Below are 55169 nucleotides of genomic sequence, written 5' to 3'. Positions count from 1 at the left end.
GGGTGTTACGCCACTAAAGAGGGAAAAACCATGCGCTTGCTTTCTATACTTATTGTGACGATTCTATTCACAACCGGCGCGGTTGCCCAAACAATCGACAGGATAACAAAAAACAACGAAATCCGATTTGGTTTTCGAACAGATGCTGCTCCATTGTCTTACATTAACGACCAAGGTCGCCCGTTTGGTCTGTCACCGTTGATTTGCGATCATGTAGCGAAGGTAATTGCGCAGAAACTGGAATTGAAGGATTTGAATGTTCAGTTCATTCCGGTCGACTCTAAGGATCGTTTCGACAAAGTAGCTTCCGGAGAGGTGGATATGCTCTGCGGGGCAGCGTCGATTACACTTTCCCGACGCGAAATTGTTGATTTCTCAATTCCAACTTATGTCGATGGCACGTCCATATTGTTACCAATCGAGGCTGAAGGCACCATGGGTGCACTCGCGGGAAAGAAGGTTGGAATGAGAAGCAGCACAACAACAGAAGCGTCCGTTCTGAATTCATTTGAAGCTGCAGGTATCGACGCAGAAATGGTGCGGTTCGCTTCACACCCAGACGGTATCAAAGCACTTCGAGACGGTGAAATTGACGCCTATTTTGCAGATCAGTCGATTTTGCTGGTCAACTACATTGCTGCAGGACTAAAGGGCAAATTCAAACTATCCCAGGAAATACTGACGATAGAAAAGCAAGGATTGGCCATTGCGAGGGGTGACGATAACTTTCGACTCGTTGTCGATAGTATTCTGTCAGAAATGTATGCTCAGGGCACAATGGAAGAGATATTTCGTCTCGCTTTGCCGGGGGTGGAGCCGAGCGAAGCACTAAAAGCTCTGTATGTTTTCGCCCCCATTAATCCCTGAAGCTTGTCGCGCAAAACAGTTTTGTCGGGAGTTAATCGCCCTGCGCAATAGAAGCTGGCCTTGTAAGCAAATTGACGGCTCAAGCCAGCTTGACCAATGACCGTGTTTTACTAAATGATCCTCCATTTGGCAGGCCAGTTGCCAGAATCACGGTCTTAGGCGATCCTTCGATAAATTGAAGGATCGCAATATGTTTAGATATATAATATTTGCTCTCAGTTTAAGCGCATCTAACGCCCTGTTCGCACAAGAGGCGTCCGATACTGTTGCAACGGAAGTTACGTCTGAAACTTCATCCGACCTTCTATCTGATGCTGAGTTGCAAACTTTGGTCGCCCCGGTGGCTCTTTTTCCCGACACTCTACTCATACAGATATTTGTTGCGGCCACTCAGCCACTGGAGATTGTTAAGGCAGAACGGTATTTGTTGGATAACGCCGACCGCGACCCCGTAGAGCTCGAGCCGGAAATCGAAGCTATGGGCTGGGATCCGTCTGTAAGTGTATTGGCCACGGCGTTCCCCGAAGTCGTCGGTCAAATGGCCACCCACATCGATTGGACCGAGACAGTCGGCACCGCCATGCTGGCCCAGTCCGACGATGTGCTGGATGCGGTGCAGGTAATGCGGGATCAGGCAATTGACAGCGGAGCTCTTGTTTCCGGGCCCGAGCAAACTGTCGAGGTATCTGATGAAGAAACGGTTGTAATTACTCCGACACAACCCGAAACAGTGTACGTCCCGCAATATAATCCCGAGACTGTCTATACCGGCCCGTCGACCGGGGACGTAGTGGGCGCGGCCTTGCTGACATTTGGTACCGTGGCGCTGATCGACGAGATTTTCGACGATGACGACGATTGGTATGACTATTGGGGGTGCCGGAATTGCGGCGGATGGGGCGGTGGCCCGATATACAGAAACCCGGACATCGACATAGACGTCGACGGCAACGTCAATATCGGTAACGATATAGATCTTGGTGACCGAACTGATATCGGATGGAAACCCGATCCTGACCGAAAAAAGGAAGCCCGGGACAAGATCGCTGATCACAAAAGGCCGGAAGGTGGTCGCGGCGACCTGCCTGTCAACCGCCCCGAGGGTCGCACGGACGAACTCCGCGCAAAACTGAGCCGTGAATCCGGTGCTGCAGACATTAGCAGGGGAGGTGCGGCAGCAGTTGCAGCTGGTGCAGGGGCGGGGGCTATCGCGAGCGGTGCTCTGGCCAATCGAGGTAGTGGGGGCAAGTCCTTGCCGCAGGTGAATCGCGGTAACGTTGATCGGGACAAGGCTGCTGCCAAGCAGCAGGCCATCGATCGGACTAAACGGCCAGATGCGGCGAAGAAGCCTGTCAAAAAGAAACCGCAAGCAGCTAAGAAACCTCAGGTAAAAAAGGCCACGGCTCAGCAAAAACCCGCTGCGTCCAAAGGTAAGGCTATGAAGAAAAAATCTTCAGGCGGCAAAGCTCACAAGGCGTCCAAACGGGGACATGCTGCCAAAGGCAAGGGGAGGCGGTAACATGCGTAAATCGGTTTTTTCTATTTTAGTGATCGCAGTGGCTACAGGACCGGCGTTTTCCGACGGTGCCCTGTTCGAAACTCCGCAAACCGCGCTGGACGCTTTTGTCGAAGCGTTAAGGGCCGATGATCAGAACAAGCTGCTCGAGATTTTCGGACCAGAGGCAGAAGATCTAATCGGAACGGGTGATCCGGTGGAAGATCAGCAAAGAAGGCAGGAAGTGCTTGGCATGTATGCTGAAGGATACCGCTTTCAGCCCGAGGATGATGGGGTTTTTCTTCTGCTTGGCGAAGATAGTTGGCCCTTTCCGATCCCAATTCTGAAAGCTGAGAATGGTTGGAAGTTTGATTTAGAAGCCGGGGTAGAGGAGCTTTCCGCCCGTGAAATCGGACTGAATGAATTGGAAGTAATCGAAACGCTTGAGGCCTATGTTGATCTTCAGGCGGCGTTTCGTCTTGTGGATCACAATGGCGATGGCGTCATGGAATTTGCCCAAACGATCATATCGGATCCCGGCGCACGAAACGGCCTCTTCTGGCCAGAAGAAGACAGTTTTGTCGGTGAAGCCCTTGCCCGCGCCACCGCCTCGGGGTGGAGCGACGGTGCGGATGATTTCGAACCCGAACCTTTCCTCGGTTACTACTTCGCAATTTTGCAGGGGCAGGGACCAAATGCTCCGGGTGGTGCCTATTCCTATTTTGTCGGCGATCGGTTCTTGGCGGGTCACGCCTTGCTTGCGGTGCCTGCGGACTACGGAGAAACGGGTATCCATTCTTTTCTCGTGGGTGAAAACGGCACCGTGTTCGAAGCGGACTTTGGGCCGGATACGCTTGAAATAACAGCTGAGATATCGACCTATGATCCCGGCCCAAATTGGTCACCAGCCGAGTAAATTTAGATTGGCGGCGACGCTTTGTTGCCGGGCTTTGGTTTGACCGCTTTGTTGCCGCGTGCAGGTGTAGATTGAATGCAATTCTCGACTTAAGTGGCAATGGTTCGGGAAGGATCGATTTTGGGAAATCTAATTAATCGATGAAATAATTGCCCTTGATTCAATTCGACCCAATTTGCCCGCTATGGTTTGACCGAATGGCCGCTTTGTCCCGCACTCCAGACCTCCGTACGCCGTGCAGCATTGCTTCTGCAGCGAATGTCTTCTCTGACGGGCCACGCTGCAGCATCGCCAATATCGGGCGAAGGTCTGGATTGGGCTGGTTCAGCCAGGCGACGGGTCATAATGAGCTCGGATCTTGCAAAACATCCGAACTCCGTTGTGAGCCCTTCTTCTCCAACCTCCTGCGATGCAGCGAATATTGGCTTCGATAGATGCGGCATGCATTGAAACAAAGTAGTCGGGGTTCCGTCCAACGTTTGTGCCACGTGAGGAATCCGTGATCGACTTTGAACTTGCGTTGGTCAAACTCAGTTGCTCATACGATAATGCTTTAGTACCAGCGGATAATTCGACGGAAAACTCCAGACTGCTTCGCCTGTGGCGCGAACAAGTCCACGCGCCTGAGGGTCTCGGCCTGTAAGCAGAGTAAGGAACAAGTCACTGCTGGCCCACGGTGAAGACCGGAAATACCAATGACCATTTCCTGCACTGGCCTCTTCAGCCCTGGTCACGTCGATGATGTGCAGGGATTTGATCTCTGACAGTCGGCTCTGGAAGATCGATGCGTTTATTGCTTCGTCAGAAACCTGACCCAGGCGATCCCTTCCGAAAACGAACCGCGACATGGCCAGCGCTGAATCGGTTTGCGACTGATAAAGTGTCACATCTGAAACCGCATCCAGCAGGCCGTCTTCAATCGCCTGTAGAAAGTAGCTGCGATCAAGGTCGCTACTGATCAGAATCAAATGCCCCAGCCGCGGTTTAGGGCTCGACCGAAGTGCAATCTGGTAAGCTGTTTCAAATGCGAGTCTCGAACCTGCGCTGTATCCTATGAGATGAATGCGGCGCGCGCTTGTGTGCTTTGACAGGTATTCGATAAGGGATCGAAGGTTGCGGCGCGTCGACAACGCGGATTCTTGATCACGAAAATACGCGAGCCGATGGGGTGTTGCAGGCCAGTTGTAGCTGATGAATGCGCCCTGATAGCCCAGAAAATGCTGTAACTCTTTGGAAACAAGCGTCGAGTAATCAAAATCGACGTTGTAGCCATGGATGTAGATGAAGATGTCTTTGTTGCGAGAGGATGCAAGTTGATCCTCAATCTTCTTGGCAAAACGACGACCGACCGCCTCCATATCTTGTTGTGACGGAGGGTCTTCAAGATAACGCGTGACACTAAATGGCATGACGCCAATCTCTTGGACCTGAGAGACGCTGAGAAAATAGTCCTTTGCTCGCTGGCTTGTCATGGTGATGCGACGAAGATCTTCCCATGACTCCAATGGCGGGTCGATCTGCACATCGGCAACACCGGTGCGCAAAAGGTGACCGCGTTCATTATTATAGAAGGCTTGTGGGTCGTCAGGAACTGCAGGCAATCGATCTGTCGCATAGAACAGCTGCGAGCGCTGATTGAAATTTTCGGCAGTGATATCAACGAAAGGGTCAAAGGCGGCCTCGGCGTAGACCGTTGGCGAGGGCATCAACTCAACTTCGTCATAAATATTTGCTCCGCAAGCGGCGAGTGCACAGCAAGAACACGCGATTACCAAATGCAGAGCCTGAGCAATCAGTCGCCTGCTTGTTCCTTTCGTCAAATGTTTGCGCCAGATTGTTCGACCTCGGCCCTTATTGTCGGTCACACGCCTGTGGGCATCACCGCTTACGTCCCGGAGCAACTCAAGGATCCCCGATCTGTTTGTGTTTGGTGTCGCCATCTTTCGCATCATGCCGGTACTCAGAAGCTGTAAGTCACACCCAACACGGGCCCCGATTGTGAAAGCTTGAACCTGTCTTGACCTTCACCTTTGTCGACCATGATGTAGCGATAGCCTGCACGCAGATTCCACTTTGGGGTGATGGCATAACCTACCGTCGCTATGAACTGCGCCGTTTCGCGGTCTGAGCGAAACCCACCATAGTCGGCCAAGGCTACGGCCGACCACCGGTCATTGATCTGATACAGGATACGGGCCGCGATCAGAGGGTCTAACCAATCATCGCTGGTCTTTGCACTTGGCGGCGGGGTGGGCCCACCGACCAGAGTGATTGTACTGCTTGTCGCAAACCAACGAAACCCGCCCCCTAAATCCACTGCCAGGTTTTGGGCCTGATAGGCTGTGTAAGCGGCATACCCACTGAAGAACTGAGTCTGCAGACTGGTTTCAGCGCCGCTGAACACCGGGCCGGGGGTATCACCGTCAAAGGACAGGTCTGTGCGCATGTAATCCGCGATCAACGACCATCGGCCATTTCGCGCCTCAAGTGTACCCATGAATGCCAGATCAAGGTTTTTAACCGCATCACTGAAGCTCAGCTCCGACTCCAGCGAGCCAATGGTTGTCTTGGTGTCTGCGCCGTACATGTAGAAGCTGCCGTAAAAGCCCCAATCGGTATCCTGTGCCACAACTTCTGATCCGCCGAGGAGCGTCGTCGCCGCAACTAGAAAGCTGCCGACGATGCCTCGTTTTTGTATCCACTCCATGGCCTGCTCCCCTTTTCTACCTATCCCGAGTTTGAAGCGCGGCAAAAGTATGTTGCGCCTTATTCCTGTTACGCTTCACAATCGCATTCGACCGGGTCGAGTATCGGAACAGATGCCTCGTGGCGATTCAGTTCGTGGATGCGAAAATCGGAAGGTGTTTGTCCCGTCCATTTCTTGAATGCCCGTGTCATAGCGGTTGCGTCAGAATACCCTAGCTGGTCGGCGATATCGCCCACTGACGTCTCAGACCTGGAAAGCAGGTGTTTAGCACGGTCGCATTTGGCTTCGATGACTATGCGCGACAATGATGTCCCATAAGCCGCAAGTCGGCGATTGAGAACAGCGCCACGAGCACCGCATGCCCTGGCAAGCGCCGTAACTGAAAAGTCATTTCGCCCAACCATTGAGTTGGCAACGCTCTGGAGCGAACTCAGTAAGTCTGTTGGTACCGGGTTTTTGTCGTCCTGGCCTGCCGGAATGCCATCAGCGGCGGTTCGGTTAACCAAATCATGCAGAAGCCAGGGGCTTGGGAAGCGGAAGGAATACCCGTCTGGGCCCGCACCTACTGCCCTGATACCATAGAAGTATGACGGGAGCAGATCAGGACGGTTCACCCGAACAAGAACCTTGTTCGCTTCCCAATTCTGACCAGCGGTTTCATGCAGTAACGTGGCCCACCGGCTGATCTGAAACGCATCCATATAGGCTGGAGAGCAGTGCGGCGTGAACCTGCGCTTAGCAGAAAGCACCGCGTAATCTCCAGAGACATCTAGTGTCATCGTGACCGCATTTGTATTGTTGCCTGCATGAACGCAGAACCTGCCGATGAAATCAGCCAGGGAATTGGCGGTCCGAAAGGCCTGCCCAAATGGGGATGAAACGGTCGGATCTGAAGTCTGGCCCACAAGTGCTGGAAAATCTGGTGATGTGTTGTGCGCGACGGCTTCGAACACGGCGTAGATCGTATCGTGTGGAATGAAGCAATTTGGGGCGCTCAACTCTGAAAACGCAAGATCGAACCCTGCAAGGAGGTCTTCTACGGATCGACCGGATTCCCGATAAGCCACCAACAGCGGTAAGAGAACCCGCCCGCGCGCAAGTGGCGGTGTCCTGTGCTGAGCGTTCCCGTCCTGGCCCGTCATCCTACATCCTACACGTACTACAATGAAAATTTTGAGCACTCCAAACATAGTCCGGCGCAGCTCGGCGTCCCTGACCTGTGTCAAAGCCAAACACACTTTTTGAATTGAGAAAGTCAGGCTCCAGCTGGCAAGGTTTGAGAGCACAGAGCCTTACCATCCGCTGATCTCAGTCTAAAAATTGACATCCCAACAAGAATGATTGGTCAGCCGCATGGGCGTAAAACAAGAAGAATATCAGACAGGTTGGTCAATGCGCGTTTGCTACCTGTCATTTTGAACCAGTTTTCCGACACGGTTGTTCCAATCGGTCAGGGTATACATTCGAGTTTTGTGTTTTGTTGAAAAACAACGACCATGGTTCCAATTGTAGAGTTTCTGCAACCCACCAATTGAGGGGCGTGAGAATGCCCGCCTGAGCAGGTGTCGGGACCATCAAGCAATGTATTGCAATAATTGGTTAGTGGAGCGGCAAATGATCAATCACACGCGCAAATGCTGGAAGCTGGCGGCCTTGGCTGCAGCGTTGGGGAGCTCCGCGACGGCTCAGAGCTTTGATACCACAGTTGATGCACTTGCCGAGACATACGAGGTGCCGGTCACAATAAGTAACTTTGTTCGGGCTGCGACTGACAACGAATTGAAAACGTATGACAGGCTGGCCGGAGGCGTAAACCAGTTCTTCCACTTCAATGAACCCACGCCCATCGACAATCAGCCCACTATCCGGATGAACCGGGACACACTCTATAGCGTTGCGGTTATCGACATCAGCAAAGGCGCAACCTTGACACTGCCCGATGTGGGCGACCGGTACATGACAACGATGGTGGTCAATCAGAACCATTTCATCAATGAAGTATTTGATGGTGGTGGTGTGTTTCAGCTCGACATGGACACATTTGACACCCCCTACGTACTTGTTTTCATGAGAATACTGGTGGATGCCGAGAGTCCGGAGGACATCGCGGCAGTCAACACAATTCAGGACGGGTTCACTATCGAAGCTGCCTCGGCAACGCCCTTCGAGATGCCCAATTATGACACCGAAAGCTTCGTGGCCGTGCGTCAGGCCGCGATTGAGTTGGGCAGGTTTGCAACAGACAGCGTTCGGACCTTTGGCACGGCAGAACACGTCGACCCGTTGCGCCATTTCTTGGGCACCGCAGCCGGCTTTGGAGGTCTACCAGAAGAAGAAGCCTTTTATCTCAATATCGAGCCCGGCCTGCCGCTCGGCGAATACTATATCCAGGTGCCGGCGGATGTTCCCGTAAACGCATTCTGGTCCGTGAGCCTGTACAATGCAGACGGATTCTTTGAACTCAATTCCCTCGATGCCTACGTGGTCAACTCGGTTTCGGGCACCCAGAACGACGATGGCAGTGTGACCGTGCATTTCGGCGGTTGCGACGATGGCCGCGTGAACTGCCTTCCAATCATGGACGGCTGGAACTACGCCGTGCGCTTGTATCAGCCCGGTTCCGAGGTCATCGACGGAAGTTGGGTATTCCCGACCGTGCAACCCGTGAACTGAATGACAGGATGCAAAAATGAAGAAGCTTTTTCTGGCAATCGCCCTGACACTCCCGACAGGGGTCTGGGCCGAGGACGTGGTTGATGTGACCGTGGACAATCTCGTGCGCGCGGAAACCGACCATATGTTCCGCACTAACATGAGTAATCTCGGCTTGGCCGTTGGCGAGTTAGGGCATATGCGCGAAGCCACAACACCTGACAATCAGCCGGTGATCCGAATGAACCAGGATACGCTTTACTCTGCGGTTCTGCTCGATTTGACCGAACCCGTCGAAGTTACGCTCCCCGAGGCGGATGGCCGTTACATCTCGATGCATGTCATCAACCAGGATCATTTCATGTACGCCGAGGCAACGCCCGGCACGTACCTGATCACCAAAGAAGACCTTGGTACGCCTTTCGGATTCATTGCCTTCCGCACTTTTGTAGATGTAACCGACCCACAAGACATCGCTGCGGCACGGGTGGCGCAGGATCAGATTGTTGTCAGTGGCGGTGGAACTGGTCCGTTTGATGCGCCCAACTGGAATACCGAACAACTTGCCGTAGCGCGTCAGGCAATCAGCGATTTGTCCCTGCTGGGTATCGATACGTCGCGTGCCTTTGGTAGAGCCAAAGAGGACGTTGACCCGGTTCAGTTTCTGGTTGGGGCGCTCTCGGGTTGGGGCGGCCTGCCCCCAGAGGCAGCGATTTACCTGTTGGGCGCGGTCGATGCGAACGATGGAGAAACGCCACACGCGGTTACAGTTAAGGATGTCCCGGTTCGGGCGTTCTGGTCGGTGACCGTCTATAATGGCGAGGGTTTCCTGGCTGCTAATGATCTGGGTGTTAACAGCTACAACGGCTATACGGCCCAAGCCGCGGAAGACGGATCAGTCACACTCCATTTTGGTGGGTGCGACGACGGCCGCGTGAACTGCCTTCCGATCACTCCGGGCTGGAACTATGCTGTCCGCCTCTACGAGCCAGAGGATGCAATCCTGAGCGGTAGTTGGTCGTTCCCGACGGTGGAACCGATCAACTAGGCCACTCGCCCATCCCGCCTTTCAAAAAGGAGTACACGGCCATGCGTCGATCCCATGCACTTGTGGGGCTGTTTTTTGCAGCCAGCGTAGGAACCTCAACCGTTGCAGACGAGGCCGCCGATTTGGCCCAGGAACTGGCCAACCCGCTTGCTGCCATCATCTCGGTTCCGTTTCAGTTGAACTATGATGATAACCTGGGTGTCTCTGATCAGGGGTCGCGCACCACGTTGAACTTTCAGCCAGTCGTGCCCTTTGAACTTAACAATGACCTTAACCTGATCACCCGTACTATCATTCCTTACATCTGGCAGGAAGACATTGTCCCGGGGACGCGTCAGGAAGGGGTCGGCGATATTCTGTTCTCCGCATGGTTTTCTCCTACAGGAACAGGGGATCTGACATGGGGCATTGGTCCGGTTGTGCGGCTACCGACCTTTAGCGACGTGTCAAGCGACACCTGGGCCGCCGGGATCACCGGCATTGCCCTGCGTCAGACCGGGCCTTGGACCTATGGCGCGCTGGCCAATCATCTGTGGGATCTGGAGAGCAATCCCGAAACCCCCACGAGTGTGAGTTTTCTCCAGCCTTTTCTTGCTTATTCCACTGAAGGTGCCTGGACCTATTCGCTTCAAAGCGAAAGCACCTATGACTGGGAGGCTGAAGCCTGGGCTGTGCCAGTTAACGCATCGGTGTCACGGCTGGTGCAATGGGGGGCGGTGCCGGTCAATTTTCAAGCCGGGGCCGGCTATTGGCTTGAGGCACCCAAAGTGGGTGCGGAGGGCGTTCGTTTTCGCCTCCAAGCCCAAGTCGTCGTGCCCAGAAGGCGCTGACGTTTAGCGCAGGCTCTGATTGTTAAATGCGGAAGTCAGGGAGTCTTGATGGCAGAGCAGATGATAGGCAATGGTGCTAGCGCATGTCGAGCTCGCACCTAATCTTCAAAAGTTGCAATCGCCTCAAGCTAGGTCGCATACATTGGTGCTTTGATAAGGCGATGGTAGTACCTCCATCAGTTCAGGGAGAAAGGATCTAGAAGTCGTAAATTCCGTAAAGCAATCCTTGGCCCGCGCGCTGCGAAAGACTGCTTTGCCCGACTGTGTGAATTGACCGTTCCAGCCTCGCTGCGCGTTGCACCAATGGCCGGTTTCATCGCCGCGTCACAGCGCCAGATTTCGAGCGCATGTAGCATTTCTTCCGTTGCGAGCCTGCGCCGCGAAAAATCACAATGACCGGGTTGGGCTCAAAGCCGTCATCTGACAGTTTTGTAAGGTTCAAACGATCAGAAGTGGTGGTCGATGTCTGCTGTGCGGACAAACTTGCCCCTGGTATTCTCCGCCCGAATGACCGCTTTGTACCCTTTGCGATCGCGGCGAAAAACATCTCTGGCGGGAAGTAGGCCTTCGGTGGTGATGTAAAACTGAACGGTTGCTGGATAAGATCAAACCTTCAATCTGACAGAAACAGTAGACTTCTTTCTGTGGAGAAAGCTTCTGATTGAGTTATGTAAATTGCAAGATTATCGAAGTCCTTTTGATCTGTTTGAAACGAACCCACGTTGTTGGCTTCGATTACTGATCGATGGACCAAACCAAGGTTAAGAGGCCAAGAAGGCTTTTCCGTGAGGACCAAAGGCGGCAATTGCCCAGCACCTGCACTCCGAATTTCTCTGGTAGGAAACTGAAAACACCGCATTTTCAGTTCCTGAGTCTCTAGTATCCGGACCTGATACCGAGAGGCTTCCAAACAATAAGGCCAAGCCATCTTTTCGCATGGAAATACCGTTCATCCAACGTTCACATTCTATATATGCGCATTTCATCTCTGCGAGCCATATTGTCCTACTGAAATTAAATACCGTTGGTTCACAGAAACAACCGACGAGCAGGGGATCGTCTGTGACAAAGACTGGAAGTAGGTCAGCGCAACGCAAGTTGAGAATTTTTCGCTACCTAACCTGCGCCGTTTTATTGGCTTTCACTTTTCTGATTGGCGACAGTCAATTCAATAAAGCAGCGGCGCAGACTGCTAGTTTCAGGTCTGTTGATACGAATTCTGACGGTGTCTTGAGCTTGAATGAGCTGTCCGCCGCCTTTGGAGAAGTTGGTGCGCGGCGGCTTCTTGAAGACATTGATCGCAACCGAGACGATCGCATCACGATCCTTGAGTTACGGTGGGGAACAAAAAACAAGATAGGTAGCACTGGTGACCGCGGCGGTCGTGGAGATCGAACTAAAGGTCAAGATGATCGCGGATCTAACAACGAAGGGGCTAGTGAACGGGATGGAGACGATGACCGTGGCGACGATCGGAACGATGATGACTGACCGAAAACCGTTCGTTTGCGCACTCTAAGTGACTGTCCGCAAGGACAAACCGGAGATCGAACTAGCATCAGATTGCTTTGAGACAGAAACGAGGACCCTGAAAAGTGTTCATTTGCCGTTCATTCGTTTGCATGCCAATCCTTCATTCCACTTTGCAAATGTTCTCACATCACTTTGGCAAAACGATTTCACTGAACAGCCAGTTACGGAGCAATGCATGACACAGTTTTCCCAAACCTCGCCTATTGCCTGCGAAATCGCAAAATGGGCGTTTACAACCCGCAGAGTTGACCGGTCCGATGTACATGGACTTTCCGCGCAGTTGGATACTGCAAAGGCAGGGGATCTTATCCTCTGTGAGATCGCCGAGATTGGTCATCACAAGAAAATCCAATTAGCGGAACGTCGCGCCTCTGTCAGTTACCCAGGCGATTACGTTGTTCTATGCTTGGGTGACCGATACGCACCAGACCAATTTCTTGCCAGCGCGGTGATTGATGATGATCTTATCGATCTCGTTGCCGGTGGCGGCGTCGCAGGTCGCGTAGACGCCGCGCATGATTGCATGGATGATCCAACACGGTTAAAGCCAATCGGCCTTTTGACCAATGCCAAGGGTCAGGTGATCAACGTGGCAGATTATGCGTTACCATCGATGCCGACCAACGAGCGCGTAACGGTCATTGGTGTTTTTGGAGCCTCAATGAATTCAGGAAAAACTACAGCCGCATCAAGCCTTGGCCATGGGTTGATGCGCTCTGGATATGCCGTCGCCGGTGTCAAAGCCACCGGAACCGGGGCCTTTGGTGACTTCAACAGTTTCGAAGATGGGGGCGCGCCAGCTCTTGATTTCACTGACGTAGGAATGGCGACCACGTATCGAATGCCATTTGAAGCGATCGAATCCGGATTTGATACACTGGTTGCAACTGCAGCGTCGCGCGGTGCCGAAGTCGTGGTTGTCGAGATCGCTGATGGCGTCTTCCAGCAGGAAACACGGGCAATCTTACAATCCTCACGCATTCGGGATCGATTGGACGGCATTTTATTCGCTGCGCCGGACGCGCTGAGTGCGTTGGGCGGTGTAACCGTTCTAAATAATGTGGGTCTCAGCCCATTTGCGGTATCCGGAAAGGTCAGTTGTTCCCCGTTGGCTGCTGCTGAAGCTGCAGAAGTAACCAGCCGCCCAATTTTAACACGCGAAGATCTTTGGTCGCCAGCGATTATCGCCCAACATGTTGCACCGTTGATGCGACACGACCGCGAAGATGTGGCCGCATGAACCCCCTCCCAAGACTGGCCACAAGGGACCGCATCATTGATGCGGTCCTCGTGGTATCCTGTGGAATCGTGCAGGCTATTGCGCTTGCTTTCGCAGCGTTTGCTACACGAGATGCTTTTACGGCACTTCACGCTGGGGATGTACTTGCAACAAATACTGTCTTGCAACTGGGGGTCTCCGGTACCGTCGCAGCAGCATGTCTCTTCTTTTCACGATATCGGGCAGAAGCGCTTGGCCAGAGTTACACAATTTCACTGCGCCGGACGCTTTATCGACAGATTGCGCGACTTCCAAAGTCCCGACATGAAAAACGCCGAGTTGGAGCGTTGTCCCTAAGGTTTGTCGGTGACTTATCTGCAGCGCGACTTTGGTTTGGTCGCGGATTACCGGATGCATGGTCTGCAATGATTGTGATCCCTGGCGCGGTATCCATTCTCTATTTTCTCGACCCTATGCTTGCGATCAATGGTGTCGCCTCGCTGAGTGTTGCACTGGTCGCAATGGGGTTGCTGGCCTGGCATCTCGTTCGGCGCCATCAAAAACTTCGTCGAAATCGAGCCAACATTGCTATTTCCATGATTGAACGCATTTCTATCGCACCTGAATTAGACCTGATGGGTCGAACCGACCGTGAACTGCGCAAGCTTGACAAACAGGGCGCATGTTTGCGCAGTGATGCGCTGGCACGTCGCGGTAGAACAACCAGCCTGCAGGCGGTCTTGCAGCTGGGTGTGGCGTTAACCGCTCTGCTGATGCTTTGGCAAGCCAGTCGGTACGCCATTGCTCCGTCGACAGTTGCAGCTTGCCTGTCGGTATTGGCGTTGATTGCCCTTCCGTTACAAAATCTGGCTGAGGCGTGGGACCAATATTGCGCGTGGAGGGTCGCCCGTGAAAAAGCCGAGATGCTGCTTTCGGAACCAGAAGTGACCAGATCTGCAATAAACCAAAACGATCCGATTACCATCAAGGTGGCCGGAGAGCTTGATCAGGAGCCTATCTCATTTGTGGCTCCGCCGGGATCAGTTTCCAAATTAACAGATATACATGCAAACAGCCTCGCGCGTATCATCGCCGGGCTAGACGCAAACGATGGCATTGATGTCAGTTATGGTGGGGGAGTTAGTATCCCGAAGATCGCCTTTATCGGAGACAACCATGTTGGACTTCAGGGAAGTTTGCGACGATCCGCAACGCTGAGCTGTCGGAGACGACCGAGCGATCTGAGGATAGCAACGGTTATGCGGGTTTTTGGGCTGTCCGATCTCCTCGCGGCGCCCCGCGGCCTAGATCAACGGTTGGCGGAGAACGGTAAAGGTCTTTTGCCACTCCAGACTCTGCAATTGGATCTCGTGCGCGCTGTTCTCGGCAAAGCTGATGTCGTCATCATCGCGTCAGTCAGGTGGATGTCATGCTGGCATCACAGGGTCGAATTGCTCGAAACTCTGCAGGAGTTTTCTTCGGCCACCATCATTTTGGCCGAACACGCCATCCCGCTTAGTTTAGAACAGAATTCAAGGGTTATTTGATATGCGTTCATCTACTCTATTTGGGATTTATGCCGCTGTACTGATCGGTTTTTTGGGTGGGTTAGCGGGCCTGACCCTATACAGTCTCGAAAAAACCCGATGGTGGGATGCCCGAATTTCCCTGGCCCATGAGTCATATGGCCTGCATCTGAGGCTTGAGGCGGACCTATACCGTCTGTTCAAGCAACACGGTGACGCACTTCTTATCGGCGATCGGGATGATGGGATCAGCGAGACAGAGCTGCAGGAGAAAATCGCCCAGACTTTGGATGCAATCCGAAAGACCATTGCCCGGGAAATTCAGATGGTCGGCGAAGAGGAGTTCGAAGAACTGGAGCTTCTCGATGAGATTGAAGACGATATAGAAGCTGTCAATGCAGCCATCGCGAACCTTTCAGAGGCTGGTAGCCCGATTGAGACATTTGTGCGGATCGAGCGCCTGGCCGCCCTGCTGGACGGGGACATTGATGACGAACTGGATCAAAAAATTCAGGCCGCGCTTGATGAGGAAGTGGAAGAGGTTGAAGAAGTTTTGGCCGAAGCAGCAACCTTTCGAGAATGGAATGAACGATTGGTTTACGTGATCGTTCTTGCGGCCATAGGTGTGTTGCTGGTGGCCCTTGTATCGTTCAACCGCCAAATCAGAAAACCACTTACGTTGCTTGCAGACGGCGTTGGGCGCCTGCGAAGAGCCGATTATTCGAAGCCCGTAGATCTTGGTGGTAGCCGTGAATTCAGGGAATTAGGCACTGTTCTGAATAGCATGGCGGAAGGCTTGGCTGCCCGAGAAGCAAGTCGCGCCGAGCAAAAGAGGCAACTTGAAGAAACGGTTGCTGCCAGAACGTTCGAGCTTCAACAACTCATCGACAAACTTGAAATGGGGGAAGAGAACCGCAAACGATTGATGGCCGATATAAGTCACGAGTTGCGAACGCCACTGGCAATTATCCTTGGAGAGGCCGACGTTACTTTAAGGACATCAGACACATTGTCAGAGGATACTTCCGACTCACTCGCCCGCATTCGGGATTCCGCAAAGCATACCAATCAAATCGTTGATGACATGCTAACCGTCGCTCGGTTCGAGGCGGGTCAACTTAGGCTGGATCGCAAGAAAACGGATCTACGAAAAGTGGTACGAGATGCCGTGGCGATGTTCCCTGATCCGGTGCAGGTCGAAAGCCCAGAATGTATGGTGAAGGCTTCGGTCGATGAGGTTCGGCTTCGCCAGTCAATACTCGCGTTGTTGCAAAATGCACGACGATATGGAGGCCCAACAATCAGCGCAATACTGGAAGAAGGGCTCGCGTCTTGCTCGATTACAATCGAAGACGACGGTCCCGGCCTGAGCGCAGCGGAAAAATCCCAGGCATTCGACCGGTTCTTTCGGGGCTCAAACGCCTCGGGGCAGGGGATCGAGGGAAGCGGTCTGGGGCTTCCAGTCGTTAAATCGATTGTCGAAGCCCATGGTGGGACCGTTGACCTTCAAGATCGCCAGGAGGGCGGGTTGAAGATCATTATAACGCTGCCCAAAGAACCCCTAATGAAAATTGTACAAACCGATGTTCGACGAGAAACGGACTAATGCCTGTCTGTTTCAGAAGCAAATTGCAAAACCATAAAACCTCACGCAGCTTTGCCATACATGGTTTCAGACAGAGAGAAAACTGAGGCACACTATGAATATTCTACTTGTCGAGGACGAAACACGCGTAGCTGACTTCATACGCCGCGGATTGTCTGCTGAAGGTTGGTCCATAGATCATGCACCAAGCGGGGAAGATGCTTTGGAGCACGTAGCATCCGGCAATTATGATATTATCTTGTTGGATCTGATGTTGCCGGGAATTCAGGGACAAGATGTTTGTCGCAAGCTACGTGCCCGAAAGTCAAAGATCCCTATCCTGATGTTGACCGCCTTGGATAGCCCTGAGGAACGGGTAGAAGGATTGAAGATTGGTGCAGACGACTATCTTCCTAAACCCTTTGATTTCGACGAACTCATCGCTCGGATAGAAGCGTTGCACCGCCGCGCCAACAGCTATGCAAATAATCTCAGCAACACGGTGATTACATGCGGAGCACTTACATTTGACAAGCAATCCCTTCAGGTCGCTGTCGAAGGTCAAGAAATCCAGCTGTCGAAGAAAGAGCGCGACCTTCTCCTTTTGTTTTTGACCAATGTTGGGCGCGTATTATCAAGAGAGCGGATTCTGAATTCAGTTTGGGGAATGAATGAAGATCCATTGACCAATGTTGTAGATGTCTATGTCGGGCGCCTCAGACGCAAGATCGGTGCAGATGGTCAGAGGATCGTGACCCTCAGAAACGTCGGATACCGCATGAGCTGAATACTTCGTTTGTGGATCAGTCGAAGATGTACCTCCATTAAAGAGGCCTAGATATTGCGCAAGGTTGAATAGCTTTGCTCCGGCTCTTGAGCGATCTCAGGATTTGAGAAGAAAACACTCAAGAAACTTTCTTGCCCACTTTGTGTAAGAGAATTCAGCATGCCGACCAATGCCAACAAGACGCTTTACATCTGTGTGAGCCAAGGTCTCAATTAAAGCCGCTATGCAATTTCGAATCTAATTGAAACAGTCAACCCAGGTGAGTTGTTTGTCGCCGCTAAGAGCGCCGAATGATGATCTGCTATAGCCTTCACCAGCGCCAAACCCAATCCATTCCCAACACTGGTTCGTTCACTTTCTAACTTATAGAAAGGAACAAATAGCTTGCCCAGTGTGTTTTCGGGAACACCAGGGCCATCGTCAATAACCGAGAGCGTAATGGTGCTTTCTTCTTGTTCAACAGTCAGGAGAATCCTGGAATGATCCGGACAATGATCAATTGAGTTCTGCAGAAGGTTTGCACAGAGCTGTTTCAACATACCTTCATCACCTTCGATTAGTGTACGCCCTGATTGGTTATCCACAAAAATAAGACTTTGGTCCTTAACCTCCGCAAGTGGAATAATGTTTTCAACTGTTTCTCTACCCAATCTATTTAAATCCAGATAGCTGAACGCTTTGGGGCCGCCTCCTTCTTCAATACGGTCGATCCTCAAAACTGTTTCGAAGGTCCATTTGAGACGATCAAGTTCAGATTGAATTTGGTCAATCGGTTCTAAGGATCGACCTTCCGATTGTAGAGAATCCTTCGCTTTCTGAAGTGCTATATAAGCATGAGTGAGCGGGCTTTTCAGATCATGCGCAATTGCTGCAGCGGCTGATCGGGTCGTTGACATCAAAGCCGTCAGTTTGTCGAGATGAGACCCAGATTGGCGACCTTCTTGTCCAACGCGACATACACAAAAATGTTTGGGTTTTTGTCCAGTGAGCGAACCAGATGAAACTGTTTGCCAAGTGTAATCAGAATGTCTTCGATGGTATCGTTGAGTTTCAAAGCTTCGATTGCCTGCAGCTTAGCGCGGACAACTTCAACATTCGCGGCGCCTGCGGTATCAAGACCAAACTTGGAACCGCCCTCTGTGCCTAAAACAAGACCGGTATCGCTGTCGACGAGGCACGCCCCCAGAAGACCTTTGATTTCACTTAGTTTAGAAATGTCCAATGACATGTTTGGCTCCTTTTTGGCCTTGGAATAGTTGGTCTGACCTGCACCAAATGCACGATTGTCCGGGCGGGCTTTGTTGTTTGCGGGCGGAAAGGTGATGACGTGTCTTTGAATCAGGCCAAATCTTTCGTTAAATCTGGCCAGCACAGAGGTGGCGTCACCTTTGGATTTCGACATTTTCTATCCAATTCTCGCTGTGATTGTGGAGGTACAATGTCGACCTGTATGTCTGTCACTTCGAACTGCTTGGGCATGAAGAAACAGCTGATCAATTAATCTGTCATCCAAACCAGGGAGGGCGTTGGTCCTCCGATGGGTGTGACACTTGGGATCAGATGTCACTTTCAGAACTGATGTACTTAGGTTGCGAGAGTGATTGTTGCCTCTGTGCAAAAAAACCAGTGCTGCAATGCAGGCAAGGACTAAGTATTGGGCAGTGTTGGTTGAAAAAGCCAAAACACTTTCGGGGCCCAGAAAGAATGCCGGCCACAGATGCCCAATTTCAAAAAGAACGCCAGCCAAAACGGGTAAAACAGAACTCAGGATAAGACCCTCGCCTCGTTACTAATCAACTAAGCTGTCCGTAGAATACCGGGAGTTTTAACTGACCTTTCAGACATCTTAAAAAATTGTAAAGATTTGTTTTTCGTTGGTGTGAAGTGAAGTCTAAGGCGCAAATGACTCGTTAACTGGCCCTGCGAGCATTCGGACGCCGACGTGGTTCAGAACGAGATGAACAACAGTTCCTAATTGGCAACTGTGTGCACATTACCGACCTTCGTGCAGAGCGCAGCATCTGTTTCTTGGGTCTCGTTGCAGGCCGCGGCCTTCGTTTTGCGGTCATTCGCATCAGTGTCATCCACTCAAGCCGATCTTGCGGGTGCTGCTTCGGATGGTTATGATAAGAATGCTTCTAGGGAAAGCCTCCAGGTCCGCGGAAAGCTGTCATCGGCATCTCTATCAACAATACGACAGCCTTATTTCGGTATGTCTCATGCTCGGATTCAGCGGACCATCGAGCCAAAAGTGAGGACACCGATGACAAAATCCCTGGACCAATTGCGCCGCGATGCCAAAGCACTTCGCAAAGCCTATGAAGCAGGCGAATTACGCGCCCGTCAACGCATCGCAAACTATCCACCTCGACCGGAGGCAACAGCACTCAGGCACTCGGACTATTTGCACGTAATTGCGTGCGAGAACAGTTTTCCGACCTGGCCTGCCTTAAAGTTCGCAGCCGAACTACTAGGCATGGACAAAGCCGCCAAACGGCAGCGCCTGAAACTGGCTCTCGCTCAGGGTCATTTTACGGCTGTTGATCAACTTCTGGCTGACGCGCCTGATCTGGCTGACCGAGATTTCGGGCTGTGTCTGGCCCTTTATCGCAAGTCGGATGTGTTGGAATTTCTCAACCAAACGCCGAAACTGGCGACCCAGTTTATTGGCGATCTGGCGCCGCCTTTGACGATCCTCGCCCGGTCCAAGTGGATTCATCGCGCATCCGGGCTGGCCAATGACATGCTTGATATCGCAAAGGCCCTTTTGGAATCCGGTGCTGATGTTGATCTTGGTGCGCCGGTCTACCATGGCAACGACTACAAGCTATCACCGCTCTACTTCGCTATAGGCCATTCGGACAATATGGTTCTTGGGCAATGGCTGCTGGAGAACGGCGCAAATCCGAACGACGGCGAGAGCCTTTATCACTCAACCGAGCTGGGTCATCATAAGGGATTGCAACTGCTTCTGGATCATGGCGCCGACCCGAAGGGGACAAACGCATTGCTGCGCGCGATGGACTTCCATGACACAACGGCGGTTCAGATGCTTCTCGACCACGGGGCTAAAGTAGATGAATTTGACGGGACGCATGTTGGCGGCGAGGCACCGTGGGTCGTCCCTGCGCTACACCAGGCGGCGCGAAGGATGGCCACGCCAGATATGGTCGAGCTTCTTCTTGAAAATGGAGCCGATCTGAATCGGCCCTTTGAAAACACTACGCCCTATGCTTATGCGCGGGTATTTGGAAATGTCAGTTTGGCGAGGATGCTCGAAGAGCGCGGCGCAGATACGACCTTGAGTGAAATCGAAACTACATTGAGTGCCGTTGCCGATGGCGTTCAGCCGCCATGCAACCTTGACCCAGACAAGATACCTGACGCTTACCGCAATATCATTCGAATGATATTGCACATCCCGGGAAAACTGGATCACGTTCGACGACTGGTCGCCGTAGGAGTTGAATATGACCGTCCAGATACCGAAGGATTGACACCGGTGCAGGTTGCCGGATGGGAGGGCTTGCCAGACGTCATGGAGTACCTTCTGTCGTTAAAGCCAGACCTGACACATGTGAACGGCTATGGAGGAACACTTCTGTCCACAGTTATTCATGGGTCAGAGAACTGCCCGCAGAGATTAGACCGCGACTATACTCGGTGCCTGTGTCTGGCATTGCGGGAAGGCGTCGCTCTTCCGCGCCGTGCCATAGATCTGGCAAGCCAAGATGCCGTATCCGAGTTTTTGTCAGATTGGGCGGAGCTATATCCCGAGCAAGTTGTCGACGGTGGTGTCGCCTAAACTGGTTTATGCGATCATGATAGGAGGCGAAGGCGGAAGGCCGGATTCACCGTACCATTCCGCCTCCGCACGGTTATGAATTCGAAAAGAAATCCGTAACAGCGTCGATGATCATCTCATGCTTGGCAGCACGCGCTGTGCCGCCATTTGAGCAGATGATTTCGTCTCCCGGTTCTTCTCTTGCGAGCAGTTCGTAGCCTCCGGGCTTGCAGCGACCCAGGAAGTCAAAATGCGATAGCGTCTCGGGCTCGATATAGCGTGCATTCTGCGTGGGTAGGGCGGCAATCAGGGCACGGGATTCAATGTCGAGGGTCAGACCAGAATTCATGATCGGCGCCCCAAAGACCAACATCGGCCGGTCAATTTTCCGAAGGCTCGCTTCGGAAAAGCTCTGTGTTCCGCCAAGATCAAAAACTGCAAATGCCTTGATCCGAGCATCAGACAGGTCAGCTTCCATCTGAGCGCGATCTTCAGGTGTTTGCGCGATTTTCCAACCCGAAAGGATGCCACAAGCCAGTTCGTCTGGCTGAGTGTCGCAAAACCGATTTAACCCAGCCGCGTCGTACTGCGCGCCGGCAAGGGCAACAGCCGTAAAGCCACCCAGTGAGTGTCCCGCCATATAGATTCTGTCTGTATCGACATACCTCGCAAAATCAGACGAACCGGTTGCATGGTCAATGACACGGGAAATGTCCTTTGGCCGCTCCCACAGTTGCCGCGTTAGATCGGGATCGCGAGACCAGGTTGACGTACCAGGATGGCTGATGGCGGCCACGATGTATCCGCGCCGTGCCAGCGCACCGGCAAGCCATGCCTGATTGTAGGCGTTGCCAAACATACCATGAGATAAGACGACAAGTGGGAACCGGCTGGTCACTGGCGCAGCATCTTTCACAACCTTCGTCCCAGCCCACACTTCACTTTCGAAGTCGTAAGTTTCTGGCCCAGTTGCATCTGTTGGATACCAAATAAATCCGGACAGATCGCGTTCTCCCTCAACGTCGGCGACATTGAGTTCTGTCATTGCTGGCCGATAGGGCTGGGCAAATGCCGCGGCCGCGCACATAGCTAAGAACCCAGCAAGAAGGTAAGAAGAGTGTCTCATCAAAAGCTCCGATCATCGTTCAAGATAAGTCAAAGCTGAGCCGTGGGTTTATTTGAAACAATGCTTTGCACTGCCTATACCTGTCCTTGATCCTGATCGAGGACAGGTCGCGATAGAAAGAGGACAAATGGACAGCCCCGGGTTGATCAGTTTCCCCTTGCCGCTGGCGACAGCATTTCTTTGTGGTGTGCTTACCATGCTGGCTTGGCGGCTGGATCTGGGCTTTCGTCTTGCCAACATGTTGTTCTCAGCCTTCTTTGGGTTGGGCGCCTTCTCATCCCTGTTGGTCGGCCTGCGATTTGGCTATGGAGTCGAGGAGTTGATCCCGCTGCAACGCAGTTTGCCCTTGTTCCTCGGACCGCTCCTGTATCTGAGCTTTGCATCGATGGCTGTCGAAAGGCACGACGTCGCCAAGATCGTCATGATGCACCTAGGTGCGCCTTTCATTTTGATTGGGTTGTATCTGCTCTTGGCCAGCGACTTGAGAAGTATGGATTGGGTAATCAGTGCCAGCTATTCGTATTATTGCGTCGCTCTCTTCTTACTTTGGCGGAAGGGGCCTGACGCACTGAGTCAAGCACGGGTCGATGTCACCCAGGCGCTTTCCAACTGGCTTTTACGCGGCATTGGATTTCTCGTCTTTGTACTGGTTTTGGATAGCGCGATCGCAATCGACTTTGCATTCAACAAGGGCGCCAATGCCTCAATGCTGATTTCTTACGGAACTGTTCCGTTGATCTTTCTTCTTCTTGCGACGTCAATCGCGCTCCCAGTGATGTTTTCCAAAGCCAACGCGGTGTCATACGCAGCGCCAGTATCCAATACTGAAGATGCGAAAGTCCTAGAACGACTGCAGGCATTGATGGATGAACAACAGCTTTTTTTGGACCCCAACATAACCGTCCAACGACTTGCCAAGCGCTTAAGCCTTCCGGCCCGCACTGTGTCGTCTGCTGTCAACAGAACTCAAGGAACCAACATGTCGCAATACGTGAACGAGTTCCGTTTGGCTCATGCGGCCCGGTTGCTTGCAGAAACTAATGAAAGCGTTGCCAACATCGCTTCTCAATCAGGGTTTTTGGCACGCTCCAACTTCTATCGTGCATTCCAACGGGTCTACGGACAAACGCCTATCGAGTACCGCGCACTTCGAAATTCAAAAGAGAAACCACAATTCGACGACCATAATCCGCAAAATTCCAAGCATTCACACTCGGCGTAAATACTTGGTCACAAATCGAATGACAGTAGTCTCGGCTCGAAGCCGCGTCCGTGGCGCAGCCTTCATGCTGCGTTAGCAAAGTCACAATCTCAGTGAATGAATGTGCCGACAACAGGCTAGGACTTCGCGCCAATCGCGAATGGAACCGCATAGCTTGCTCATTGCAAGGCTGGTAAGCATTCCGCTGCTCAGAACACCGACTTGTTCAGAGAGCTTTGGCTCACTTTCTCCATATACGGTGAAATGAAACATACCGGTTTCGTTATCTTCGTCTGTGACGAACGCCCAGACAGATGTGTCGCAAACTTTTCGAAAGACTAGAACCAGTTTATGCTTTTTCACAACCCACCTATTCAATGTGGCGTGGTCAACTCGCACACTGCGTTCAGCCATGATCTCTCTTTTACTTGCCCACGTAGTGCAAGTCCGCCAGCCACAAAGAAGTGCCTCTCCTGACCGTGAACTTGAAGTCAGTCTGGCCGTCATTCAAACCTGCTCGCAGAAGATCAGCAATCGTATCTTGCCCATCGATATTTTCATCTGTCGGAAAATATGCTGTCAGCTGGTCGTTCGGTTTCAGAGTTGTGCCTGGGCCTACATCTTCTGGGACATGAGCCACGCTCGTAACCCATTTTCCATTCTCTGCATATTGAGTTTGAAAAACGATGCCATTCGACAAGGTCGTGTCTTGTACGACACCCAGTGTAACGTCCCGCACTTCGACACCGTCTCTTGTGTTAGAAAGCCCGATGGTCACATCCATGGTTCCCTCTTGCGAAGGAGTAGCCCCAGATTGAAGTAGAACGGCAGCGATGGAGTTCAGATCATTGATTTCAATCCCATTGACAGAGTCAATACGCAGCCCCGCGTGAACCCAAACCGGGGCCTCGCTAGCGACGTATTCCACAGTATCGGGACTATCCGCCGACGCTACAAAAGGCAAAAGAACCTTCCATTCAGACTTCACTGAAGTCGGCCCTAAATCCTGAACGATTTGAGTGGTAGTATCAGCTTCGACATTCGCCTGATCTGTATCGCCAGTGCTCACTTTAGCAGCAACTTCATCGTTAGCCTGCGCGCGCGATTCTGCCTCAGCCATCGCCATTGCGACTGCTTCGATTTCAGCCTGGGCTCGGGCTTGCGCTTCTGCTGCGGCTTTGGCTGCCGCTTCGACTTCGGCCTGCGCGCGAGCTTCTGCCTCTGCCGCGGCTTTGGCGGCCGCTTCAACCTCGGCTTGCGCGCGTGCTTCTGCCTCGACAGCGGCTTTGGCACGCGCTTCGGCTTCGGCTTGGGCCGCCGCCTGAGCAGCCGCTTCGGCCTCAGCCTGTGCACGAGCTTCCGATTCGGTTGCCGCTTTGGCGCGGGCTTCGGCTTCGGCCTGAGCCGCTGCCTGAGCTGCGGCTTCGGCCTCAGCACGCGCTATGGTCTCTGCCTGCGCGCGGGCTTCGGCTTGGGCCAATCGTGCCTCGGCTTCTGCGACCCGTGCGGTGGCAACTGCGATTGCTTCTGCTGTCGCCGCTGCTTCGATCTCAGCTTGGGCGCGGGCTTCAGCTTCGGCAGCCAAAACGTCCTCTTGCGTTGCTTGTGGCTCGGAGGATGGTGAAAATGCTCCGATGGCCAGCACGCCGACTACGGCACCTACAACTCCAAATGCCAGCAGCCCGCCGGTTATTGCGACACGGTTGATTCCGCCGGATGAAGAGACCGCAACTCTAACATCCTGTTCAACGGCGGTCGGTTCGGTCAAGTGATCTATCGCCTCGAGCCACTCATCAGCGGTTTGAAAGCGATCCTTTGGCATCGCCGACATAGCCTTGTCGAGCGCTTCGAGAAAGACGTCATCATACTTATCAAAGCGCCCCTGCAAAGGTTTGCATGGATCGGGCTTTTGCTCGGCAATCGCAGAGACCCGAGTCTGGCTGTCTGGCGCGCGCTCTCCGGTGATCACATGATAGAATGTTGCCGCCAAGGAATAGAGGTCGCTAAACGGCCCTTGCACGCCGTCAGTGACATAAAATTCCTGTGGGGAATAGCCATCCTTGACTGCGCGTAAGGCAGACAAAACACGGTTTGTTTTCCTATTTTGCTCACGCGCAGCACCAAAATCAATCAATACAGGTATCTTGTTGGGTCCGACCAGAATGTTGTCAGGCGATATGTCCCGATGCAACATCCCTTGCTTGTGCATAAATGCGACCGCATCCAGAATCTGCCGCAGGATCGACATGACATCGGCTTCGTCCAGCTGGGTTTCAGCGTCGTCGATTGCGTCCAAAAGGTCCGGGCCTTCAACGAAGTCCAGTGCCATATAGGCGGTGTCATTGTCCTCAAAGACTTGGTGCACACCAACGATATTGGGGTGATCCATAGTTGCCAGGCGCTGGGCTTCGTTGATGAAGTGCCGCACAATCTGGCGAAGATCTTCTTTGTGTTTTTGCACACGAGCCTTCACCAGCAGATTCTGTCGGCGCGCGAACATGGCTGGAAAACACTCTTTGATGACCACCTTGCGGTTGAGACTGTCATTGGCCAGATAGGTAATGCCGAAGCCGCCGCTGTTCAGGTAGTGGTCAATTTTGTACTGACCATGCAACAACCGGGCGCCTGCAGGGAGGTCGTCTGCGGAAGAGGCTCCGATCATCTGACCCGTATCTTCATCACCAGTCGTTACTAGTTTCATTACGTTGCCCATGCCTCGTCCCGTCCGTTATCGTCCCTTGCACATCAGGAATTATTCAATTTCCAATCACAAAACGTTTCTCAGTTATACACACTCTTTACGCGAGTCCGTTTGTTTCGTGATTTCCAGTATGCACACTGTTCGATCCAAGTTGGTCAGCGTAGGAAGTCAGTACATACAAACGTTTTACTTTTGCTTTACCGGAACCGGAACCATTGAACGGTTAAGCTATTTTGCAAAGGTTCACGACGCCTTCAAACATGTGATAATCTCAATCAAACCTTGTTTTAGCTATATGTTAGATCTTGGCTTTCAGATTAGCGGCAATGCAAGACGATCGAATGCCACGAGAGTAGTGGCGGCGCATGTTGTTTACCAACTGCGCGAAGATTTCGACCGCACGATTAGAATTCATGAATGTAGCCTGGTCAATTGACCCCTCAACTGGGGTGCGGATGGACATCAGCGTCTTGTAGCCACCTATGATTTCCAGAGCCTGAACCACGCAATCGTAGTCTACTGTTTCACCTTCGCATGAGTCGCAGTAGCGTTTTACGATGTTCAAGTATTTATCGGTTTCACTGATGCGGGAAATGCTTTCGTTCAAGCGAACCAAATCGACACTTTCAGGCAAGTCCGAGCCCCGGCCCAGCATCACTGTCGTGAACTGGTTGGCTTCGTCGGAAAAATGCTGATTGAGGTTCAACAGCCGTGCCAGTCGTTTGAGACCCAACAACCCCGAAACACGTTTGGGATTGGATTCTTCCACAAAGGCCCGCATCGTGATCGCCTTGTTTTCCCGCGCCATATAAGCTTCGATCCACTTGAGAAAACCGGCTTCGGACAGGCCGTAGTTTTCTGAAGGCATGGAATTGATCAGATCAAAACGGCCGTTATTCAGTGTATTCCACAGTACATATTCGGCGCCTTCAATCTCACCATGAGTTTGCAGTGCTATCGCATTGCTGATTGGCTGACGACCAACCCGATATCCAAAGATAGCCTCGCCGTGTTTTTGTAGGGCAGGATTGCTCAGAGCAAGCAACCAGTTTACGGTTCCCTTATCTGGATCCGGTGCACGAAGAAGCTGGTCTCGTGCCTGATGATTGATCAAGTAATCGGAAAATCCTCCAGGTACAGTATCGCGATCGATCTGACCAAGGATCATTTGCGCCGACGTGTTCCCCTGACTGGCCGCTTCCGACAAACCTTGCAGGCCTACGGCCTCGCTACCATTGAGCCAGCTGTCTACTGCGGTTTTGTATGGGTCTTCCTGCGCGACAGCCGCCCCTGACAATTGCAGTAGGAAAACATTGGCCAATACTGCGAGCATTCTCATACGACGTTACTCCATTGAATTATCGTCTTGGTCACTGACCGTTGTATTCCCGTTCCGAAGCTGAGTTGGCGCTTCGCTACTGGGATGTGGTGACAACGTCTCGCAACCAGACTTCCACTCGGCGGTTGATACGGCGACCATTCTCAGTGTCGTTGCAACTTAGCGGCGAGATCTCACCATAACCCAGAGTTCGGATGGTTAACCCGTCCAGGCTGTTGGTAGGCGCTGCTTGTAGCAACGCATTGCTAACTTGTTTGGCACGCTGCTGACTGAGTGACCGGTTGGATCCGCCAGCACCGACAGAGTCTGTGTATCCGATCAAAAGAAGTTCTTTGTTTGTGGTTTCTTCCTTGGCAAGCAACGAAGCAAGGCGCCTTATGTCGTCCTGTGCCCGCGTATCCAGGCGAGAGGATCCGAATGCAAACCGAAAGGTTATAGAACTACGGTCGGCACCGGACAGCTCAGCCGACATTTCCTGCAACTGTTTCAGGGTAACCTCTGCATCGGTTGGCATTACTGCGCCAAGATAGCGTAGTCCCTGCTCATTGGGGCCTTGCAGGGATTCACCAAGTGACACAAAGCCCGAAGCATCAATTGTCTCTTGCGCCTTTTCGCTTTCGAGGAATTGCATGAAGCGGTTCAACTGTGCTGGCGCAGTTTTGCCGGTATATGCATACAAGCGTCGGCTAAGCGGGTATTCTTCTGTCTTGATGGTGAAAGGTGTCGCTGGAACCTGAATTCCACAAACACCGCGAATTGCAAGAACCTTGGCCTCATCAGCACTTGCGAGGCTGGTAATTCCGATACCAAGCGGATCAGAAGCAACTGCTGCAGCCAATTCCGTGTCTGTTTCGAAAAAGCTTGTATCGCTCGCGTATGTTGCGCCCACGGGGTTCATGATCAGGTCATTGAAAACCAACGCAGTTCCGCTTTCAGGCACTCGCATGTAAAGCTGGATCTGGGCATCGGGCCCACCAATCTGGCTCCAGTTGGAAATGGCTCCGGAAAATATTCGCGCTAGATCCTGTTCGGCGACTGCCCGCAGTTGGTTACTTTGCGATGTAATAACAACTAGACCGTCCAGCGCAAAAATTTTCTCGTTTTCACTCGTGGTGATATCCCCGAGTCCAGCCTGCGATGCGCTTGCCAGCTCGTCGGGTTGAGCCGGGCGTGTGGTCACTGCCAGTGCTGAGTTTCCATCGACCAGTTGTTTGATCCCGTCTGCGGAGTCACCACCCATCAAGGAGACTTCGGCCAAAAACTCGCCTAGTTCGTTGCGGAGCAGTAGCTTATCAACACCTTCTTCCTCAGAGCGCAAAGCAGTGCCGCCAATCTCCTCACCGAATTGCGTCGTAAGGTCAGCGAATAAGACATCGACCAGGCGAGAAGAACCAGAAATGCCATATTCGACCGGACCTTCGTTCCGACTGGGGCAGGCTTCGCCAATGCATTCAACTTTGAAAGCGTCAACCGTGATTGTACCAACCACCGTTCGGAGTTCGTAATTGGCGCCATCAAAATCTATTAGCTCTCCGGTCAGAGTCATTCCGCCGTCTAAACTGTTCAATTGAACAGTTTCAGCGTTTGCCATGGTCGCGACGGACAACATCAACGCACCAGAGGTAGTTTTCAGGACCCGATTTAACATTTTCCTAACCTCAAACTTCTGATTATTGATTCTCGTTTTACTCAAGGTTGTTTCGCAAAAACTGATACAACCTTCATAATTTCTTAATGACGTAGCGGTACCCGGGAAGTTTAGTCAAGGCTGCAGCGGGGATACATAAAATTGCCTTGCTTCCCCCCACTTATGGACACGTTTGAGGCAGATTCTGACCACAGTTGGCGCTCTTTCTTAGCTTGTATCCGAAGCTGACGCGATTCAACGTCGAATTGAGTCGTGATTTTAGGGGCTCAGGTTTTCCCTGAGATTTCCCAGAACGAACCTCATACCTTTCTTGCCACGCATTCGCAGCCTTTGACCCAGGTGATTCTTAACTATTTCGAGCACTCGAACGGTTCTGTTACAAAGTTCTGAACCTGCCGAGCGGTTTCAGCAATCGCTCGTGAGTTAGGCCGCGAGCTCAGGGAACGGCCGAAACGGACAGAATCCGGGTGTGAATTGCCCCTTGCGGATTATGTGAGGGACTTCGATATCGTCCAAAGTTGCCGCTGCTGAAGCGAAGGGGTTGTGTCGCAAACTTTAGATGACGCGTACGGCACATGTGTGGGTTCAAGCCATTTAGATCAGCTTCAGCCACACTCGATGGCATTGAGGTAGTCAACATGATCCGGAAGAAACAATTCTCTAGTAATACAACCTCTGGCTTTCGGATGTTTGCTGAGATCGCAGGATAACTGGGTCTAGCATAACGCTGGTTCTAGTCTTCGAAAAGTTGGCGACGCAACCTTTGGGCCAGTCGCAAACGCGCAGCACTCCAGTTGAAGGGTAGATGCCCATCATCGAGCATAAGCTGCAACTACGCTTCGATATTGAAGTATATTATTTTTGACATTGGGTATAATATTTCATACAAGATGTAAGTAATAATCGACTCACTAGAAGTGTTCTGTCCAATAGGGATTTCAGAAATGACCTACCAAGATCGCAATACGGTCGTCTCGATCTTCGTGAACCTCGCCGTTAGTGCATTTGTTGTTTCACGGCTTCTGGATATGAATGCCTCTGGATTGTTTGATGGCCCAGACGCTGTAAACAACTGGGCCCGCATGGTGATCTGGCTGATCCCCTTGGGCGTCGTGGCCACCATCATCGGCACCATACTGTTCAACATTGGGTTTGCGATTGTTACTCACGAACCCAAACCCAGCTTCGTCGTTGATGAACGTGACAAGATGTTCGAGCGCCGTGGCAGCTACGCCATCATTATCTTCGCGGGTGCGGGTTTTGTCTCAGCTGTCGTCGCCATGGCTCTCAACGCATCAGCGCTCACCGGCTTCAACATCATCTATTTCGGAATGGCTTTCGGATCCCTGTCAGCAGATATTGTCAAATTTGCTAGCTATCGGCGGGGGTATTGATCCATGGGCAAGCTCAGGATCACCAACAACATTAGACGTCTACGCTTTGACGCAGATGAAATGACGCAAAAAGAACTCGCCGAAAAGGTTGGAGTCACCCGACAAACCATCGTTGCCATTGAAAACGCCAAGTATTCGCCAACGCTCGAACTGGCGATCTTGATTTCTCGTGTATTCGACAAGCCCCTCGAAAAAGTCTTCGACATCCAAGACGCCAGCTAAATCATCGCGTCTGCTGCACCCTACCATAGGAATAGATATGTTCATCAAACCCACCCGGTTCTGGAATCTGATGGCGAGATCCTATGCCCGCCGTCCGGTCCAAAACCAAGCCGCGTATGAATACAAACTGGACATCACTGCAAGACACCTGTCCCCCCAAGATCGTGTCCTGGAATTTGGTTGTGGCACAGGTACGACGGCGCTCATTCACGCCCCAAAAGTCGCCCATATCGACGCCATCGACTATTCATCCGAAATGATCTCAATCGCCCGGGAAAAAGCCGACGCGCAGGGCAGCAAGAACATCAACTTTGAAGTCAGCGCGTTCGAGTGCTGGCCTATTCCGGCGAAGGGTCAACATTATGATGCCGTACTGGCTATGTCGATCCTGCACTTGGTACTGGATCTTGACGCGACACTGGATCGTGTTCGCAGTTCCTTGAAGGAAGGTGGCCTGTTCTTCAGCTCGACGGTCTGCCTGGAAGGTCTCGAGAAGTTCGTCATACCAGCTCTCGGGACCATCGGCCTATTGCCCAAGATCCGCGTCCTGACGCAAGAAATCCTTGTAGAGCGTATGCAAGCTCATGGGTTCGAAATTGAACAAAAGTGGCGTCCCGAAACGGGTTCGACTGCTTTCATCATCGCAAGGAACAGCGGTTAGCTCGTTCGACTTCTGACAACACTGACCCAGCCGTTCATGCACGCCGCCGAGAACGGTTGGAGAGAGCCCTGATTGACCTATGCTGAAACACGCATGAATGTCCGCTATGGGGCAAGCAAAGCAATAGCGATGGTTGAGGCGATGATGCGAAGTACAATGTGGCGACGGATTGATGTCGTGGGCACAGAAGCCTGTTCGGTTAACCGTAACGGAACGTCTCGCGTAATCTCGGGCATGGCTGTCTACGTAGTTGAAAATTCTCCTGTCAGAATAGCTTATTCCGTGACCTGTAATGACGAATGGGAGTGTAGCGCCGCCACCGTACAGCGTTGGATTGGGGCAGATAGGGTTGATCTTGTTTTAGTGAAGCAAGACGATGGTACATGGACCTCGAATGACAAAGTTGTGGATGCTGTTGATGAATTGCTCGACATCGATCTTGGGTTTACACCGGCCACGAACACGAGTGCGATCAAGCGACTCCAGCTAGGGATTGGAGATCAGGCAGAGTTCACTGCTGTTTGGTTGGATGATGAAACCTGGACATTCAAACCGCTGAAGCAACGATATGAGCGGCTGAACGAGAATACCTATAGGTACACTTCGATCAATAGTGGATACGAAGCAAACTTGACTGTCGATGGATTTGGTTTCGTTCGAGTTTACCCTGAGTATTGGAAAGCAGTGATAGCTTAGGCCCAACAAGGGCTCTGAAGCTAAAACGATTGCCAGAAACGGATTTTCGTTTTTCCATTTGAGCGGCAGTATAGTCCGTCTACCCGTCGTAAAAAGCCTCTAAAAATCGATCTCAACACCCGGCAGGTTCAGCTCTTTCATCATGTCGCGCAATTCCTGACGTGCTGCGATGTTCGAGATGTTCAGCTGTTTGATCCCGATATCCTTGAGGTCCAATAGGGTCAGCCCGCGCGGGAACAGCTCTCGGAAAATAACGCGTTCGGAAAAGCCCGAAGCAACCCGGAAGCCGATGCGCTGCGACAGCATCTCGATCGCGCGCTGCATCTTTTCCTTGTTGACCATGCGTTGGGTACCGACGCGGTTGCGCACAACGACCCAGTCGATGGGCTTCAGGCCGGCTTGCGCGCGCAGCTGTCGGGCGTTCCAGACCATCTCGGAATAGACCGACGGGCCCAGAATTTTCTCACCCTTTGAATCGATGCGTGCCAGCAGGTCAAAATCGATAAAACTGTCGTTCAGCGGAGTGATCAGCGTATCAGCCAGCGAATGCGCCACCTGGCTGAGGCGGGTATGAGAGCCGGGGCAGTCGATCAGGATGAAATCGCTATCGCTTTCCAGCTCGGACACGGCCGCTGAGAGGCGGTGGTCATAGATGTTCTCGCCGGGTTTAAGCGTGCTTGCGTCAATTTCGGGCAGGTCATGGTGGCGGGGGCTGGGAAGGGTCAGGTCCGCGCTTTTCAGAAAGCTATTCCGGTTCTCGAAATACCGTCCCAAGCTGCGTTGCCGCAGGTCCAGATCCAGGGTGCTGACCTTGTGACCCAGGCGGGCGAGTGCGGTGGCCACATGCATGGACACAGTCGATTTGCCCGCGCCGCCCTTCTCGTTCCCCACTACGATAATATGTGCCATGCCTGTATTCCCAAGTCTCACCGTGTTTGCGTACACGTTGTTGCAGGCCACTATATGTTGTGGAAAGCGGGAAGGGAAGAACCCGAAACAATCTATGGCGGCATAAAAAGGCGGTGTTGCGGAAATCTCAGCCTGCCCATAGGCCGCTGACTTGCGAAAGCCAGGACTATGTTTCAATCTCCAGGCTTAAGGACTGTGAGAAAGACATGGCTTGGAGCATCTGTTTCTGAACGTACTGAATGTGGTGTTGCCGGTGCTGATCTGTGCCGGGGCTGGGTATGCACTGGCGTTGACTAAAACGCCCTTTGACAACAAGGTCATTGGCGCGATCGTTTCGCGGGTTGGATATCCCACACTGATCATCTCGCATCTGTCGGCCACAAAGATCGCTGTTGGAACGTTTCTGGACGTGATGGCCGCTGCGGTTTTGGCGATTGCCGGGTTTGGTGTTCTGGGATTTGCGGCGCTGAAGGTTATGCGCCTACCGGCGCGGGCCTTTCTGACGCCTCTGATGCATGGGAATGTGGGCAATATCGGATTGCCAATCACTTTGCTTGCGTTAGGCGATGCGGGGATGGCCTATACGATGGCATTTGTAGTGGTCGTTCTTGTCAGCATCTTCACTGTAGGGATGTGGATACCAGCCAAAGAGTTTTCGCCCAGAAAGCTCGCCACCTCGCCGATCATATATGCGGTGGTCCTATCGCTGGTGCTGATGGCCAGCGGCTATAGCCTGCCTCAGCCTGTTGCGAAGTCATTCGATATCCTGGGTGGGCTTTCCATCCCGCTGATGCTGCTGACTTTGGGCCACACATTGGCCAGCCTTCGGGTCAACCGCCTTGGGCGTGCGGTGATGCTGACCGCTTTGCACCTGGTGATGGCAGTTGCAATCGCCAGCGGGTTGGTCTGGGCCTTCGGCTTTACCGGCGCAGAGCGCGGCGCGGTGATCCTGTGCTGTTTGATGCCGTCTTCGGTGGCGACCTATTTGTTCATAGACCAGCATGTGCCGGAATATGGCCCCGATGTTGCCGGGTTCATACTGGTTTCGACCCTGACAACGATCATCGCTTTGCCGCTGGCGCTGTCCTACTGGATCTAAGGCTAGGCGGTTTGCACATTCCTGCTAAGCTGTCGGTGTGGCGCTCCATAGTCGTCGCCCGTATTTTAGGACGTATTTGATGTTACAAACGAATTCATCTGATTTCGGCGCACGCGTTGTATTGGTCATGACGGCGATTTGCATGGTTGTTGTAGGCTTTAACTCCACGGCGGTTGCGACCATCCTGCCTGATCTTAAGAATGAGTTCGATCTGTCGCCTTCGGACCTGCAATGGGTCATGGCCATTTATACCGTGGTCAGTGCCACGCTGGTGACGATTATCAGTCGGCTGGGTGATATCACGGGCAAGCTGGGCGTGTTTCTGGTTGGCATGATCGTTTTTGCCATAGGCTCTGCCTCGGCCTTGTTCGCGCAGGACGGGGCGATGATGCTGTTTGGCCGTGGGGCGCAGGGGGCAGGGGCCGCAGCGCTGTTTGGCACGTCGTTGCCCTTGTTGACTGCAGCGACCCCGGAGGAAAAACGCGCCAGCGTTACCGGAGCATGGGGCGCCATCGTCGGACTGTCGATCGGGATCGGCCCTATCCTTGGCGGCGCATTCGCCCATTACATCAGTTGGAGAGCCGTATTCGCCACCGATCTGATCCTGCTGACCACCGCGTTTATCATTGGCTTGACCGTGAGAAAACGGAACTATGTACCGAACACGCGACTGGCCGGTGCCCGGTTCGATTATCTCGGCGCTGTGGCTCTTGTGCTGTTTCTGGGGCCGCTATCATTTGCGCTGAGCAATGGGGAAAGTGGTGGATGGTGGGCACCGTTGACGCTGGTGCCGTTGGGTGTGGCCATGCTGGCCATGGTCGGCCTTGTGCTGGCTTCGCGCCGCAGTGAAGATCCGTTGGTCGAGCTGCGCTATTTCCTTCATCCGCGCTATTTCATGGCGGCAGCGGGGATGTTCCTTACCGGCTTTATGCTGTTTGGCTTTTTCGTCTATTTCAACACCTTCGTCCAATCGCCTGATACATTCGGGTACACGTCTATTGGGGCTGGGCTTGCGATTATGCCGTTGAGCCTGAGCATGTTCGCGGTCTCGGTCATCGCGCCCCGGTTTCTGGCGCCCTACAGCTTTCAGTGGCCCGTAGTGATTGGGCTGAGTGCTATGGCGGTTGGGTTTTTGTTGCTGACCACGATCACAGTGCCCACTCAATATGCGCAGATATGGTGGAAATTGATGATCGTCGGCATTGGCCTTGGCATCTGTTTTTCGCTGCTGCCGCGTCTTGGGTTGCGGCTTTTGCCGGACGAGCATGTAGGGCAGGGGTCAGGTGTGATCAATGCCTGTCTATACTTCGGGGCCACGCTGGGGGCTGTGGTCTGCGGCCTGGCCGAGGCCATCACTTCGCGCCGGGGTCTGACCGAAGTGATTGACGCGCTTCCGGCTGGCTCGACCCCGCGCGAAGATCTGGCCCATGCGCTGACCCACGGAACGCCCAGTCAGATCCAGCAGTTGATCGCAGGCATGGATCCAACATCGGGAAGTGCTCTGGCAAAGACCTTGCGCGACCTGCAGGACAACGCATTTGACAGCGCCATGATGGTGACGGCGATTGCGGCGCTGATCGGCGTGACGCTGGGGTTGATGTTGCTGCGCGGCCCTGTGCCCCCGGTGCACAGCGCGGCGGATCTGACACGCGCGACGAAACCCTGAGGGATTGATCCTGACGCGTTTCTTGCCAGGGCGGTGTCAGAGGTTTCGGGTAAAACGAAAAAGGCCGCCCAGAGGGGCGGCCTTTCGCATTCGAAACGGGTCAGGCTTAGAAGCCCAGACCTTCGTATTTCTTTTTGAACTTCGACACACGGCCACCGGCGTCCATCAGACGCGCGCCGCCACCGGTCCATGCGGGGTGCACGGAGGGGTCGATTTCCAGAGCCAGCTGATCGCCTTCGGAGCCCCAGGTGGATTTCATCTGAACTATGGTGCCATCGGTCATTTTGACGTCGATGACGTGATAATCGGGATGGATGTCTTTTTTCATCTTTCCGTTCCTTACGCTTCGGCGCCAGCTTTGGGCTTGTAGTTGGTGACCTCTGCGATACGTGCGGATTTACCGCGACGAGTGCGCAGATAGTACAGTTTGGCGCGACGAACGCGGCCACGGCGGACAACGGTGATGCTGTCGATATTGGTTGAATACAGCGGGAACACACGCTCCACGCCTTCACCAAAGGAAATCTTGCGCACGGTGAACGCACCGGCGATGGTGTTGCCACCTTTACGGGCGATGCAGACGCCTTCGTAGTTCTGAACACGGGTGCGCGACCCTTCGGTCACTTTAAAGCCGACACGAATGGTGTCACCGGCTTTGAAATCGGGGATGTCTTTCCCCAGGGCGGCAATCTGTTCCGCCTCAAGCTGTGCGATCAGGTCCATCGCAGTTTCTCCTATCTGCTCGTGGTTGGTCCACGAAGTTTGGGCACGGCCTGAGAGCTCTTGGTCTTCACCGGGTCCTGCGTACAGCCCGCCAGAGGTCAGATCGAATGTTCACTTGGTCTCTGGCCTGCTCGCCGCGCCGTGGCTGAAGAAAGCCGGGCGTCACGACATGATGCAAACCAAAACACCGGAGTCGCGAAGTTGCGGCACCGGATTGCGGTCATTTACGGGCATCGGGGGCAGGGATCAAGCCTAAATCGCGACGCAAGGCGGGGAAAACGGTGGGTTTCCGCCGCACGCAAACAGAACCATTGCCTTGCGGGGCTGATCAGGCAAACTGGACGTAATTATAAGAGCAGTCATTTGATACAGGATTAGATCATGCGCACCGCATTGATGCTTGCCGTCATGGCCTTTGCGACCCTGTCCTGCGGTCGCAGCAGCCCGCCGCCGCAACTGGTCGAGGCCCAGTCGTTTCCAGATGCTACGCCGCCCGCTGTGATCTTCCCAGCCTTTGCAGATGCAGACCCCCACGAATGGGAAGGGAGACATCCGGGGCATTACCCGGTGCACGGGCTGGACGTATCGCGCTGGCAAGGAGCGATAGACTGGCGCACCGCCAAGCAGTCAGGCGTTAGTTTCGTCTTTATCAAAGCGACCGAAGGGGGCGATGTGGCCGACCCCATGTTTGCCAGCCATCGGCAAGGTGCGCAGGCTGCGGGCGTGCCGTGGGGGGCATATCATTACTACTATTTCTGCCGGTCGGCGCGGGAACAGGCCCGCTGGTTCATCCAGAACGTACCCAAGGGATCGGATCTGCCACATGTGCTGGACATGGAGTGGACCCCGCATTCTAAGACCTGCACCCTGCGCCCCGATGGTGCGACGGTCCGGGCCGAGGCTCAACGGTTCCTGGATATCCTCGAACGCCACTATGGGCGCCGTCCGATCGTCTATACGACGGTGGATTTCTATGGTGATACGAATATCGGGCGGCTGCCCAAGACCGAGTTCTGGTTGCGTTCGGTCGCCGGTCATCCGCGAAATGTGTATCCCAAAGCGGTGTGGCGGCTCTGGCAATACACCGGCACCGGGCTGGTGCCCGGTGTTCAGGGGAGGGTTGATATCAATGTCTTCAACGGGCCACCGGAAATCTGGGCGCGCTGGAAATCTGGTAGCCCTTAGACTTTGGGCACCCCATAGGTTTCGATGGTGTCGCCCACGACGAAGTGATCAAGCCTGCATTCGCGCTTTTCCCCCCCCGAATAATTCTGCAACCGGGACCGCTCAGCTGCGGGGCTCATGCCACACTGGGGATGTCAGTCAGACGTCTCTTCCTGTTCACCCAGATAGGCCTCCCACAGATCGGGTCGCCGTTCGCGGGTGATCTGTTCGGACATATCGTGACGCCATTCGGCGATGCGACCATGATGGCCTGACATCAAAATCTCGGGGATTGGGCGGCCTTTCCATTCGGCCGGGCGGGTGTACTGGGGGTGCTCCAGCAGGCCCGACGAAAAACTCTCTTCTTCGGCCGAGGCCTGATTGCCCAGAACGCCGGGGATCAGACGCACCGTGGCGTCGATCAGCGCTTGCGCGGCAATCTCGCCTCCGGTCATCACGAAATCCCCTAGCGAGACCTCTTGGACGCCGTAATGCTCCAGCACCCGTTCATCAACACCTTCAAACCGCCCACATAGCAGGGTCATGCCATCACAGCGCGCGAGGTTCTGCATCATGCGCTGGTCCATGCGGCGACCGCGCGGGCTAAGGTAGATCAGAGGCCAGTTTCCTTGCGCCTCGGTCATCGTGTGCTCGATTGCTTCGCCCAATACATCTGAGCGCAACACCATCCCCGCTCCGCCGCCGGCCGGGGTGTCGTCCACATTGCGATGCTTGCCGACACCGAACTGACGCAGGTCAACGGTTTCCAGCTGCCACAACCCTTCTTGCAGGGCTTTTCCAGTCAGGCTTTCGCCAAGAACTCCGGGAAAGGCCGACGGAAACAAGGTGATGATCTTGGCCTTCCACACCCCATGCAAATCGGGCGTGGGCGTAAGCAGTTCGCGCGGTTTCAGCGTAGGACGGATCGCCTTGCGACCATGAGATTTCGGGGACGTATCAGTCATGATGTACCAATCAGGTCTGTCTGCGCGCGTTCAATCACGGCAGTCTTTTGCGCAACCAGAGCCGCTTCGTCCAGGCGCGAACGGTTCAGTTCCAGCAACTCGGACAGGACGTCTTCGGGGAGCCGGGTATTGACCTGGGTCGGAGGCACCAGAAGGTTGGCCTTTTCACGCGACAGGTCCATAAATCCGGCAAAGGGGTCGCCAGGTCCAAGCCGTCGCAGTTGCAAATCTTCCAGCCATTCAGTCGTAACAGAGACGGAAGGCAGCTTTTCCTTGATGCGGCTGACGGTGTCTTGCAGCGGGGGCAGGTGGTCCAGGTTGTCGCGAAAGGTTTCAAAGTCAAAAACCTGTCGCATCCGTTCCAGATCATGTGCCCACAGGCTGCGCAACCAGCCTCCGCGCTGGCGCAGAGACAGGTATATCGTGATCTCAACCTCTTGCCCTGAAAATCGCTGGCGAATTGAATCCACCAGACAGGCAGCCAGATCGGGGGCCGCAGCATAGCCTTGGTCGATATTGCGGCTGGGCCTGAGGCCGGCGAAGTTTTCTTCGCTCAGGATCAGTCCCCGCTTGTCGCCGAAATCCAGGCTGTCCAGAAATTCGCACAACTGACTGCCAAACTCGGAGAGGGTTCCCACTGTTCCATAGACGGAATGGTTGGTGGCCGCGCGGGACAGGCCGGAATTGCGGGTGCGATACGGTAGGACCAGCGCAAAATGCGGCCAAATCAGCTCGCGATTTTCATAGAGGAAGGATTGCGCTGCTGTTGTGCCAGTTTTGTGCAGGCCCAGATGCAGCAGGACCCGACGCATCAGATCAGCCCTTCGGGCGGGTCGGCGACGATGCGGCCCTGTTCCAGATCAACTGTAGGAACCGACTCGAGTGTGAACGGTAGCAAAACAGTGGAATTCAGGCCCGGCCCGTGCAATTCCAACAGGTCCGCCGCACCGTGGTTCTGGACAGATTTAACCTGACCCAGCAACGCGCCCCCTGTGTCATAGACCGCAAGCCCGATTAAATCTGTGTGGTAGAACTCGTCATCAGGTAGCGAAGGCAACTGATCGCGCCGCGCAAACAGGCGCAGCCCCTTCAGGTCGTCTGCCTGTTCCTTGGTTTCAACTCCGCCCAATCTGGCGGCAAAGCCATTCTTGATTGGACGAGTCAGGACCAGCGGATAGCGTTCCGCGCCCTGTTCATCCGTCAGCGGCGAATAGGCTTCGATATCCTCAGGGATCGCGCAATAGCTTTTCAGGCGCACTTCGCCGCGCACCCCGTATGAGCCCGCAACACTTCCTACGCAGATCAGGTCATTCATTTGGTCCATCCACCGTCACACATAGCCCGTCTTGCCATAACCCGCGTGCCTCACACGCTTCGCGCTGGTTCGAGCGTTCGAAAAACACGCCCACAATAAAGGCGATCATCAACAGGATAGGAAGCCGTAATAGTCCGAACATATGTCTATCGTACCTCCACAAGCAGGTTGTCGTCGCGGAATTCCCAGCCAGATTGCTGCAACTCGGGGGTTTCCGAGTGCTTCTCGGGCCATCCGACACAGAAGTAACCGATCAACCGCCAGCTATCCGACACATTCAGATCACGCGCCATTTGTTCTGGGTCCAGAATAGACACCCATCCCAAACCCAACCCTTCGGCCCGCAAGGCAAGCCAGAACAGGGTGACTGCCGAGACCACGGAATAGCGCCGCATCTCGGGCATCGAACCTGCACCCAAACCGCGCCCCTTGTCGGTGGAATCGTCGCAGAACACGGCCAGCTGCACCGGTGCTTCCTGCATTCCCGTCAGTTTCAGCTGACTGTAGAGCCGCGCATTGTCGCCCGAGTATCCCTTTAAGGCCTGGGCATTCGCCGCCTGAAAGTTCTTAAGCGCAGCCTCACGCGCGGCGGTACTTTCGACTCGGACCACACGCCAAGGCTCGCTGAGCCCCACAGAAGGCGCCAGTCGAAACGCGTCGAGGCAGCGCGTCAGCACTGCCTCGTTCACAGCTTCGTCGCGAAACCGGCGCACGTCGCGCCGGAGCCGCAACAACAGATCGAACTGCGCGCGAAAATCGTCGGTAAAGGTCTGATCCCGCACGCGCCGCCCTGCTTACTCTTCTGCTGCTGCTTCTTCAGCAGGCGCAGCAGCAGCTTCGGCAGCTTCAGCGGCCTTTGCAGCTTTTTCTTCCGCGCGCTCCTGAGCTTTCTTGCCCGGGGTACCCTTGTTGGGGTTGCTACGCTCAGCTTTTTCCTTGGCGCCGGCTGCTTCCAGCATGCGGGCGATCCGGTCGGTGGGCTGGGCGCCCTGGTCCAGCCAGTACTGGATGCGCTCCATGTCCATTTTAACGCGCTCTTCGTTGTCTTTCGGCAGCAGCGGGTTGTAGGTGCCCAGCTTTTCGATGAAACGGCCGTCGCGCGGCATGCGGCTGTCGGCAGCCACGATGCGGTAGAAGGGACGCTTTTTCGAGCCGCCGCGGGCGAGACGAATTTTCATTGCCATGGTGGTATCTCCTTTAGATGGCGTGTGCCGGGAACGGCCCGGTCAATTCTGGTGTTTCTTATGGTGTCGGATGACTTCCTGAATGATGAAATTCAGAAAAGCCTTGGCGAAATCGGGGTCAAGATCGGCCTCTTTCGCCAGGTCTTCTAACCGTGCGATCTGCGCAGCTTCGCGCGTGGGATCGGACGGGGGAAGGTCGTGTGCCGCTTTCAGTTTGCCAACGGCTTGTGTGTGCTTGAACCGCTCGCCCAGTGTGTAAACCAGAATCGCGTCCAAGCGATCGATGCTTTCGCGGTGGTCCTTGAGCAACGCGGCAGCCTGAGTCACGGGATTGGTCATTGGCCGGTCCTTTCGGTGGTCAAAGCAGGTTCGGATAAATCAAGCATGGGATGGCGCCAGACCTGGCAGGGCTTGCCCATCACTTCGCCTTCGCGCTCGAAGCTGGCCCCCATACGCTCGGCCAAGGCACGAGAGCGCGTGTTTTCATGCGCGATATAGCTGATGACGCCATTCAAACCTTGTTGGCGTGCAGCATAGTCGCGAGCTGCAAGGGCTGCCTCGAAAGCCAGACCTTTGCCTTCCGCCCGTTCCATCAGGGTCCAGCCGAGTTCGGGTTCGTCCCAGCCAGGTACATCAATGATGCCAACCCCGCCAACAAAGCGACCGCTGGATTTCTCGGTCAGATGCCAAAGGCCGTAGCCTTTCAGCGCCCAGTGACCCAGACGTGTTGCCAGAGAGCTCCAGCTGCCCACCTGATCCCGCGGACCGCCAACCATATGGCTGCGCTCGGATGCATAGAAGGCAGTCAACTCAGGCAGGTCATCCGCATGCGGGGCCCGCAGAACAAGGCGTTCAGTTTCGATGATCGGGATGGAGAACGTCGTCATGCGTATGCCTCCACTCCACCGTTCTCAAGGTCTGATGGAGCCGGGTGCCGCCAAACCTGCATCTCGCCATAGGCCGGGTGTTTATAGATGCTGTCAAACCGCGCACCCAATCGATCGGCCACGGCTCTGCTTGCCAGATTGTCGGGGTCGATCAGAGAAATAGCAGTATCCCAGCCCAGTACGTCATAGGCATATGTCCGTGCGGCGAGCGCCGCCTCGGTCGCGTATCCTTTGCCTGTTGCGCTGCTCATCAGTGTCCAGCCGATTTCCGGCTCAGGCCAGCTATGCGGAAACCACAGCCCTACATGACCGATGTATTTGCCGGCGCCTTTTTCCTCTACCGCCCAATACCCATAGCCGCGAAGGGTCCAGTGACCCAGCAGTAGGGCAAGTGTCCGCCATGTCTCATCCGCACGCTTGGGACCGCCGACGAATTTCGATGCGTCGCTGGCAAAGAATGCTTCCAGCGCGCTGAAATCGTCCTCGCACGGGGCGCGCAGGATCAGGCGTTCGGTTTCAAGCCGGGGGATATGAGGTGCAGCGGCGGTCATTTACTTCTTTTTGCCAAATCCGCTGAGGCCCGGAGGCAGGGCCATGCCTCCGCCCATTCCGGGCATCTTGCCACCCATCGCTTTGGCCGCCTGCTCCAGCGCCTTGGGGTCCATGCCTGCCGCCATGTCTTCTGGCGAGGGGCCGCCTTTACCAAACATGCCCTTCATGGCCTGTTTCAGCATCTTGCCTTTGCCCATCTTGCCCATCTTCTTCATCATGTCCGACATCTGCCGGTGCATCTTGAGCAGCTTGTTGAGGTCGCTGACCTCCATACCCGAACCCGCCGCGATACGTTTCTTGCGGCTGGCTTGCAGCAGTTGCGGGTTGGCGCGTTCACGCTTGGTCATGGATTGGATCAAGGCGATCTGGCGCTTGAGCACCTTGTCATCCATGCCCGATTCTTCGACTTGTTTGGCCATCTTGCCCATGCCCGGCATCATGCCCATCATGCCCTGCATGCCGCCCATCTGGATCATCTGTTCCAGCTGCATCTTCAGGTCGTTCATGTTGAACTGACCTTTGACCATGCGCTTCATCATGCGCTCGGTCTGTTCCATCTCCATCGTTTCCTGGGCCTTTTCGACCAGGGCCACGATGTCGCCCATGCCCAGAATACGACCGGCGATCCGGTCCGGCTCAAAGGTATCAAGCGCGTCCATTTTTTCGCCCAAGCCCACAAAGCGGATGGGCTTGCCGGTAACTGCGCGCATCGACAGCGCCGCACCGCCGCGCCCGTCACCGTCCATCCGGGTCAGAACCACGCCCGAGATGCCGACCTTGGCTTCGAATTCTTCGGCCACTTCGACAGCAACTTGACCGGTCAGGCCATCGACCACCAGCAGGGTTTCACGCGGGTCAACCGCGTTGCGGACCTGCTCGACTTCACCCATCAGCACTTCGTCGATGTGCAAACGGCCTGCGGTATCCAGCATGTAGACGTCATAGCCGCCCAATGTGGCCTGCTGTTTGGCACGTTTGGCGATATCGACGGGTTTCTGGCCCGGTACGATCGGCAGAGTGTCGACACCAACCTGTGTACCCAGAACCGCCAGCTGATCCATCGCCGCCGGGCGATAAACATCCAGCGAGGCCATCAGGACCTTCTTGCCCTCTTTCTCTTTCAGGCGTTTGGCCAGCTTACCGGTGGTTGTCGTCTTACCCGAACCCTGCAGGCCGACCATCAGGATCGGGGCAGGCGGGTTGTCGATCTTCAGAACGCCGGGGTCTTCCTCACCGCGCAGCACCTCGACCAGCGTGTCATGCACGATCTTGACGACCTGCTGGCCCGGGGTGATCGACTTGGTAACAGCCTGACCGGTGGCTTGGTCCTGCACCTTCTTGACGAACTCACGCGCGACCGGCAGCGAGACGTCAGCCTCAAGCAAGGCAACCCGTACTTCGCGCAGGGCGGTCTTGACGTCTTCTTCGGACAGCGCACCCTGTTTGGTCAGCCGGTCAAAGACGCCAGAGAGGCGTTCGGATAGATTTTCAAACATGCCTGCGGCCTCCTTAGCCGGTTATCTGGTGGCGCTTCTCAGATAAGAAACACCGGTTAAATACACAATTGCCCCCACGGGCGAAACTCGCTGGTGGGGGGCGATCCCTGAACGACTCAAGGGACCGGAAGATCTGAGGCTTCCGGATGTTGCGGTGGGATTTAGGCTGATTGACTGTCCGAGTCAACCACGTTCACTTTGGCCCAGTGGTTCATTAGGGCCATTGCACTGTGTGTTTGACCTGACCATTGGGTATACGCATTGATTAGAGGTATCGAAGACGCGCCATCAGTGCGGGCAAAATGCAGCACTGGTCGACAAGAGTGGCGGCCTTCTTGGCTGTTCTCCGGTTGCATCTCTGCACAGCGGAAATCGGACAACTTGTGGGTTTCGGTTTGATAAGTCATCAGAACGTTGCGGCGCTGAATAGTGACCGTGTCACTTGGTTTGTCAAAAATGACCTGAATGCGCTGTACTAAATGGTGTCCCATAAACCCGACGATGCAGAATACTATCGACAGTATCAGAATGGTTTCGAGCAGGCTATTTTCACTACGAAAATACCCTCCTGCGGCGCTTGCAACGAAGATCATAAGAAAGCCGATCAAAGACAAGCCGGTCAACCAGGGCACATAAGACACTATTAGCTGGTTCGAATTGTTGCGCGTCACTTTCATGGCGGCACGCTAGCACCCGTTTTGCGGTTTGTCTCGGCTTGAAATCGTGCCCGTGTTGGGCGATGAGCGAGGTAGACAGGAGGTTCCCATGGACGCATCATCCGCTTTTCAAGACACATTGCCGCTCAGTTCCGATGGGCTGTTGGCGCAGCTGGATGCGTGGGGCCTGACCTATAGGCTGCATACCCACATCCCGCTGCGCACGGTTGAGGATGCGAAAGGCGTCGAAGATCAGTTTCTTGTGCCGGGTGAGCGTACCCTGCGCCTCAAGAACCTCTATCTGCGCGATAAGAAAAAGCGGAACTATCTGGTGACGCTGGAACAGAGCCGCGACATCGACCTCAAGGCGCTGGGCGCCGAGCTGGGTGTCGGCAGCCTGTCCTTTGGCTCGGCGGATCGGCTGTTGCAAAACCTCGGCATCCGCCCTGGGGCTGTCAGCCCGCTGGCGATGATCAACGGGGTGCAGAATGATGTACGCTTTTACATGGATGCTGCCGCACAACAGGTCGATGTGATCAACATGCATCCCTTGGTCAACGACCGCACAGTTGCCATATCGCGCGCTGATTTGATGGCCTTCTTCGATCGGATTACATGCGCGGTGAACTGGCTGCCCTGATCAGGGCACTAACGCTTCGTCCAGGGCCGCGGCCACATGTGCAGCGGACGGGTTGATGAACAGATGCCCGTCAGCCTCGAACACAGGGTCGTCCAGATGATCGGGAAAGGCCAGCGGCAGTTCCGTGCAGGCCAGAAGGATTGCGCTTCCGGGTTCGGCATGCCGGTTACAAAAGGCCAGCAGGCGCGCACGGGCGCTTTCTGACGCGCCGCCGTAGAAATCACCGTCGATCATCGCTTGCATCTTTGCAATTTCGCTTTCGGGCAGGCGGGCGTTTGCGCTGATGCCAATCTCGCCCAGCTTGTTGGCATAGTGCGTCGCCTGCATCGTTACCGTGGTGCCCAGAACCAGCGCGCGCGTGGCGTCTGTCGAGGCCGTAACCTCGGCGGTTGCATCGAAGATGCTGAGAATGGGCATCGTAACGCCCTGTCGGATTGCATGCAGCCGCGCGTGGGGTGTGTTCGAGGCGATAATCCCAAAGTCACAGCCAGCGGCTTCAAGAGTTAACAAAGCTTCCCGAAATACAGCATCAAATCCGGCCCAACTGGCCTCATCGCCAGCGACGCCACGCAGGGCACGGGTTTTAGCCTGGGTCACGGACTCGATGGTCATGGGTGGGATGGGCAGAGGGGATCCATGTCCGCGCTGGGCGAAAAACCGCCCCGAGCCTTCGGCAATCGCGCGGTAATAATCAACGGTCGAGGCCCAGCCCACGCCGCCCAGAATGCCGATCTTTTTCATTGCGTGCGTCCAGTCTGCCCATTTGGTATCCAGGACAGACTGGACGCTTTCTGAGGTGAAGGTCAATCAGGCTGCCAGTTGCGAAACCGCATTTCGTGCATTGCTGAGAGAACCTTCGGCATCCAGCGCCAACTGGTCGGCGGCGACGATTTCCACGTCATGAATACCGATAAAGCCTAGTACATGCTTGGCATAGGTGGTGGCAAAATCGACATCAGACCCGACAGCTGTGCCACCCGACGCCACGGCTAATACCGCGCGCTTTCCATCCAACAGGCCTTTTGGACCGCTTTCGGAATACGAAAAGGTCACTCCGACGCGGGCAATCAGGTCGATCCAGGCTTTGAACGCCGCGGGCACCGAGAAATTGTAGATCGGCAGGCCTATGACAAGCGTATCGGCTTGCTGCAGTTCAGTTACCAGTTCGTCAGACAGGGATAACTGGTCCTGTTGCATGGCACTGCGCTGATCGGCAGGGGTGAAATTTGCGCTGACCCAGGCTTCGGTCAGCAGCGGTAGAGGTGTGGCAAGGTCACGGCGAATTATGCGGTCAGCGCCCAAGTGATTGACGATGCGTGCCGACAGGTCACGAGTGGTCGAGCCTTCGCGGCGGGCCGATGCGTCGATATGCAGGATAGTTTTGGTCATGGTTCAATTTCCTTTGGTGTACAGGATGTGTCTTGGCCCGATATGAGCGTTGCGCGAGCGAACAAAACTCTGGTAAGTCAACAGGGTCTGTTAGAATTTGCACAATGGAAAACCGCAGTGGACAACTGGGACGAGGTAAGAACCGCCTATCAGGTGGCGCGTATGGGAACGGTCAGTGGCGCGGCCGAGGTGCTGGGTGTGCATCATGCCACCGTCATTCGCCACATTGATGCAATTGAGGCCCGGCTGGCGGTCAAGTTGTTCCAGCGCCATGCGCGTGGCTATACCCCGACCGAAGCCGGAGAGGACCTGTTGCGTGTGGCACAGGCGACTGAGGATCAGTTCAATCAACTGATCGGCCGTATGAAGGGTCGAGGTGATGACGTGTCGGGCGAGTTGGTCGTGACGTCGCTGTCCTCTCTGGCATCTCTGGTGGTGCCGGTTCTTGCCGAGTTTCAGCGACGGCACCCGGAACTGATCGTTCGGTATCTGACCGGTGATCGGCTGTTTCGTCTGGAATATGGCGAGGCGCACGTGGCGATCCGTGCCGGGTCAGCGCCTGATCAGCCCGACAACGTGGTTCAGTCCTTTATGAAGCAAGAGGTCGGGTTATACGCCAGCACCGATTATGTCGCGCTGCACGGCAAGCCTGGCAGCCTCGATGACTTTGCAGATCATTCTTTCATCAGTACCGATGACGAAAACAGCCGAGCGCCGTTTTCCCGCTGGTTGCGCCAGACCGTGCCAGCCGAGCGCATCACCTTCCGTTGTACCAACAACTTCTGTATCCGCGAGGCGGTCCTGTCCGGCGCGGGTATCGGTTTCATGCCACGTTGGTCAGCTGCAGGAGACCCGAATCTGGTCGAAGTGATCGACCCGATGCCGGAGTGGTTTGGTGATCTGTGGCTTGTTACCCATGTGGATCTGCATCGCACGACCAAGGTGCAGGCCTTTCTGACCTATCTGAAAGAGCAATCCAAGAGCTGGGCAAAATGAGTCAACAGGCGCGTGGCCATCTGGCCATGCTGATTTTTTCGGCCCTGGTTGCAGGGAGTTTCTCGCTGGGGTCACTGATCGCCAATCAGATCGCGCCCGAAGCCATTACCGCGGCCCGGTTCGGCATCGCATCCGTGGTGATTGGGGGTGCCGCCCTTATGACCACCGGCCTGCCGCGCAGCGCGGCACAAGCCCCGTGGCGCTATTTGGTTCTGGGCGGAGTATTCGCGGCCTATTTCGTGTTGATGTTCTACGGGTTGAAAACTGCACCGCCTGTCAACGCGGCAGCGGTCTTTACGCTGACTCCGGTTATGACCGCATTCGCCGGTTGGATCTTGTTGCGCCAGATCACCACACCAAGGATGGCGCTTGCACTGACCCTTGGGGCAGTCGGGGCGCTGTGGGTGATCTTTCGCGCCGATTGGCAAGCCGTGCGGGCGTTCGATATCGGGCAGGGGGAAATCATCTATTTCTGGGGCTGTGTCGCGCATGCTTTGTATACCCCCCTTGTACGCAAGCTGAACCGTGGAGAGCCTGCAGTGGTGTTTACCTTTGGTACGCTTCTGGCGGGATGCCTAATGCTGACGATCTACGGGTGGTCCGAGATCCGTGCTACCGACTGGGCGAACCTGCCAGCGATAGTCTGGGTGGGTTTGATTTATGTTTCGGTCTTTGCAACCGCGGCCAGTTTCGTGCTGGTTCAGTATTCAACGCTGCGCCTGCCATCGGCAAAGGTGATGGCTTATACTTATCTGGTTCCCAGTTGGGTCATTCTGTGGGAAATCTCTCTGGGGCAGCAGGCGGTTGGCCCTGTCGTCTATTTTGGTGCCGGTCTGACGATCCTGGCCCTGGTTTTGCTGCTGAAATCCGAGGAGGACAAACCCGCGCGTCCTTTGCCGCAAGCCGATTGAACTTGTGAAACGACCAAATTGTGTCAGGCTTGGCCCTAGACCAGAATATTAAACGTCCAAGGGGACGACATGAAACCAGTTCTTTCCATAATGATATTGGTGGTTTGCGGCGCCTGTGCCGGGTCATCTGAAACGGATTTACAAGCCAGTTGCGAGGCGCTGGTCGCAGCCGAAACCGGAACGCGGCCCGGAGATGTTCGGGCATTGTCCACCGATACCGAACCGGGCGGGTCGGTCACGACGGTTTCCGTTACCGGGGCCCAGGCCCCGTGGTTGTGTCGGGCGGACCCTTCGGGGGTCGTGACCGGTGTTGAATACAGTCAGGAAGGCTAGCCCGTTTCAATGTTTGACCAAGCGGGCGAGGGTGTTGAGGCAGATCAAGGCCTGGCACCCTCTGGTTTCTCTATGCTTCAGGCCAAGGAGGAACGTCCCATGTACAGTCATATCATGATCCCGGTTGATCTTCATCTGCCACCCGAGGTGCGCAAGGCCGCCAAAGTTGCAGCAGCTATAGCCGAATGGCAGGGGGCCAAGATTACTTTGGTCAGTGTCACCGGCACCCAACCGGGTGACCCTGTTCAGTCAGATGCTGCGATTGACAAGAACCTACGTGATTTTGCCAAACAGTTGGCTGAAAGCAGCGGGACCGAAGTGGCGTATCGCAATATCCATTCGGTTGATGTCGCCGCCGAAGTTGACGGTGACCTGACACGAACTGCCGAAGAAATCGAAGCTGACCTTATCGTCGTCGGCACCCATGCGCCGCGTATTACCGACTATATATTCTCGAGCCATGCGGGGTATCTGGCGAAACATGCCAGTGTCTCTGTTTTTGTAGTCAGGTAGGCGGATCATTCCTCGGCTGCGGGCAGTTCAACCTCAAGAAATCGTTCGAACGCGTCCAGATTGACCGGCTCGAACTGCCCGAACCCTTGCATCCAGACGGATGCGGATCGCAGCGCGTCAGGCTCCAGCTTGCACCACTTCACCCGTCCGCGCTTTTCTTGGCTGATCAGACCGGCTCTGGTCAGGATCACCAGGTGTTTTGAAATCGCGGCAAGCGACATCTCGAACGGTTCGGCGACATCCGTCACAGCCATGTCATCCTCCAGCAGCATCGCAAGGATGGCGCGGCGTGTGGGGTCGGCAAGGGCCGCAAAAACGGTATCGAGATCGTTGGACATACTCCTTTCCTAAAGCGCAAGAACCGGTTTGACAATTTTCGGTATGAGGTCACTGTGCCCCGGCATGTGTTTCGGGGGTTGGGATGTCACTAAAATACTGGCTGGTGATTTGTATTCTTGGCATCGGCTGGGGCATGTCCTTCATGTTTAATGCCATTTTGCTGCGGGAACTTGGGCCGCTTTCGGTGTCGATGGGACGGGTTGCATTTGGGGCGCTGGGGTGCTGGGTCTATGTGATCGGGGCGCGATTGCCAGTCAATCTGACACTGGCACGTGCGTTTGGGTTGTTGGGATTTGGTGCGCTCAGCTATGCCGCGCCCTTTGCCTTCTATGCGCTTGGGCAACAGCATATCGCTTCGGGTGTGGCAGGGATCGTCAATGCAACGACACCGGCCTTTGCCGTCATTGTTTCGCATTTCTGGCCCGGAAGTGAACGTGCCACCCTGTTAAAGTCTCTGGGCGTGGTTTGCGGCTTCACCGGTATCGTTGCGCTGTCCCTGCCTGTACTGGGCGGTGGCGCGTCGTCCGAATTTTGGGCGATCCTTCTGACACTTTGCGCACCGATCTGCTATGCGTTCTCAGTCAACATCGCGCGGGCCTTCCGGGATATGCAGCCTGTAGTTCTGACCGCCCTTGCATTGACGGGTGCTACGCTGGCCATCACGCCCTTGGCGCTTTGGCAAGAAGGACTACCCCACATAACCCGGGCCGAGACTTGGGCCTCGCTGGCGATGATCGGGTTTGTGCTGACATCCGCCGCCTTTATCGCGTTCTACTGGTTGCTGCCCAAAGTTGGCCCGACCAATATCTCGACAGTGACATTGATTGCGCCTGTTTCGGCGCTGGTGCTTGGAACATGGGTGCTGGGGGAAACCCTGCGGCCCGAGCATCTGCTGGGAATGGCAGCGATCTTCTCCGGTCTGCTTCTGATCGACGGGCGCGTGATCAGACGTATCTGGCAGGGGGTGTCGGGCAAAGATCAACCAAAAGGTTGAATATGCGGATTCCGTACCTTTGTACCCGCTTCCTGTGGTTCGGGCTGATCACGCCTATGCTGACTCAGAAAAAATACCTTTAAAAACAATAGATTAAAGTGCGGCAATTCGGGCTGCCAACGCCGTTGACTCTGCGCTCTCCGCCCCTTAGCACCGTGCCCAAGACTGTACGAGGGAAACGCCCGTGACTGATGATGACCAAAAGCAGCGTATGGCGCAGCTTGAGGCTAAGATCACGGCGGCGAAAAAGGCCAAGTCAAAGCCTGAGACCCGTGCGGACGCCGATTATTCGGGAGGCGAGCTTGCCTGGCGGATGGTCATCGAAATGGTATCCGGTCTGGGGATCGGATTTGGCATCGGATACGGGCTGGACAGCCTGTTCGGGACAATCCCGATCTTCCTGGTGCTGTTCACATTGCTGGGTCTGGTCGCCGGGGTAAAGGTTATGCTCCGCAGCGCACAACAGGCGCAAGAGAAACAGATGGCCGACAAGGCCGACGAAGACGAGAGGGACTGAACGTGGCAACTGAGACCACCGCAGCAGAAGGCAGCAGCCTGGTTTTCCATCCGATGGATCAGTTCATCGTCAAACCGCTTTTTGGCGACGGTGCGATTGCTTGGTACACGCCCACTAACGTCACTCTGTGGCTGTTTTTCGCAATTCTCGCCGTGATTGGCCTGCTGGTGCTCAGCACGTCCAAGCGCGCCATTGTCCCGACGCGCATGCAGTCGGTGGCCGAACTGGCCTATGGCTTTATCTACAAGATGCTTGAAGACATCTGCGGCAAGGATGGCGTCAAATACTTCCCTTATGTCATGACCCTGTTCATGTTCATCGTGACCGCGAACTTCCTGGGTCTGATCCCGACCTCGTTCACAACCACATCGCATTTCGCCGTGACCATCCCACTGGCGCTGGCCGTGTTCCTGACTGTGACCATTCTGGGTTTTGTCAAGAACGGCGCCGGGTTCCTGGGCCTGTTCTGGGTCTCCAGCGCGCCGCTGGCGCTGCGCCCGATCCTGGCGATCATCGAGCTGATCTCGTATTTCGTGCGCCCGGTCAGCCACTCTATTCGTCTTGCCGGTAACGTCATGGCAGGCCACGCGGTTATCAAGGTTTTCGCAGGCTTCGCCGCGATTGCCGTGATCTCGCCTGTGTCCGTTCTGGCGATCACCGCAATGTACGGTCTTGAGGTCCTAGTGGCCTTTATCCAGGCCTACGTATTCACCATTCTGACCTGTGTATATCTGAAGGATGCACTGCATCCGTCGCACTAAGGTCCGATACCCAAACATCGAAACTTCCAATTCGTAAGGAGAAACATCATGGAAGGCGATCTCGCACACATCGGCGCAGGCCTGGCAGCAATCGGTTCCGGCGCAGCCGCAATCGGGGTGGGCAACGTAGCAGGCAACTTCCTGGCTGGCGCTCTGCGCAACCCTTCGGCGGCTGCTTCGCAGACCGCAACCCTGTTCATCGGTATCGCATTTGCAGAAGCCCTGGGGATCTTTGCATTCCTAGTTTCGCTGCTGCTGATGTTCGCCGTCTAATCTGCGGAACCTGATCCTTACGCGCAGGTGGGCCCAAGCCATAGCGGCCCGCCTGTTGTAAAGACAACGTTCCGACGGAGGACATCATGGCGACAGAACCCGTATACGAAGAGGTGGCTGGCACCTGCGTTGACTCTCATGGGTCGGCGATTGGTATGCCTCAGCTTTGCTTCGATTGGTTCCCCAACCAGATTTTCTGGCTGGTCATCACGCTGGTCGTCATCTTTCTGGTCCTGTCCCGCGTGGCTCTGCCCCGCATCGCGGCAATCCTGGCGGAACGTCAGGGGACCATTACAAATGACCTGGCTGCGGCCGAAGATCTAAAGGCCAAAGCGGTCGAGGCTGAAGAGGCCTATAACAAGGCGCTGGCCGATGCCCGTTCTGAGGCACAGCGTATCGCTGCCGAAGCACGCGCCGAAATCCAGTCTGGTCTGGATGACGCGATTGCCAAGGCAGATGCTGAAATCGCTGCAAAAGCGGCTGAATCGGAAAAGGCTATTGCCGACATCCGTGCAGGTGCGCTGGAAAGCATTCAAATCGTTGCCAAGGATACGGCAGTCGAACTGGTTACCGCTCTGGGTGGCGAGGCTGATGCCAAAACCATCAACGGTGCGGTTGACGCGCAGACAAAAGGATAAGTGACATGCGGAACACTCTTGCCCTTATCCTGACATTTGTTGCCGCCAGCCCCGCGCTGGCCGCAAGTGGCCCGTTTTTCTCGCTTGGCAACACCGACTTTGTGGTTCTGCTGGGCTTCATCGTTTTCATCGCAGTCCTGTTCTACTTCAAGGTCCCGGGCATGATCGGTGGAGCGCTGGATAAGCGTGCCGAAGGCATCAAGTCCGAACTGGACGAAGCTCGCGCCCTGCATGAAGAAGCGCGCAGCCTGCTTGCCTCGTACGAGCGCAAGCAACGCGAAGTTCAGGGTCAGGCAGATGCCATCGTGGCCGCTGCCAAGGAAGATGCGGTTCTGGCGGCCGAGCAGGCCAAGGCCGATCTGGAGCAATCCATCGCGCGCCGTCTGGCGGCCGCGCAGGATCAGATTGCCTCGGCTGAGGCATCGGCTGTCAAGGAAGTCCGTGACCAGGCGATCACCGTTGCTGTTTCCGCAGCCAACGCCGTGCTGGCCAAGCAGATGACGGCCACTCAGGCCAACAAGCTGATTGATGCATCCATCGCGGATGTGAACGAAAAGCTGCACTAAAACACTTCCGGCCCGGCAGCACATCTGCCGGGTCCGGGCTTTGGGCTATCCGGCCCGAACCCCGCTTCCCGATTTGACCGGGGACCGATTGTCTGCGTTACATATTCGGAAACACTCCAACCAAATTTGCGCCCGTGCGATGGCATTTGCCGACACCGGACCGGATAAGAGCCCTTTATGACCGAATTGCCGACGATCAGTGTCGTTATCCCCAACCTGAACTGCGTCGATTTCATCGAACGGACAATCCTCTCGGTGCTTGAGCAGGAATATCCCAAGCTGGACCTGATCCTGTCGGACGGGGGCAGCACTGATGGTTCGATGGAGGTGGTCGAAAAGTACCGCGATGCGTTTTCACATATCATCTCGGGCCCGGATACCGGGCAGGCCAACGCTGTAAACAAAGGCTTTGCAGTGGCCACGGGCGACGTAATGGGTTGGATCAATTCGGACGATGTTCTTATTCCCGGCGGCCTTGCCACGGTAGGATCGCTGTTTGCGTTGAACAAAAACATGAATTGGATGACCGGGCGGGTCACGTGCATTGACGAAGAAGACAATGTCCTGACTGTACGGCGCCCAAAGCCCGTTTCACGGGTAAGGCTGCTTGCCGGGGATTATCAGTGGGTTCAGCAGGAATCGACCTATTGGCGGCGTGACCTTTGGGATCAGGTCGGGGGCCAACTAAACGAGAACCTCAAGCTTGCCGTCGACGGAGAGTTATGGCTGCGGTTTTCGCGACATACCGATTTGGTGCCCGTGCATGCTCAGGTCGGGGCTTTCCGGTTCCGCAAGGGCCAGCGGTCCGAAGCGGCTGAGGCTTACCATGCGGAAATGCTTCAGGCGATTGAGGTCGAGCGTCAGGCGCAGAGCCGGTCGGATGACCTGATCGGGGCGATATTGGACACGCCGTTGGAATTGCGCTCTCGGACCGAAGCTGAAGGGTTGTTTCCGTCGCTGTCCAGTCAGGACCCGAAGGCAATGAAACGGCCAAATTTGTGGGTTCACAGTCTTAAGCGGCGGCTGAACGGAATTTAACCCTGAAGGCCCTGCTGTTTCTTGCGCCTGCTGGTCCACCACACATAGGCCGCCAGGAGAGTGATTGCGATTTCGATCTTGAAGGTCCAATGGCTTAGAAAAGATAAAATCCAATGAGAATGCGTGGCCTGAACAACCACCAGCGGGTGGGTGAATTCGGAAATTGGCCAAGCCCATGCCACTTCGCCAATGATCGAATCCAAGGTCATATGCACCAGACCCCCGGCGCCGAAGGCTGCTGTAATGAGACCTGCGCGCGGGAATCTTAGCCGCAGCAGCAGGCCGAGCGTCAGGATGCCGAGCCAGAGCAGAGGGCGGTGTGTGAGGTATTCGTGATGGTGGTGGCTGCGATTGTCTACGAAATAGAACCACAGCAAATCGATATCCGGGGCGATGGAACCAATCATCGCAGCGGCAAACGCAGCTTTATCCAATCCGGGCGTCGCAGTGCGAAAGACCAGATACGCACCAGGTAGGTGCCCAATGAACATCAGTGCTGCCCTGTCTCATGGTCCAGGCGCTGCTGCGCAATGGCTTCGTTCCGCAGGGCTTTCTGGTGGTCTTCCATGCAGATGCGAACAAAGCCCAGATGCTCCTGGACTGCAACGCGCGCAGCCTCAGGGTCGCGTGCCTGCAGCGCTGAATTGATTTCCCGGTGTTGATCCAGAATGGCGTCTCGCGTCGTACGCTGCCGGAACATCATCTGCC

The 55169-nt window shown here is 54.7% G+C and carries 61 protein-coding genes (1 of these 61 running past the window's edge); 32 read left to right on the top strand and 29 right to left on the bottom strand.

What is annotated here, in order from left to right; all coding sequences use genetic code 11:
- The first annotated feature begins 30 nt into the window (after positions 1–30).
- From AC2FHX_RS16930 to AC2FHX_RS16920, 3 genes are all read left to right on the top strand, one after another.
- On the top strand, positions 31–867 hold the full coding sequence (locus AC2FHX_RS16930; RefSeq protein ID WP_496679060.1) for an amino acid ABC transporter substrate-binding protein: 837 nt from the start codon (positions 31–33) through the stop codon (positions 865–867).
- A gap of 190 nt (positions 868–1057) precedes the next feature.
- On the top strand, positions 1058–2386 hold the full coding sequence (locus AC2FHX_RS16925) for a DUF3300 domain-containing protein (RefSeq protein WP_142639955.1): 1329 nt from the start codon (positions 1058–1060) through the stop codon (positions 2384–2386).
- Position 2387: 1 nt separating this feature from the next.
- On the top strand, positions 2388–3278 hold the full coding sequence (locus AC2FHX_RS16920) for a DUF2950 family protein (RefSeq protein ID WP_496692142.1): 891 nt from the start codon (positions 2388–2390) through the stop codon (positions 3276–3278).
- Between the two features lie 530 nt (positions 3279–3808).
- On the opposite strand, the gene AC2FHX_RS16915 is transcribed toward AC2FHX_RS16920, so the two are convergent.
- The 3 genes from AC2FHX_RS16915 to AC2FHX_RS16905 form a co-directional block, all read right to left on the bottom strand.
- A complete protein-coding gene (locus AC2FHX_RS16915; RefSeq protein WP_496702883.1) occupies positions 3809–5143 on the bottom strand; it encodes an alpha/beta hydrolase in 1335 nt (444 codons plus the stop codon).
- A gap of 95 nt (positions 5144–5238) precedes the next feature.
- Positions 5239–5985 carry an outer membrane protein gene (locus AC2FHX_RS16910; protein ID WP_496702885.1) on the bottom strand — a complete coding sequence of 249 codons (747 nt, stop codon included), beginning with the start codon at positions 5983–5985 and terminating at the stop codon, positions 5239–5241.
- 68 nt (positions 5986–6053) lie between these two features.
- Positions 6054–7127, bottom strand: a complete 1074-nt coding sequence (locus AC2FHX_RS16905) for an AraC family transcriptional regulator (RefSeq protein ID WP_496702887.1) — start codon at positions 7125–7127, stop codon at positions 6054–6056.
- 472 nt (positions 7128–7599) lie between these two features.
- Between AC2FHX_RS16905 and AC2FHX_RS16900 the strand changes: the two genes are divergently transcribed.
- From AC2FHX_RS16900 to AC2FHX_RS16865, 8 genes are all read left to right on the top strand, one after another.
- On the top strand, positions 7600–8658 hold the full coding sequence (locus tag AC2FHX_RS16900) for a DUF1214 domain-containing protein (RefSeq protein WP_496702889.1): 1059 nt from the start codon (positions 7600–7602) through the stop codon (positions 8656–8658).
- A 16-nt stretch (positions 8659–8674) separates the two neighbouring features.
- Positions 8675–9685 (top strand): DUF1254 domain-containing protein, encoded by a 1011-nt coding sequence (locus AC2FHX_RS16895; protein ID WP_496702891.1) that lies wholly within the window; start codon positions 8675–8677, stop codon positions 9683–9685.
- A 41-nt stretch (positions 9686–9726) separates the two neighbouring features.
- Complete coding sequence (locus tag AC2FHX_RS16890) at positions 9727–10515, top strand: transporter (protein ID WP_496702893.1); 789 nt, start codon at positions 9727–9729, stop codon at positions 10513–10515.
- A 1062-nt stretch (positions 10516–11577) separates the two neighbouring features.
- Positions 11578–12006: an EF-hand domain-containing protein gene (locus tag AC2FHX_RS16885; RefSeq protein ID WP_496702894.1), complete on the top strand. Its 429-nt coding sequence runs from the start codon at positions 11578–11580 to the stop codon at positions 12004–12006.
- Between the two features lie 217 nt (positions 12007–12223).
- Complete coding sequence (locus AC2FHX_RS16880) at positions 12224–13288, top strand: hypothetical protein (protein ID WP_496702896.1); 1065 nt, start codon at positions 12224–12226, stop codon at positions 13286–13288.
- Positions 13285–14814, top strand: coding sequence for an ABC transporter transmembrane domain-containing protein (locus AC2FHX_RS16875; RefSeq protein ID WP_496702898.1), 1530 nt, complete (start codon positions 13285–13287; stop codon positions 14812–14814). The genes AC2FHX_RS16880 and AC2FHX_RS16875 overlap by 4 nt, the downstream gene beginning before the upstream one ends.
- 1 nt (position 14815) lies before the next feature.
- Entirely contained in the window at positions 14816–16399 is a 1584-nt protein-coding gene (locus AC2FHX_RS16870; RefSeq protein WP_496702900.1) for a sensor histidine kinase, read from the top strand.
- A 94-nt stretch (positions 16400–16493) separates the two neighbouring features.
- Positions 16494–17165, top strand: coding sequence for a response regulator transcription factor (locus AC2FHX_RS16865; protein ID WP_496692155.1), 672 nt, complete (start codon positions 16494–16496; stop codon positions 17163–17165).
- Between the two features lie 221 nt (positions 17166–17386).
- On the opposite strand, the gene AC2FHX_RS16860 is transcribed toward AC2FHX_RS16865, so the two are convergent.
- Both AC2FHX_RS16860 and AC2FHX_RS16855 read right to left on the bottom strand, forming a co-directional pair.
- Positions 17387–18061, bottom strand: coding sequence for a sensor histidine kinase (locus AC2FHX_RS16860; protein WP_496702902.1), 675 nt, complete (start codon positions 18059–18061; stop codon positions 17387–17389).
- A gap of 8 nt (positions 18062–18069) precedes the next feature.
- Positions 18070–18567 carry a hypothetical protein gene (locus AC2FHX_RS16855; protein WP_496702904.1) on the bottom strand — a complete coding sequence of 166 codons (498 nt, stop codon included), beginning with the start codon at positions 18565–18567 and terminating at the stop codon, positions 18070–18072.
- An 861-nt stretch (positions 18568–19428) separates the two neighbouring features.
- On the opposite strand from AC2FHX_RS16855, the gene AC2FHX_RS16850 reads away from it, so the two are divergent.
- Positions 19429–20970, top strand: coding sequence for an ankyrin repeat domain-containing protein (locus tag AC2FHX_RS16850; RefSeq protein WP_496702906.1), 1542 nt, complete (start codon positions 19429–19431; stop codon positions 20968–20970).
- 73 nt (positions 20971–21043) lie between these two features.
- Here AC2FHX_RS16850 and AC2FHX_RS16845 read toward each other — a convergent pair whose 3' ends face one another.
- Positions 21044–21994 (bottom strand): alpha/beta hydrolase family protein, encoded by a 951-nt coding sequence (locus tag AC2FHX_RS16845; protein WP_496702908.1) that lies wholly within the window; start codon positions 21992–21994, stop codon positions 21044–21046.
- Between the two features lie 208 nt (positions 21995–22202).
- Here AC2FHX_RS16845 and AC2FHX_RS16840 point away from each other — a divergent pair, with 208 nt between their 5' ends.
- Entirely contained in the window at positions 22203–23297 is a 1095-nt protein-coding gene (locus AC2FHX_RS16840) for a helix-turn-helix transcriptional regulator (protein WP_496702910.1), read from the top strand.
- A gap of 403 nt (positions 23298–23700) precedes the next feature.
- Here the strand turns inward: AC2FHX_RS16840 and AC2FHX_RS16835 are convergent, their stop codons facing one another.
- The 3 genes from AC2FHX_RS16835 to AC2FHX_RS16825 form a co-directional block, all read right to left on the bottom strand.
- Positions 23701–25977: a serine/threonine protein kinase gene (locus AC2FHX_RS16835; RefSeq protein WP_496702912.1), complete on the bottom strand. Its 2277-nt coding sequence runs from the start codon at positions 25975–25977 to the stop codon at positions 23701–23703.
- A 298-nt stretch (positions 25978–26275) separates the two neighbouring features.
- Positions 26276–27298 carry a hypothetical protein gene (locus AC2FHX_RS16830; RefSeq protein ID WP_496702914.1) on the bottom strand — a complete coding sequence of 341 codons (1023 nt, stop codon included), beginning with the start codon at positions 27296–27298 and terminating at the stop codon, positions 26276–26278.
- A gap of 94 nt (positions 27299–27392) precedes the next feature.
- Positions 27393–29009, bottom strand: a complete 1617-nt coding sequence (locus AC2FHX_RS16825; RefSeq protein ID WP_496702916.1) for a phosphate ABC transporter substrate-binding/OmpA family protein — start codon at positions 29007–29009, stop codon at positions 27393–27395.
- Between the two features lie 899 nt (positions 29010–29908).
- On the opposite strand from AC2FHX_RS16825, the gene AC2FHX_RS16820 reads away from it, so the two are divergent.
- The 4 genes from AC2FHX_RS16820 (at position 29909) to AC2FHX_RS16805 (ending at position 31937) form a co-directional block, all read left to right on the top strand.
- A complete protein-coding gene (locus AC2FHX_RS16820) occupies positions 29909–30358 on the top strand; it encodes a hypothetical protein (protein WP_271951474.1) in 450 nt (149 codons plus the stop codon).
- A 3-nt stretch (positions 30359–30361) separates the two neighbouring features.
- Positions 30362–30580: a helix-turn-helix transcriptional regulator gene (locus AC2FHX_RS16815; protein ID WP_142639124.1), complete on the top strand. Its 219-nt coding sequence runs from the start codon at positions 30362–30364 to the stop codon at positions 30578–30580.
- A gap of 37 nt (positions 30581–30617) precedes the next feature.
- Positions 30618–31241 (top strand): class I SAM-dependent methyltransferase, encoded by a 624-nt coding sequence (locus AC2FHX_RS16810; protein ID WP_282022222.1) that lies wholly within the window; start codon positions 30618–30620, stop codon positions 31239–31241.
- A 72-nt stretch (positions 31242–31313) separates the two neighbouring features.
- Positions 31314–31937: a putative glycolipid-binding domain-containing protein gene (locus AC2FHX_RS16805; protein ID WP_496702918.1), complete on the top strand. Its 624-nt coding sequence runs from the start codon at positions 31314–31316 to the stop codon at positions 31935–31937.
- Between the two features lie 99 nt (positions 31938–32036).
- Here AC2FHX_RS16805 and AC2FHX_RS16800 read toward each other — a convergent pair whose 3' ends face one another.
- Positions 32037–32846: a division plane positioning ATPase MipZ gene (locus AC2FHX_RS16800; RefSeq protein ID WP_142639130.1), complete on the bottom strand. Its 810-nt coding sequence runs from the start codon at positions 32844–32846 to the stop codon at positions 32037–32039.
- Positions 32847–33057: 211 nt separating this feature from the next.
- Here AC2FHX_RS16800 and AC2FHX_RS16795 point away from each other — a divergent pair, with 211 nt between their 5' ends.
- On the top strand, positions 33058–33945 hold the full coding sequence (locus tag AC2FHX_RS16795; protein WP_496692168.1) for an AEC family transporter: 888 nt from the start codon (positions 33058–33060) through the stop codon (positions 33943–33945).
- Positions 33946–34024: 79 nt separating this feature from the next.
- The gene (locus AC2FHX_RS16790) at positions 34025–35611 is read left to right on the top strand and encodes an MFS transporter (protein WP_496702920.1); all 1587 of its coding nucleotides are present in this window, start codon (positions 34025–34027) and stop codon (positions 35609–35611) included.
- Between the two features lie 106 nt (positions 35612–35717).
- Here AC2FHX_RS16790 and rpmE read toward each other — a convergent pair whose 3' ends face one another.
- Both rpmE and rplS read right to left on the bottom strand, forming a co-directional pair.
- The gene (rpmE, locus tag AC2FHX_RS16785; protein ID WP_142639136.1) at positions 35718–35939 is read right to left on the bottom strand and encodes a 50S ribosomal protein L31; all 222 of its coding nucleotides are present in this window, start codon (positions 35937–35939) and stop codon (positions 35718–35720) included.
- 11 nt (positions 35940–35950) lie between these two features.
- The gene (rplS, locus tag AC2FHX_RS16780) at positions 35951–36334 is read right to left on the bottom strand and encodes a 50S ribosomal protein L19 (protein ID WP_142639138.1); all 384 of its coding nucleotides are present in this window, start codon (positions 36332–36334) and stop codon (positions 35951–35953) included.
- Positions 36335–36715: 381 nt separating this feature from the next.
- Between rplS and AC2FHX_RS16775 the strand changes: the two genes are divergently transcribed.
- Entirely contained in the window at positions 36716–37519 is an 804-nt protein-coding gene (locus tag AC2FHX_RS16775) for a glycoside hydrolase family 25 protein (RefSeq protein ID WP_496702922.1), read from the top strand.
- On the opposite strand, the gene AC2FHX_RS16770 is transcribed toward AC2FHX_RS16775, so the two are convergent.
- The 12 genes from AC2FHX_RS16770 to AC2FHX_RS16715 all read right to left on the bottom strand — a co-directional run bounded on the left by AC2FHX_RS16770 (position 37516) and on the right by AC2FHX_RS16715 (position 44574).
- Positions 37516–37638: a hypothetical protein gene (locus tag AC2FHX_RS16770; RefSeq protein WP_496702924.1), complete on the bottom strand. Its 123-nt coding sequence runs from the start codon at positions 37636–37638 to the stop codon at positions 37516–37518. The two genes, AC2FHX_RS16775 and AC2FHX_RS16770, sit on opposite strands and share 4 nt — an antisense overlap.
- A 15-nt stretch (positions 37639–37653) precedes the next feature.
- A complete protein-coding gene (gene trmD / locus AC2FHX_RS16765) occupies positions 37654–38463 on the bottom strand; it encodes a tRNA (guanosine(37)-N1)-methyltransferase TrmD (RefSeq protein WP_496702926.1) in 810 nt (269 codons plus the stop codon).
- Positions 38460–39275, bottom strand: coding sequence for a hypothetical protein (locus AC2FHX_RS16760; RefSeq protein ID WP_496702928.1), 816 nt, complete (start codon positions 39273–39275; stop codon positions 38460–38462). Before AC2FHX_RS16760 ends, trmD begins: the two co-directional genes overlap by 4 nt.
- Complete coding sequence (rimM, locus tag AC2FHX_RS16755; protein WP_271951457.1) at positions 39275–39778, bottom strand: ribosome maturation factor RimM; 504 nt, start codon at positions 39776–39778, stop codon at positions 39275–39277. The genes AC2FHX_RS16760 and rimM overlap by 1 nt, the downstream gene beginning before the upstream one ends.
- On the bottom strand, positions 39771–39920 hold the full coding sequence (locus AC2FHX_RS16750; RefSeq protein WP_185956731.1) for a hypothetical protein: 150 nt from the start codon (positions 39918–39920) through the stop codon (positions 39771–39773). Before AC2FHX_RS16750 ends, rimM begins: the two co-directional genes overlap by 8 nt.
- Positions 39921–39924: 4 nt before the next feature.
- Complete coding sequence (gene bluB / locus AC2FHX_RS16745) at positions 39925–40560, bottom strand: 5,6-dimethylbenzimidazole synthase (protein ID WP_496702930.1); 636 nt, start codon at positions 40558–40560, stop codon at positions 39925–39927.
- Positions 40561–40572: 12 nt separating this feature from the next.
- Positions 40573–40962, bottom strand: coding sequence for a 30S ribosomal protein S16 (gene rpsP, locus AC2FHX_RS16740; protein WP_142639148.1), 390 nt, complete (start codon positions 40960–40962; stop codon positions 40573–40575).
- Between the two features lie 42 nt (positions 40963–41004).
- Positions 41005–41301, bottom strand: coding sequence for a chorismate mutase (locus AC2FHX_RS16735; protein WP_142639150.1), 297 nt, complete (start codon positions 41299–41301; stop codon positions 41005–41007).
- Positions 41298–41849 (bottom strand): GNAT family N-acetyltransferase, encoded by a 552-nt coding sequence (locus AC2FHX_RS16730; RefSeq protein WP_496702932.1) that lies wholly within the window; start codon positions 41847–41849, stop codon positions 41298–41300. The genes AC2FHX_RS16735 and AC2FHX_RS16730 overlap by 4 nt, the downstream gene beginning before the upstream one ends.
- Positions 41846–42400 carry a GNAT family N-acetyltransferase gene (locus tag AC2FHX_RS16725; RefSeq protein ID WP_142639154.1) on the bottom strand — a complete coding sequence of 185 codons (555 nt, stop codon included), beginning with the start codon at positions 42398–42400 and terminating at the stop codon, positions 41846–41848. Before AC2FHX_RS16725 ends, AC2FHX_RS16730 begins: the two co-directional genes overlap by 4 nt.
- Positions 42401–43897 (bottom strand): signal recognition particle protein, encoded by a 1497-nt coding sequence (ffh, locus tag AC2FHX_RS16720; RefSeq protein ID WP_496702934.1) that lies wholly within the window; start codon positions 43895–43897, stop codon positions 42401–42403.
- Positions 43898–44058: 161 nt separating this feature from the next.
- Positions 44059–44574, bottom strand: a complete 516-nt coding sequence (locus AC2FHX_RS16715; RefSeq protein ID WP_271951448.1) for a hypothetical protein — start codon at positions 44572–44574, stop codon at positions 44059–44061.
- 88 nt (positions 44575–44662) lie between these two features.
- On the opposite strand from AC2FHX_RS16715, the gene AC2FHX_RS16710 reads away from it, so the two are divergent.
- The gene (locus tag AC2FHX_RS16710; RefSeq protein WP_271951446.1) at positions 44663–45193 is read left to right on the top strand and encodes a prolyl-tRNA synthetase associated domain-containing protein; all 531 of its coding nucleotides are present in this window, start codon (positions 44663–44665) and stop codon (positions 45191–45193) included.
- Here the strand turns inward: AC2FHX_RS16710 and AC2FHX_RS16705 are convergent, their stop codons facing one another.
- Positions 45194–45934, bottom strand: coding sequence for an aspartate/glutamate racemase family protein (locus AC2FHX_RS16705; RefSeq protein ID WP_496702997.1), 741 nt, complete (start codon positions 45932–45934; stop codon positions 45194–45196).
- 66 nt (positions 45935–46000) lie between these two features.
- Positions 46001–46582 (bottom strand): FMN-dependent NADH-azoreductase, encoded by a 582-nt coding sequence (locus AC2FHX_RS16700; protein ID WP_271951444.1) that lies wholly within the window; start codon positions 46580–46582, stop codon positions 46001–46003.
- Positions 46583–46699: 117 nt separating this feature from the next.
- On the opposite strand from AC2FHX_RS16700, the gene AC2FHX_RS16695 reads away from it, so the two are divergent.
- From AC2FHX_RS16695 to AC2FHX_RS16680, 4 genes are all read left to right on the top strand, one after another.
- Positions 46700–47578, top strand: coding sequence for a LysR family transcriptional regulator (locus tag AC2FHX_RS16695; protein ID WP_142639300.1), 879 nt, complete (start codon positions 46700–46702; stop codon positions 47576–47578).
- Complete coding sequence (locus AC2FHX_RS16690) at positions 47575–48489, top strand: DMT family transporter (protein ID WP_496702937.1); 915 nt, start codon at positions 47575–47577, stop codon at positions 48487–48489. The genes AC2FHX_RS16695 and AC2FHX_RS16690 overlap by 4 nt, the downstream gene beginning before the upstream one ends.
- Positions 48490–48558: 69 nt before the next feature.
- A complete protein-coding gene (locus tag AC2FHX_RS16685; protein ID WP_496702939.1) occupies positions 48559–48822 on the top strand; it encodes a hypothetical protein in 264 nt (87 codons plus the stop codon).
- Between the two features lie 9 nt (positions 48823–48831).
- Entirely contained in the window at positions 48832–49335 is a 504-nt protein-coding gene (locus tag AC2FHX_RS16680) for a universal stress protein (RefSeq protein WP_496702941.1), read from the top strand.
- Positions 49336–49340: 5 nt separating this feature from the next.
- Here the strand turns inward: AC2FHX_RS16680 and AC2FHX_RS16675 are convergent, their stop codons facing one another.
- Positions 49341–49673: an ArsR/SmtB family transcription factor gene (locus tag AC2FHX_RS16675; RefSeq protein ID WP_142639170.1), complete on the bottom strand. Its 333-nt coding sequence runs from the start codon at positions 49671–49673 to the stop codon at positions 49341–49343.
- Positions 49674–49756: 83 nt separating this feature from the next.
- Here AC2FHX_RS16675 and AC2FHX_RS16670 point away from each other — a divergent pair, with 83 nt between their 5' ends.
- The 7 genes from AC2FHX_RS16670 (at position 49757) to AC2FHX_RS16640 (ending at position 54461) form a co-directional block, all read left to right on the top strand.
- Positions 49757–50668 carry a DMT family transporter gene (locus AC2FHX_RS16670; protein WP_496702943.1) on the top strand — a complete coding sequence of 304 codons (912 nt, stop codon included), beginning with the start codon at positions 49757–49759 and terminating at the stop codon, positions 50666–50668.
- A 184-nt stretch (positions 50669–50852) separates the two neighbouring features.
- Positions 50853–51185, top strand: coding sequence for an AtpZ/AtpI family protein (locus AC2FHX_RS16665; protein ID WP_496702945.1), 333 nt, complete (start codon positions 50853–50855; stop codon positions 51183–51185).
- Between the two features lie 2 nt (positions 51186–51187).
- Entirely contained in the window at positions 51188–51946 is a 759-nt protein-coding gene (locus tag AC2FHX_RS16660) for a F0F1 ATP synthase subunit A (RefSeq protein WP_142639176.1), read from the top strand.
- A gap of 48 nt (positions 51947–51994) precedes the next feature.
- Positions 51995–52219 (top strand): F0F1 ATP synthase subunit C, encoded by a 225-nt coding sequence (locus tag AC2FHX_RS16655; protein WP_005981269.1) that lies wholly within the window; start codon positions 51995–51997, stop codon positions 52217–52219.
- Positions 52220–52305: 86 nt separating this feature from the next.
- Complete coding sequence (locus tag AC2FHX_RS16650; RefSeq protein WP_271951428.1) at positions 52306–52857, top strand: F0F1 ATP synthase subunit B'; 552 nt, start codon at positions 52306–52308, stop codon at positions 52855–52857.
- 5 nt (positions 52858–52862) lie between these two features.
- A complete protein-coding gene (locus tag AC2FHX_RS16645) occupies positions 52863–53423 on the top strand; it encodes a F0F1 ATP synthase subunit B (protein ID WP_496702947.1) in 561 nt (186 codons plus the stop codon).
- Positions 53424–53600: 177 nt separating this feature from the next.
- Positions 53601–54461, top strand: a complete 861-nt coding sequence (locus AC2FHX_RS16640) for a glycosyltransferase family 2 protein (RefSeq protein ID WP_271951424.1) — start codon at positions 53601–53603, stop codon at positions 54459–54461.
- Here the strand turns inward: AC2FHX_RS16640 and AC2FHX_RS16635 are convergent.
- Positions 54458–54952, bottom strand: coding sequence for a metal-dependent hydrolase (locus AC2FHX_RS16635; RefSeq protein WP_496702949.1), 495 nt, complete (start codon positions 54950–54952; stop codon positions 54458–54460). The two genes, AC2FHX_RS16640 and AC2FHX_RS16635, sit on opposite strands and share 4 nt — an antisense overlap.
- Positions 54952–55169 carry the final stretch of an FCD domain-containing protein gene (locus AC2FHX_RS16630; protein WP_142639185.1) on the bottom strand. Its footprint extends 553 nt past the window's final position, so only the last 218 of its 771 coding nucleotides appear in the window; its start codon lies off the right edge, out of view; it ends in the stop codon at positions 54952–54954. The genes AC2FHX_RS16635 and AC2FHX_RS16630 overlap by 1 nt, the downstream gene beginning before the upstream one ends.

The sequence above is a fragment of the Ruegeria sp. CDSC042 genome (assembly GCF_059610745.1).
The sequence above is the reverse complement of the archived record's forward strand: the minus strand, read 5'-3'. Positions and strand labels throughout refer to the sequence as shown.

What these genes read in the sequence shown, in the direction of transcription:
- AC2FHX_RS16640 (WP_271951424.1), top strand. Translation starts at nt 53,601, where the DNA reads ATGACCGAATTGCCGACGATCAGTGTCGTTATCCCCAACCTGAACTGC.
- AC2FHX_RS16880 (WP_496702896.1), top strand. Translation starts at nt 12,224, where the DNA reads ATGACACAGTTTTCCCAAACCTCGCCTATTGCCTGCGAAATCGCAAAA.
- AC2FHX_RS16690 (WP_496702937.1), top strand. Translation starts at nt 47,575, where the DNA reads ATGAGTCAACAGGCGCGTGGCCATCTGGCCATGCTGATTTTTTCGGCC.
- AC2FHX_RS16860 (WP_496702902.1), bottom strand. Translation starts at nt 18,061, where the DNA reads ATGTCAACGACCCGATCAGCCGCTGCAGCAATTGCGCATGATCTGAAA.
- rpmE (WP_142639136.1), bottom strand. Translation starts at nt 35,939, where the DNA reads ATGAAAAAAGACATCCATCCCGATTATCACGTCATCGACGTCAAAATG.
- AC2FHX_RS16735 (WP_142639150.1), bottom strand. Translation starts at nt 41,301, where the DNA reads ATGACCAATCCCGTGACTCAGGCTGCCGCGTTGCTCAAGGACCACCGC.
- AC2FHX_RS16925 (WP_142639955.1), top strand. Translation starts at nt 1,058, where the DNA reads ATGTTTAGATATATAATATTTGCTCTCAGTTTAAGCGCATCTAACGCC.
- trmD (WP_496702926.1), bottom strand. Translation starts at nt 38,463, where the DNA reads ATGACTGATACGTCCCCGAAATCTCATGGTCGCAAGGCGATCCGTCCT.
- AC2FHX_RS16650 (WP_271951428.1), top strand. Translation starts at nt 52,306, where the DNA reads ATGGCGACAGAACCCGTATACGAAGAGGTGGCTGGCACCTGCGTTGAC.
- AC2FHX_RS16680 (WP_496702941.1), top strand. Translation starts at nt 48,832, where the DNA reads ATGTTTGACCAAGCGGGCGAGGGTGTTGAGGCAGATCAAGGCCTGGCA.
- AC2FHX_RS16820 (WP_271951474.1), top strand. Translation starts at nt 29,909, where the DNA reads ATGACCTACCAAGATCGCAATACGGTCGTCTCGATCTTCGTGAACCTC.
- AC2FHX_RS16850 (WP_496702906.1), top strand. Translation starts at nt 19,429, where the DNA reads ATGACAAAATCCCTGGACCAATTGCGCCGCGATGCCAAAGCACTTCGC.
- AC2FHX_RS16845 (WP_496702908.1), bottom strand. Translation starts at nt 21,994, where the DNA reads ATGACAGAACTCAATGTCGCCGACGTTGAGGGAGAACGCGATCTGTCC.
- AC2FHX_RS16800 (WP_142639130.1), bottom strand. Translation starts at nt 32,846, where the DNA reads ATGGCACATATTATCGTAGTGGGGAACGAGAAGGGCGGCGCGGGCAAA.
- AC2FHX_RS16870 (WP_496702900.1), top strand. Translation starts at nt 14,816, where the DNA reads ATGCGTTCATCTACTCTATTTGGGATTTATGCCGCTGTACTGATCGGT.
- rimM (WP_271951457.1), bottom strand. Translation starts at nt 39,778, where the DNA reads ATGAATGACCTGATCTGCGTAGGAAGTGTTGCGGGCTCATACGGGGTG.
- rplS (WP_142639138.1), bottom strand. Translation starts at nt 36,334, where the DNA reads ATGGACCTGATCGCACAGCTTGAGGCGGAACAGATTGCCGCCCTGGGG.
- AC2FHX_RS16710 (WP_271951446.1), top strand. Translation starts at nt 44,663, where the DNA reads ATGGACGCATCATCCGCTTTTCAAGACACATTGCCGCTCAGTTCCGAT.
- AC2FHX_RS16775 (WP_496702922.1), top strand. Translation starts at nt 36,716, where the DNA reads ATGCGCACCGCATTGATGCTTGCCGTCATGGCCTTTGCGACCCTGTCC.
- AC2FHX_RS16725 (WP_142639154.1), bottom strand. Translation starts at nt 42,400, where the DNA reads ATGACCGCCGCTGCACCTCATATCCCCCGGCTTGAAACCGAACGCCTG.
- ffh (WP_496702934.1), bottom strand. Translation starts at nt 43,897, where the DNA reads ATGTTTGAAAATCTATCCGAACGCCTCTCTGGCGTCTTTGACCGGCTG.
- AC2FHX_RS16840 (WP_496702910.1), top strand. Translation starts at nt 22,203, where the DNA reads ATGGACAGCCCCGGGTTGATCAGTTTCCCCTTGCCGCTGGCGACAGCA.
- AC2FHX_RS16675 (WP_142639170.1), bottom strand. Translation starts at nt 49,673, where the DNA reads ATGTCCAACGATCTCGATACCGTTTTTGCGGCCCTTGCCGACCCCACA.
- AC2FHX_RS16700 (WP_271951444.1), bottom strand. Translation starts at nt 46,582, where the DNA reads ATGACCAAAACTATCCTGCATATCGACGCATCGGCCCGCCGCGAAGGC.
- AC2FHX_RS16685 (WP_496702939.1), top strand. Translation starts at nt 48,559, where the DNA reads ATGAAACCAGTTCTTTCCATAATGATATTGGTGGTTTGCGGCGCCTGT.
- AC2FHX_RS16865 (WP_496692155.1), top strand. Translation starts at nt 16,494, where the DNA reads ATGAATATTCTACTTGTCGAGGACGAAACACGCGTAGCTGACTTCATA.
- AC2FHX_RS16815 (WP_142639124.1), top strand. Translation starts at nt 30,362, where the DNA reads ATGGGCAAGCTCAGGATCACCAACAACATTAGACGTCTACGCTTTGAC.
- AC2FHX_RS16760 (WP_496702928.1), bottom strand. Translation starts at nt 39,275, where the DNA reads ATGCGTCGGGTCCTGCTGCATCTGGGCCTGCACAAAACTGGCACAACA.
- AC2FHX_RS16855 (WP_496702904.1), bottom strand. Translation starts at nt 18,567, where the DNA reads ATGTCGAAATCCAAAGGTGACGCCACCTCTGTGCTGGCCAGATTTAAC.
- AC2FHX_RS16875 (WP_496702898.1), top strand. Translation starts at nt 13,285, where the DNA reads ATGAACCCCCTCCCAAGACTGGCCACAAGGGACCGCATCATTGATGCG.
- AC2FHX_RS16635 (WP_496702949.1), bottom strand. Translation starts at nt 54,952, where the DNA reads ATGTTCATTGGGCACCTACCTGGTGCGTATCTGGTCTTTCGCACTGCG.
- AC2FHX_RS16810 (WP_282022222.1), top strand. Translation starts at nt 30,618, where the DNA reads ATGTTCATCAAACCCACCCGGTTCTGGAATCTGATGGCGAGATCCTAT.
- AC2FHX_RS16770 (WP_496702924.1), bottom strand. Translation starts at nt 37,638, where the DNA reads ATGAGCCCCGCAGCTGAGCGGTCCCGGTTGCAGAATTATTCGGGGGGG.
- AC2FHX_RS16895 (WP_496702891.1), top strand. Translation starts at nt 8,675, where the DNA reads ATGAAGAAGCTTTTTCTGGCAATCGCCCTGACACTCCCGACAGGGGTC.
- AC2FHX_RS16645 (WP_496702947.1), top strand. Translation starts at nt 52,863, where the DNA reads ATGCGGAACACTCTTGCCCTTATCCTGACATTTGTTGCCGCCAGCCCC.
- AC2FHX_RS16715 (WP_271951448.1), bottom strand. Translation starts at nt 44,574, where the DNA reads ATGAAAGTGACGCGCAACAATTCGAACCAGCTAATAGTGTCTTATGTG.
- AC2FHX_RS16705 (WP_496702997.1), bottom strand. Translation starts at nt 45,934, where the DNA reads ATGAAAAAGATCGGCATTCTGGGCGGCGTGGGCTGGGCCTCGACCGTT.
- AC2FHX_RS16890 (WP_496702893.1), top strand. Translation starts at nt 9,727, where the DNA reads ATGCGTCGATCCCATGCACTTGTGGGGCTGTTTTTTGCAGCCAGCGTA.
- AC2FHX_RS16750 (WP_185956731.1), bottom strand. Translation starts at nt 39,920, where the DNA reads ATGTTCGGACTATTACGGCTTCCTATCCTGTTGATGATCGCCTTTATT.
- AC2FHX_RS16670 (WP_496702943.1), top strand. Translation starts at nt 49,757, where the DNA reads ATGTCACTAAAATACTGGCTGGTGATTTGTATTCTTGGCATCGGCTGG.
- rpsP (WP_142639148.1), bottom strand. Translation starts at nt 40,962, where the DNA reads ATGGCAATGAAAATTCGTCTCGCCCGCGGCGGCTCGAAAAAGCGTCCC.
- AC2FHX_RS16920 (WP_496692142.1), top strand. Translation starts at nt 2,388, where the DNA reads ATGCGTAAATCGGTTTTTTCTATTTTAGTGATCGCAGTGGCTACAGGA.
- AC2FHX_RS16730 (WP_496702932.1), bottom strand. Translation starts at nt 41,849, where the DNA reads ATGACGACGTTCTCCATCCCGATCATCGAAACTGAACGCCTTGTTCTG.
- AC2FHX_RS16905 (WP_496702887.1), bottom strand. Translation starts at nt 7,127, where the DNA reads ATGACGGGCCAGGACGGGAACGCTCAGCACAGGACACCGCCACTTGCG.
- AC2FHX_RS16900 (WP_496702889.1), top strand. Translation starts at nt 7,600, where the DNA reads ATGATCAATCACACGCGCAAATGCTGGAAGCTGGCGGCCTTGGCTGCA.
- AC2FHX_RS16835 (WP_496702912.1), bottom strand. Translation starts at nt 25,977, where the DNA reads ATGAAACTAGTAACGACTGGTGATGAAGATACGGGTCAGATGATCGGA.
- AC2FHX_RS16655 (WP_005981269.1), top strand. Translation starts at nt 51,995, where the DNA reads ATGGAAGGCGATCTCGCACACATCGGCGCAGGCCTGGCAGCAATCGGT.
- AC2FHX_RS16790 (WP_496702920.1), top strand. Translation starts at nt 34,025, where the DNA reads ATGTTACAAACGAATTCATCTGATTTCGGCGCACGCGTTGTATTGGTC.
- AC2FHX_RS16910 (WP_496702885.1), bottom strand. Translation starts at nt 5,985, where the DNA reads ATGGAGTGGATACAAAAACGAGGCATCGTCGGCAGCTTTCTAGTTGCG.
- AC2FHX_RS16930 (WP_496679060.1), top strand. Translation starts at nt 31, where the DNA reads ATGCGCTTGCTTTCTATACTTATTGTGACGATTCTATTCACAACCGGC.